Origin of the sequence: Halomonas sp. I1 (genome assembly GCF_032334135.1) — a bacterium.
Classification (GTDB): Bacteria; Pseudomonadota; Gammaproteobacteria; order Pseudomonadales; family Halomonadaceae; genus Halomonas.
Genome location: NZ_JAVXUS010000008.1, coordinates 1 through 57186, shown reverse-complemented (window position 1 = coordinate 57186; position 57186 = coordinate 1). Strand labels below are relative to the sequence as shown.

The 57186-nt window shown below is 64.1% G+C and carries 51 protein-coding genes (1 of these 51 only partly in view); 28 read left to right on the top strand and 23 right to left on the bottom strand.

Annotated features, from left to right (window positions below):
- Positions 1 to 129 carry the 3' portion of a CPXCG motif-containing cysteine-rich protein gene (locus RSO41_RS10450; protein WP_315619035.1) on the top strand. The gene continues 81 nt to the left of window position 1, outside the view, so 129 of the gene's 210 nt are visible here — the last part of the coding sequence; the start codon falls outside the window, past its left edge; its stop codon occupies positions 127 to 129.
- Positions 130 to 255: 126 nt separating this feature from the next.
- Positions 256 to 1206, top strand: a complete 951-nt coding sequence (gene trxB, locus RSO41_RS10445) for a thioredoxin-disulfide reductase (protein ID WP_315619034.1) — start codon at positions 256 to 258, stop codon at positions 1204 to 1206.
- A gap of 224 nt (positions 1207 to 1430) precedes the next feature.
- On the opposite strand, the gene RSO41_RS10440 is transcribed toward trxB, so the two are convergent.
- Complete coding sequence (locus RSO41_RS10440) at positions 1431 to 1676, bottom strand: SlyX family protein (RefSeq protein ID WP_315619033.1); 246 nt, start codon at positions 1674 to 1676, stop codon at positions 1431 to 1433.
- A 139-nt stretch (positions 1677 to 1815) separates the two neighbouring features.
- Between RSO41_RS10440 and RSO41_RS10435 the strand changes: the two genes are divergently transcribed.
- Positions 1816 to 2280: a cold-shock protein gene (locus RSO41_RS10435; RefSeq protein WP_315619032.1), complete on the top strand. Its 465-nt coding sequence runs from the start codon at positions 1816 to 1818 to the stop codon at positions 2278 to 2280.
- 202 nt (positions 2281 to 2482) lie between these two features.
- Here the strand turns inward: RSO41_RS10435 and RSO41_RS10430 are convergent, their stop codons facing one another.
- From RSO41_RS10430 to map, 7 genes are all read right to left on the bottom strand, one after another.
- The gene (locus tag RSO41_RS10430; protein ID WP_315619031.1) at positions 2483 to 2869 is read right to left on the bottom strand and encodes a hypothetical protein; all 387 of its coding nucleotides are present in this window, start codon (positions 2867 to 2869) and stop codon (positions 2483 to 2485) included.
- A 24-nt stretch (positions 2870 to 2893) separates the two neighbouring features.
- Positions 2894 to 4069 carry a succinyl-diaminopimelate desuccinylase gene (dapE, locus tag RSO41_RS10425; RefSeq protein WP_315619030.1) on the bottom strand — a complete coding sequence of 392 codons (1176 nt, stop codon included), beginning with the start codon at positions 4067 to 4069 and terminating at the stop codon, positions 2894 to 2896.
- Positions 4070 to 4118: 49 nt separating this feature from the next.
- On the bottom strand, positions 4119 to 5144 hold the full coding sequence (dapD, locus tag RSO41_RS10420; RefSeq protein ID WP_315619029.1) for a 2,3,4,5-tetrahydropyridine-2,6-dicarboxylate N-succinyltransferase: 1026 nt from the start codon (positions 5142 to 5144) through the stop codon (positions 4119 to 4121).
- 38 nt (positions 5145 to 5182) lie between these two features.
- The gene (locus tag RSO41_RS10415) at positions 5183 to 5521 is read right to left on the bottom strand and encodes a Spx/MgsR family RNA polymerase-binding regulatory protein (RefSeq protein ID WP_315619028.1); all 339 of its coding nucleotides are present in this window, start codon (positions 5519 to 5521) and stop codon (positions 5183 to 5185) included.
- On the bottom strand, positions 5518 to 6735 hold the full coding sequence (dapC, locus tag RSO41_RS10410) for a succinyldiaminopimelate transaminase (RefSeq protein WP_315619027.1): 1218 nt from the start codon (positions 6733 to 6735) through the stop codon (positions 5518 to 5520). The genes RSO41_RS10415 and dapC overlap by 4 nt, the downstream gene beginning before the upstream one ends.
- Positions 6736 to 6854: 119 nt before the next feature.
- Complete coding sequence (locus RSO41_RS10405; RefSeq protein WP_315619026.1) at positions 6855 to 9536, bottom strand: [protein-PII] uridylyltransferase; 2682 nt, start codon at positions 9534 to 9536, stop codon at positions 6855 to 6857.
- A gap of 11 nt (positions 9537 to 9547) precedes the next feature.
- The gene (gene map, locus RSO41_RS10400; protein WP_315619024.1) at positions 9548 to 10339 is read right to left on the bottom strand and encodes a type I methionyl aminopeptidase; all 792 of its coding nucleotides are present in this window, start codon (positions 10337 to 10339) and stop codon (positions 9548 to 9550) included.
- Positions 10340 to 10636: 297 nt separating this feature from the next.
- On the opposite strand from map, the gene rpsB reads away from it, so the two are divergent.
- The 18 genes from rpsB (at position 10637) to tilS (ending at position 31640) form a co-directional block, all read left to right on the top strand.
- Positions 10637 to 11383: a 30S ribosomal protein S2 gene (gene rpsB, locus RSO41_RS10395; protein ID WP_315619023.1), complete on the top strand. Its 747-nt coding sequence runs from the start codon at positions 10637 to 10639 to the stop codon at positions 11381 to 11383.
- Positions 11384 to 11551: 168 nt separating this feature from the next.
- Positions 11552 to 12427: a translation elongation factor Ts gene (gene tsf, locus RSO41_RS10390; RefSeq protein WP_315619022.1), complete on the top strand. Its 876-nt coding sequence runs from the start codon at positions 11552 to 11554 to the stop codon at positions 12425 to 12427.
- A gap of 112 nt (positions 12428 to 12539) precedes the next feature.
- On the top strand, positions 12540 to 13307 hold the full coding sequence (pyrH, locus tag RSO41_RS10385; protein ID WP_315619021.1) for a UMP kinase: 768 nt from the start codon (positions 12540 to 12542) through the stop codon (positions 13305 to 13307).
- A 4-nt stretch (positions 13308 to 13311) separates the two neighbouring features.
- Positions 13312 to 13869, top strand: coding sequence for a ribosome recycling factor (gene frr, locus RSO41_RS10380; protein WP_315619020.1), 558 nt, complete (start codon positions 13312 to 13314; stop codon positions 13867 to 13869).
- A 68-nt stretch (positions 13870 to 13937) separates the two neighbouring features.
- A complete protein-coding gene (gene uppS, locus RSO41_RS10375; protein WP_315619019.1) occupies positions 13938 to 14705 on the top strand; it encodes a polyprenyl diphosphate synthase in 768 nt (255 codons plus the stop codon).
- Positions 14698 to 15498, top strand: coding sequence for a phosphatidate cytidylyltransferase (locus RSO41_RS10370; RefSeq protein WP_315619018.1), 801 nt, complete (start codon positions 14698 to 14700; stop codon positions 15496 to 15498). Before uppS ends, RSO41_RS10370 begins: the two co-directional genes overlap by 8 nt.
- A 2-nt stretch (positions 15499 to 15500) precedes the next feature.
- A complete protein-coding gene (ispC, locus tag RSO41_RS10365) occupies positions 15501 to 16691 on the top strand; it encodes a 1-deoxy-D-xylulose-5-phosphate reductoisomerase (RefSeq protein WP_315619017.1) in 1191 nt (396 codons plus the stop codon).
- Positions 16692 to 16851: 160 nt separating this feature from the next.
- A complete protein-coding gene (rseP, locus tag RSO41_RS10360) occupies positions 16852 to 18210 on the top strand; it encodes a sigma E protease regulator RseP (RefSeq protein ID WP_315619016.1) in 1359 nt (452 codons plus the stop codon).
- Positions 18211 to 18298: 88 nt separating this feature from the next.
- Positions 18299 to 20641: an outer membrane protein assembly factor BamA gene (gene bamA, locus RSO41_RS10355; protein ID WP_410000322.1), complete on the top strand. Its 2343-nt coding sequence runs from the start codon at positions 18299 to 18301 to the stop codon at positions 20639 to 20641.
- Between the two features lie 30 nt (positions 20642 to 20671).
- Positions 20672 to 21169: an OmpH family outer membrane protein gene (locus tag RSO41_RS10350; protein ID WP_315619015.1), complete on the top strand. Its 498-nt coding sequence runs from the start codon at positions 20672 to 20674 to the stop codon at positions 21167 to 21169.
- A 30-nt stretch (positions 21170 to 21199) separates the two neighbouring features.
- On the top strand, positions 21200 to 22237 hold the full coding sequence (gene lpxD, locus RSO41_RS10345) for a UDP-3-O-(3-hydroxymyristoyl)glucosamine N-acyltransferase (RefSeq protein ID WP_315619014.1): 1038 nt from the start codon (positions 21200 to 21202) through the stop codon (positions 22235 to 22237).
- A gap of 105 nt (positions 22238 to 22342) precedes the next feature.
- The gene (fabZ, locus tag RSO41_RS10340) at positions 22343 to 22786 is read left to right on the top strand and encodes a 3-hydroxyacyl-ACP dehydratase FabZ (RefSeq protein WP_275288709.1); all 444 of its coding nucleotides are present in this window, start codon (positions 22343 to 22345) and stop codon (positions 22784 to 22786) included.
- Positions 22783 to 23550 (top strand): acyl-ACP--UDP-N-acetylglucosamine O-acyltransferase, encoded by a 768-nt coding sequence (lpxA, locus tag RSO41_RS10335; RefSeq protein ID WP_315619013.1) that lies wholly within the window; start codon positions 22783 to 22785, stop codon positions 23548 to 23550. The genes fabZ and lpxA overlap by 4 nt, the downstream gene beginning before the upstream one ends.
- Before the next feature lie 13 nt (positions 23551 to 23563).
- Positions 23564 to 24766 (top strand): lipid-A-disaccharide synthase, encoded by a 1203-nt coding sequence (gene lpxB / locus RSO41_RS10330; RefSeq protein WP_315619012.1) that lies wholly within the window; start codon positions 23564 to 23566, stop codon positions 24764 to 24766.
- Positions 24763 to 25374, top strand: coding sequence for a ribonuclease HII (rnhB, locus tag RSO41_RS10325; RefSeq protein WP_315619011.1), 612 nt, complete (start codon positions 24763 to 24765; stop codon positions 25372 to 25374). Before lpxB ends, rnhB begins: the two co-directional genes overlap by 4 nt.
- A 204-nt stretch (positions 25375 to 25578) precedes the next feature.
- A complete protein-coding gene (gene dnaE / locus RSO41_RS10320; RefSeq protein ID WP_315619010.1) occupies positions 25579 to 29088 on the top strand; it encodes a DNA polymerase III subunit alpha in 3510 nt (1169 codons plus the stop codon).
- 205 nt (positions 29089 to 29293) lie between these two features.
- Entirely contained in the window at positions 29294 to 30247 is a 954-nt protein-coding gene (accA, locus tag RSO41_RS10315) for an acetyl-CoA carboxylase carboxyl transferase subunit alpha (protein WP_315619009.1), read from the top strand.
- 112 nt (positions 30248 to 30359) lie between these two features.
- Positions 30360 to 31640: a tRNA lysidine(34) synthetase TilS gene (tilS, locus tag RSO41_RS10310; RefSeq protein ID WP_315619008.1), complete on the top strand. Its 1281-nt coding sequence runs from the start codon at positions 30360 to 30362 to the stop codon at positions 31638 to 31640.
- Positions 31641 to 31642: 2 nt separating this feature from the next.
- Here the strand turns inward: tilS and ppx are convergent, their stop codons facing one another.
- On the bottom strand, positions 31643 to 33130 hold the full coding sequence (gene ppx, locus RSO41_RS10305; RefSeq protein WP_315619098.1) for an exopolyphosphatase: 1488 nt from the start codon (positions 33128 to 33130) through the stop codon (positions 31643 to 31645).
- A 492-nt stretch (positions 33131 to 33622) separates the two neighbouring features.
- Between ppx and rho the strand changes: the two genes are divergently transcribed.
- The 6 genes from rho to RSO41_RS10275 all read left to right on the top strand — a co-directional run bounded on the left by rho (position 33623) and on the right by RSO41_RS10275 (position 42239).
- A complete protein-coding gene (gene rho, locus RSO41_RS10300) occupies positions 33623 to 34882 on the top strand; it encodes a transcription termination factor Rho (RefSeq protein ID WP_275288717.1) in 1260 nt (419 codons plus the stop codon).
- A 461-nt stretch (positions 34883 to 35343) separates the two neighbouring features.
- On the top strand, positions 35344 to 36837 hold the full coding sequence (gene ubiD, locus RSO41_RS10295; protein WP_315619007.1) for a 4-hydroxy-3-polyprenylbenzoate decarboxylase: 1494 nt from the start codon (positions 35344 to 35346) through the stop codon (positions 36835 to 36837).
- Positions 36834 to 37613, top strand: coding sequence for an NAD(P)H-flavin reductase (locus RSO41_RS10290; RefSeq protein ID WP_315619006.1), 780 nt, complete (start codon positions 36834 to 36836; stop codon positions 37611 to 37613). The genes ubiD and RSO41_RS10290 overlap by 4 nt, the downstream gene beginning before the upstream one ends.
- A complete protein-coding gene (gene folM, locus RSO41_RS10285; protein WP_315619005.1) occupies positions 37610 to 38323 on the top strand; it encodes a dihydromonapterin reductase in 714 nt (237 codons plus the stop codon). The genes RSO41_RS10290 and folM overlap by 4 nt, the downstream gene beginning before the upstream one ends.
- Before the next feature lie 578 nt (positions 38324 to 38901).
- Entirely contained in the window at positions 38902 to 39972 is a 1071-nt protein-coding gene (locus tag RSO41_RS10280) for a 3-deoxy-7-phosphoheptulonate synthase (protein ID WP_315619004.1), read from the top strand.
- Between the two features lie 134 nt (positions 39973 to 40106).
- Complete coding sequence (locus RSO41_RS10275; protein ID WP_315619003.1) at positions 40107 to 42239, top strand: PhoX family phosphatase; 2133 nt, start codon at positions 40107 to 40109, stop codon at positions 42237 to 42239.
- Between the two features lie 270 nt (positions 42240 to 42509).
- Here the strand turns inward: RSO41_RS10275 and ppk1 are convergent, their stop codons facing one another.
- Together ppk1 and hemB are read right to left on the bottom strand one after the other, a co-directional pair.
- The gene (ppk1, locus tag RSO41_RS10270; protein WP_315619002.1) at positions 42510 to 44702 is read right to left on the bottom strand and encodes a polyphosphate kinase 1; all 2193 of its coding nucleotides are present in this window, start codon (positions 44700 to 44702) and stop codon (positions 42510 to 42512) included.
- 49 nt (positions 44703 to 44751) lie between these two features.
- The gene (hemB, locus tag RSO41_RS10265) at positions 44752 to 45765 is read right to left on the bottom strand and encodes a porphobilinogen synthase (RefSeq protein WP_410000323.1); all 1014 of its coding nucleotides are present in this window, start codon (positions 45763 to 45765) and stop codon (positions 44752 to 44754) included.
- A gap of 221 nt (positions 45766 to 45986) precedes the next feature.
- Between hemB and elbB the strand changes: the two genes are divergently transcribed.
- Complete coding sequence (gene elbB, locus RSO41_RS10260) at positions 45987 to 46649, top strand: isoprenoid biosynthesis glyoxalase ElbB (protein WP_315619000.1); 663 nt, start codon at positions 45987 to 45989, stop codon at positions 46647 to 46649.
- 87 nt (positions 46650 to 46736) lie between these two features.
- Here the strand turns inward: elbB and tatC are convergent, their stop codons facing one another.
- The 12 genes from tatC to argS form a co-directional block, all read right to left on the bottom strand.
- Positions 46737 to 47483, bottom strand: a complete 747-nt coding sequence (tatC, locus tag RSO41_RS10255; RefSeq protein WP_315618999.1) for a twin-arginine translocase subunit TatC — start codon at positions 47481 to 47483, stop codon at positions 46737 to 46739.
- On the bottom strand, positions 47480 to 47890 hold the full coding sequence (gene tatB, locus RSO41_RS10250; RefSeq protein WP_315618998.1) for a Sec-independent protein translocase protein TatB: 411 nt from the start codon (positions 47888 to 47890) through the stop codon (positions 47480 to 47482). The genes tatC and tatB overlap by 4 nt, the downstream gene beginning before the upstream one ends.
- A 6-nt stretch (positions 47891 to 47896) precedes the next feature.
- Complete coding sequence (tatA, locus tag RSO41_RS10245) at positions 47897 to 48157, bottom strand: Sec-independent protein translocase subunit TatA (protein ID WP_315618997.1); 261 nt, start codon at positions 48155 to 48157, stop codon at positions 47897 to 47899.
- Between the two features lie 78 nt (positions 48158 to 48235).
- Complete coding sequence (locus tag RSO41_RS10240) at positions 48236 to 48565, bottom strand: phosphoribosyl-ATP diphosphatase (RefSeq protein WP_315618996.1); 330 nt, start codon at positions 48563 to 48565, stop codon at positions 48236 to 48238.
- Between the two features lie 25 nt (positions 48566 to 48590).
- Positions 48591 to 50213, bottom strand: coding sequence for a ubiquinone biosynthesis regulatory protein kinase UbiB (gene ubiB, locus RSO41_RS10235; RefSeq protein ID WP_315618995.1), 1623 nt, complete (start codon positions 50211 to 50213; stop codon positions 48591 to 48593).
- Complete coding sequence (locus tag RSO41_RS10230) at positions 50210 to 50845, bottom strand: SCP2 domain-containing protein (protein ID WP_315618994.1); 636 nt, start codon at positions 50843 to 50845, stop codon at positions 50210 to 50212. The genes ubiB and RSO41_RS10230 overlap by 4 nt, the downstream gene beginning before the upstream one ends.
- Before the next feature lie 7 nt (positions 50846 to 50852).
- Complete coding sequence (gene ubiE, locus RSO41_RS10225; RefSeq protein ID WP_315618993.1) at positions 50853 to 51605, bottom strand: bifunctional demethylmenaquinone methyltransferase/2-methoxy-6-polyprenyl-1,4-benzoquinol methylase UbiE; 753 nt, start codon at positions 51603 to 51605, stop codon at positions 50853 to 50855.
- 263 nt (positions 51606 to 51868) lie between these two features.
- Positions 51869 to 52255, bottom strand: a complete 387-nt coding sequence (locus RSO41_RS10220; RefSeq protein WP_315618992.1) for a gamma-butyrobetaine hydroxylase-like domain-containing protein — start codon at positions 52253 to 52255, stop codon at positions 51869 to 51871.
- A 166-nt stretch (positions 52256 to 52421) separates the two neighbouring features.
- Complete coding sequence (gene hslU / locus RSO41_RS10215) at positions 52422 to 53744, bottom strand: ATP-dependent protease ATPase subunit HslU (RefSeq protein WP_315618991.1); 1323 nt, start codon at positions 53742 to 53744, stop codon at positions 52422 to 52424.
- A gap of 2 nt (positions 53745 to 53746) precedes the next feature.
- Complete coding sequence (gene hslV, locus RSO41_RS10210; RefSeq protein WP_064699620.1) at positions 53747 to 54265, bottom strand: ATP-dependent protease subunit HslV; 519 nt, start codon at positions 54263 to 54265, stop codon at positions 53747 to 53749.
- Between the two features lie 231 nt (positions 54266 to 54496).
- On the bottom strand, positions 54497 to 55243 hold the full coding sequence (locus RSO41_RS10205) for an SPOR domain-containing protein (RefSeq protein WP_315618990.1): 747 nt from the start codon (positions 55241 to 55243) through the stop codon (positions 54497 to 54499).
- Positions 55244 to 55246: 3 nt separating this feature from the next.
- The gene (gene argS, locus RSO41_RS10200) at positions 55247 to 56932 is read right to left on the bottom strand and encodes an arginine--tRNA ligase (protein WP_315618989.1); all 1686 of its coding nucleotides are present in this window, start codon (positions 56930 to 56932) and stop codon (positions 55247 to 55249) included.
- Between the last annotated feature and the right edge of the window lie 254 nt (positions 56933 to 57186).

Below are 57186 nucleotides of genomic sequence, written 5' to 3'. Positions count from 1 at the left end.
CAGGGCAGTCAGGCGACCTGGGAGGATTGCCCACGCTGTTGTGCGCCGATCCAGGTGCGCATCGAAGTGTCGTCGATCAGTGGCGAGCTCGAGTCGGTGACCCTGGGACGGGACGACGACGTGCTGTGAGGCGGCCGATCTGGTGAAACGTTGTTGTGCAGGGCACAATCGCCCGCAGAGGCCTGCGTCATGCCGATGGTGCGTCGGCATTGCCCAGTCCGTTGCGTCATCCATTGCCATCGTTGTGAGGTACCCATGAGCGAAGCGCGCCACGAACGCTTGATCATTCTCGGATCCGGCCCTGCCGGCTACACGGCCGCCGTCTATGCGGCCCGGGCCAATCTCAAGCCACTGTTGATCACTGGCGTACAGGCCGGCGGTCAGTTGACCACCACCACTGATGTGGACAACTGGCCCGGCGATGATGTCGGGGTTCAGGGTCCAGAACTGATGGAGCGAATGAAGCGTCATGCCGAGCGCTTCGAGACCGAAGTGCTGTTCGATCATGTGCATGAAGTCGAACTGCGCGAGCGTCCCTTTACGCTCAAGGGTGACAATGGGACCTATACCTGCGACGCCCTGATCATCGCCACGGGGGCCAGTGCTCGCTATCTGGGCCTGGAGTCCGAGAGCCGCTTCATGGGGCAGGGCGTATCGGCCTGCGCCACCTGTGACGGTTTCTTCTATCGCAAGCAGGATGTCGTGGTGGTCGGTGGCGGCAACACCGCTGTCGAGGAGGCGCTGTATCTTTCCAACATCGCCTCCAGGGTGACCCTGGTGCACCGTCGTGACAGCCTGCGCGCCGAAAAGATTCTCCAGGACAAGCTGTTCGACAAGGTCGAGAACGGCAATATCGAGGTAATCTGGAATCATACTCTCGATGAGGTGCTCGGCGACAACACCGGCGTTACCGGAGCGCGGCTGACGTCCACCGAGGACGGCAGCCATCGCGAGCTCGATGCGCCGGGCGTCTTCATCGCCATCGGCCACAGCCCCAACACCGGTATCTTCGAGGGCCAACTGGACATGGCCGGTGGCTATATCAAGGTCCAGTCGGGGCTCGAGGGCAACGCCACCGCCACCAGCGTACCCGGCGTCTTTGCCGCCGGTGACGTCATGGACCATGTCTACCGGCAGGCCGTGACCTCCGCCGGCAGCGGCTGCATGGCGGCCCTGGACGCCGAACGGTATCTAGACGAGCTGTAACCGGGCTTCGCCCGGCCCGGCTTTGCCGGGAGCTTTAAGCTGTAAGCTATAAGGAAACCAGCCGGGCTGCGCCCGGCCCGGCTTCGCCGGGAGCTGTAAGCGTTAGGCTGTAAGAAAAATCTTGGCCCCGGACTTGGAGAGAAGTCCGCTGGCTTACGGCTTACGGCTTACGGCTTACGGCTTACGGCTTACGGCTTACGGCTTACGGCTTACGGCTTACGGCTTTAGTAATGCGGCGGCATTTCGTCTTCTGGGCGGGGTGTCGCCGCGTCGCTCTCCTGCAGGGCGTGTTGCTGATCGCGTATCTTGCGCTGCATCAACTCGTTGAGTCTCTCGAGCTGCGCGAGACGTTGCTCCTGCTGCGCCACGGCGCGGTCCAGGGTGTCCAGCCAATCCTCCTGATAGGCATAGCGGCTTTCCAGGGCGGTCAGCCGTGCCTGGAGATCGGAAAGCGTGTCATCTTGGTTCATGATAGAATCCTTGTGCTGCATGCCACCGTTCATCGTGGCATCGGCCTCGGTTCGGGGGGCGGCGTGTTGCGCCGTTAAAGTGCCTCGTTACCGCGTTATTCCTTCCTTTCTATTACGACAAAGAGAGCATCCGACGTTTATGAATCGAAAGGTCGTGTTACGTTGCAGTCTCATCAGCCTGTTGCTGGCCGCACCGTCGCCGCTTCTGGTGGCCCTGTTCGTGCATCTGGCCGGTGGCGCCATGTCCAGAGAGATTTTTGCCAGCCTCGAGATAGGAGGCGTGGGTATCGTCTATCTGGCCGTGGCCCTGGCAGTACTGGTCCTGTTGCTGATCGCCACCCTGGCAGTCAACGCCTTGACCCCCCAACTGGTCAATCTGGCCGAGGTCGAGGATGATGACCGCGAGATCGGCGAGGTCAAGTGGTTCAATGTCAACAAGGGCTACGGTTTCATCACTCGTGACAGTGGCGAGGATGTGTTCGTGCATTTCCGGGCCATTCGTGGCCGAGGACATCGCACCCTGGCCGAGGGCCAGAAGGTGAAGTACCAGGTGTCGCGCAATGAGCGGGGGTTGCAGGCCGACGATGTCACCGTGATTACCTAGCGATAAAGAGCGCCCGGACTTCGTCCGGGCTGGAGGAGGGAAGAACGGCGCTTCGCGCCTTTAAGAGGGGAGAAAACCCTTGACGTTCCAACCCCTGGCGCTAGCCTGCTCTTCTCTCTTCTCTCTTCTCTCTTCTCTCTTCTCTCTTCTCTCTTCTCTCTTCTCTCTTCTCCCTTCTCCCTTCTCCCTTCTCCCTTCTCTCTTACTGCCCTGAATCCGGCCATTCGATGGTCGTTTCCTGGCCGTCCGGGAGGACCTGCAGGAAGGTGTCCGGATCATCGCCGGGTTGCCAGCCTCCCAGGGAGCAGCGGACTTCACAGCCGAGCCGGGCAGCGGCGTCACGAGCGCAGTCGGCATCCGTCGTCCAGGGGGTGGCGGGGCTGTCGAACCACAGGCTGGCGAAGCCGTCGGCGGCCTTGGCCACCAGCAGGATGGTGATGGCGTGGCCGTCGCGCTGGCCCTGGGTGCGCCAACGATTCTTGCCAGCCGAGGCCAGTGGCGGGGTGTCGAGGGTGTCGCCCAGCCAGGCGTTCAGTGCCTCGAGCCTGGCAGTGGCCAGGTAGATCTCGATATCGGGGTACGCTTCCATGACTCTCTCCGGCTCTTTCTGGGGTCAGGGCCGTGATGCGCCGTTGACGAACAGGCGGGCGAGAACGGCCTCGTAGATCTGGCTCAGATCATCGAGGTCAGAGGCCAGGACGCGCTCGTCGACCTTGTGGATGGTGGCGTTCAGGGGGCCCAGTTCGACCACCTGGCTACCCAGGCTGGCGATGAAGCGGCCATCTGACGTTCCCCCTGAAGTGGAAAGCTCGGGGCGTCTTGCCAGCACGTCTTCGACGCTGGCCAGGGCGGCGTCGACCAGCTCGCCCTCGGCGGTCAGGAAGGGCTCGCCGTTGAGGGTCCAGTCGATGTGGAAGTCCAGATCGTGTGCCTCGAGGATGGCTTCGGTCCGTTGGCGAAGCGCCTGGTGGGTGACTTCGGTGGAATAACGGAAGTTGAAGGTCGCCTCCACGTCGCCGGGAATCACGTTGGTGGCCCCGGTGCCGGCTCGCAGGTTGGAGATCTGGAAGCTGGTGGCCGGGAAGAAAGCGTTGCCGCCGTCCCAGTGCTCACGCACAAGGGCGTCCAGCGCCGGTGCCGCCTGGTGGATGGGGTTGCGTGCCAGGTGGGGATAGGCCACATGGCCCTGGATGCCGCGGACATGCAGAACGCCGCCCAGCGAGCCACGGCGGCCGTTCTTGATGACATCGCCGAGTCGGTCGGTGGAGGAGGGCTCGCCGACGATGCAGTAATCCAGGCGGTCGTGCGACTCGCGCAGATGCTCGACCACCGCACGGGTGCCATCTACTGCCGGCCCTTCTTCATCGGAGGTGATCAAGAAGGCAATGCGGCCGGGATGGTCCGGGTGTTCGGTGACGAAGCGTTCCACGGCGGTGAGCATGGCGGCCAGGCTGCCCTTCATGTCTGCCGCGCCACGTCCGCACAGCATGCCGTCGTCGTCGATGCGAGGTTCGAAGGGCGGATATTGCCAGTGTACCTCGGGGCCGCTGGGGACTACGTCGGTGTGGCCGGCGAATGCCAGGACCGGGCCGTGATGGCCATGTACGGCCCAGAAGTTCTCGACGTCACCGAACGGCAAGCGCTCGATCTGGAAACCGAGGCGGGCGAGGCGTTCGATCATCAGCTCCTGGCAGCCCTGGTCGTCAGGGGTGACGGAGGGACGTCGCATGAGCTCCATGGCGAGCTCTAGCGTGGGGGACAGGGTCTTCGCGGTCTCGGGTGAGGTCATGCGGGATTCCGGCGGGCCGGCCCCGGGCGCCGCAGCGCCCGGGGACGACTCAGTTGTGGGCGTGCAGCGCTTCGTTCAGGGCGATGGCGCTCTTGTTGGTCAGGCATTCGATGCGCCCGTTCTGGGAGTTGCGACGCAGCAGCAGGTCGTCCTGGCCAGCCAGCTCACGTGCCGCCACGGAGCGGACTTCCTTGCCTTGATCGTCGAGCAGAGTGACCTTGGCGCCAGCGGTGATATAGAGGCCGGCCTCGACGGTGCAACGGTCCCCCAGCGGAATGCCGATGCCGGCATTGGCACCGATCAGGCAGCCTTCGCCGACCTTGATGACGATGTTGCCGCCGCCGGAAAGGGTTCCCATGGTGGAGCAGCCGCCACCGAGGTCGGAGCCCTTGCCGACCACCACACCGGCGGAGATCCGGCCTTCGATCATGCCGGGGCCTTCGGCGCCGGCATTGAAGTTGACGAAGCCCTCGTGCATCACTGTGGTGCCCTCGCCGAGGTAGGCGCCGAGGCGTACCCGGGCGGTATCACCGATGCGCACGCCGGCGGGGACCACGTAGTCGGTCATCTTGGGGAACTTGTCGACGCAGTCCACCGAGAGGGTGCGGCCTTCCAGGCGGGCCTTGAGTCGCCGTGCCGGCAGCTCTTCGATGTCAATGGCGCCCTCGTTGGTCCAGGCGATATTGCGCAGCAGCCCGAACATGCCGGTCAGGTCCGTGCCGTGGGGTTTGACCAGGCGATGGGAGAGCAGGTGCAGCTTGAGGTAGACCTCGGGCGCGCTCTGGGGGGCGTCGTCCTCGGCGATGAAGGTGGCGACCAGCGGCCGCTGGCTCGCGGCCAGGGATTCGGCCAGCTCGGCCTGGGCGCCATGGCCGGCGGCCTTGAGCGCTTCGGCGAGCTCGGTGCAGTGCTCCGGCAGGAAACTGACCGCGGCGTTGCCGGCGGGAGCATCCAGTACCTTGGCGGCGGCCTCGACCAAGCTGGCATCGGGGTTCAGCAGGGGCGCCGGATAGTAGATCTCCAGCCAGTCGCCCTGAGTATTCTGGGTGCCGATTCCGAGTGCAAAGCTGAGCATGTGTGGGATCCTCTCGCATGAACAGGCGTCGGTGCGCCTTAAAGATTGTCGTAGTCGCCATCACGGAAGCCGACGAGGATGTCGTCGCCGGTATCCAGCAGTGGTCGCTTGAGCAGAGTGGGGTTGGCCAGCATCAGCTCGCGTGCCTTGTTGGCATCGATATCGGCCTTGTCGGCGTCATCGAGCTGTCGCCAGGTGGTGCTGCGCTTGTTGAGCAGGGTCAGGACCGGGACGTGCTCGAGAATGTGTTCGAGCAACGCCGCGGACAGGCCGTCCTCGCGTAGATCGTGCGTCTGGAAAGGAATACCCTTGCTTTCCAGGGCCTTGCGGGCGCGACGGCAAGTGTCGCAGTTCTTGATCATCATCAGCGTCATCATGGTGTCGTCTCCCATCTGACGGTTTGTTCGATCAGCTGGCGCATACGCGTCGCCGCTTGAACGGTGGCGTCCAGGTCATCGACCAGGGCCAGGCGCACCCGGCCGGCGCCGGGATTGTCGCCGCCGAGGCCGGGCCGACCCATGTAGCTGCCCGGCAGTACGCTGACATGCTGCTCGGCGTACAGCGCTCGGGCGAAGGCTTCGTCATCGCCGCCCGGCACTGCGGGCCAGAGATAGAAGCTGGCCTCGGGGGCGGGGAAGTCCATCACCGGGGCGAGGATGTCGGTCACCGCCGCGAATTTCTCCCGGTAGGCGTCACGGTTGGCGCGAACGTGCGTCTCGTCGCGCCAGGCGGCGATGGAGGCGCGTTGCAAGGGCAGTGACATGGCACAGCCGTGATAGGTGCGATAGCGGCGGAAGGCCGAGATCAGATCGCTGTCACCGGCCACGAACCCCGAGCGCAGTCCCGGCAGGTTGGAGCGCTTGGACAGCGAATGGAAGACCAGGCAGCGTCGGTAGTCATGGCGGCCCAGTCGAGCACAGGCTTGCAGCAACCCGGGCGGCGGGGCGGATTCGTCCAGGTAGAGCTCCGAGTAGCACTCGTCGGCGGCAACGATGAAATCATGCTCGTCTGCCAGCCGGATCAGCCGCTCGAGCTCCTCGAGCGGGGTCACTGCGCCGGTGGGGTTGCCCGGTGAGCAGACGAAGACGATCTGCACGTCTCGCCAGGTCTCGGCCGATATGGCGTCCAGGTCGGGCCGGAAGTCGTGTTCGGCGCGACAGTCCAGGGTGAGCGTCGTGCCGCCCGCCAGCAGAGTGGCGCCTTCGTAGATCTGGTAGAAGGGGTTGGGTACGGCCACCCGAGCGGGACGTGTCCGATCCAGGGCCGCCTGGACGAAGGCGAATATCGCCTCCCGCGTTCCATTGACCGGCAAGACCTGGTGGTCGACGTCGAGATCGTCGAGACCGAAGCGCCGGGCCGTCCAGTCGGCGATGGCGGCACGCAGCTCGGTAAGCCCGCCGGTAGCCGGGTAGTGGGCCATCTCATGACGCTGATCGGTCAGGGCCTGCAGCGCGCCATCGAAGGGCGCATGACGAGGCTCACCGATGGTCAGCGGAATATGGGCCAGTGACTCGGGCGGTGCAATGCCTGCCTTGAGGGCGGCGAGTCGCTCGAACGGATAGGGCTGGAGCGCGTCGAGGTCGGGATTCATGGGTGTCCAGTCAGGGCCGTGATCGGCGTCGTTGTGTCGTGTCGCGTCGCGCGGGCAAGACGTCGATTATAGGGAAGCCCTGAGTGGGCCTCAAACGCGCCGGTCGGGAAGCCGCGTTCTCAGCCACTCACATCGAGGACCTCGATCAGTCGTTCGCGCAGGCGGCGCTGGCGTTCGGCGTCGGTGAGGGGGCGGCCGGCCTTGTCGGTGATGAAGAAGACATCCTCGACCCGTTCGCCCAGGGTGGCGATCTTGGCCGCCGAGAGCGCGATGTCCTGCTCCATGAAAATTCGGCCGACGCGCGCCAGCAGCCCCGGGCGGTCCGGTGCGGTGAGCTCGAGCAGGGTGCGCTCGTTGGCCGGGTCCTGACGGATGATGACCTCGGTGGGCACGCGGAAATGCTTGAGCTGTCTCGGCGTGTGCCGGGTGACGATCTGCGGGTAGTCATCGGGGTCGTCGAGCTCTTCGACCAGGTGGCGGCGGATCTCCTCCAGTCGACCGGGGTCGCTGATGGCATGACCATGGTCGTCGAGGACGATGAAGGTGTTGAGGGTCCAGTCGTTGCTCGAGGTGGCGATACGGGCGTCGTGGATCGACAGCCCCAGTTGCTCCATGGCCGCCGAGGTAGCGGCGAAGAGGTCGTCTACCGAGCGGGTGTGGATGAACACCTTGGTACCACCTTCGGCCATGTCGGCGGTAGGAGCGCTGAGCAGGATCAGCGGCAGGTTGCTGCCGTCGTGGGCGAGGATGCCCTGGGTCTGCCAGGCGATTTCGCTGGGTGCGTACTGAAGGAAGTAATCTTCGCCCAGCGAGGCCCAGAGCCGGTCGACGCGAGCCATGTCGGCACCGACCGTGCTCAGCAGGGAGTGCGCCTCGTCGCGTGTTTCGCGAACCGAGTCGTCGCGCTCCATGGGGTTCTCCAGGCCACGTCGCAGGGCGCGCTTGGTCTCGCCGTGGAGCTGGCGCAGCAGGGAGGCGCGCCAACCGTTCCACAGTGTCGGGTTGGTGGCGTTGATGTCGGCCACCGTCAGGACATAGAGGTAGTCGAGCCGCGTCTCGTCGCCGATGCTGCGGGCGAAGTCACTTATCACCTCGGGGTCGGTGATGTCACGCTTCTGGGCCACCATGGACATCAGTAGATGGTGTTCGACCAGCCAGCTCACCAGGCGGGTATCGTTTTCCGGCAGGCCATGCTCCCGGGCGAAGGCCTCGACATCCCGGGCACCGATCAGGGAGTGGTCGCCGCCGCGTCCCTTGCCGATGTCATGGAACAGACCGGCGATCCACAGCAGGTCCAGCCTGGGCAGTTGCTGGACCAGCTCTGCCGCCACGGGGAAGTTTTCGCGGGCGTTGGGCTTGCGGAAGCCGTGGATGCACTTCAGCAGCCGCAGGGTATGGGCGTCCACGGTGTAGATGTGGAAAAGGTCGTGCTGCATCAGGCCTACCGCCTGACCGAAGACCGGCAGGTACTTGCCGAGCACGCCGTAGCGGTTCATGCGCCGAAGCTGCCGTGCGACATTGCCGCTGGAGCGCAGCAACGCCATGAACAGGCGCTGGTGGTGGGGGTCGGCGCGATAACGGTCGTCGATCAGGTGGCGGTGGTCGCGAATCAGGCGGATGGTGTCGGCGCGTACGCCATCGATCTCGGGATGCTCGGCCATCAGCAGGAAGAGTTCCAGAAGCGCCGAGGGAGACTCCTGAAACAGCGCCCGGTAACGGGCCTGGATGTAGCCTCCCTTGATCTCGAAACGGTCGTTGAGGGGAGTGGTCTCGAACGACTCGCCACCGTGCAGAATGGCTTCGTCGAAGTGCTGCAGCAGCATGTCATTGAGCCGGGCGAGCGCGGTGACGTGTCGATAGTAGCGCTTCATGAACTGTTCGACGGCGAGGCGCTCCGGCGTATCGTGATAGCCGAACAGTTCGGCGATGGTGCGCTGGTGATCGAACAGCAGGCGATCCTCGGCGCGTCCACTGAGCATATGCAGCGCGTAGCGAACCTGCCAGAGAAAGGCTTGGCCCTGGCTGAGAATGTGCAGTTCGGCGTCATTCATGAAGCCATGGGCGACCAGATCTTCATAGCGCAGGGTGGAAAAGTGTCGCTTGGCCACCCAGCCGATCATCTGGATATCGCGAAGTCCGCCCGGGGAGCTCTTGATATTGGGCTCCAGGTGGTACTCGGAGTTGTTGAAACGATAGTGCCGGCTGATCTGTTCCTGCCACTTGGCCTCGAAGAAGTGGTCCGCCGGCCAGAGCCGGTCCGGTGAAAGCCGTTGCTGCATGGCCTCGCGTAGCCGTTCGGGGCCGGCCAGTGTACGGGTTTCGATCAGGTTGGTGATCACCGTGACATCGGCGGCCGCTTCGCGGGAGCAGTCCGAAAGCGAGCGCACGCTGTGGCCAATTTCCAGGCCGATGTCCCAGAGGAAGGTGATAAAGGCCGTCAATGGTTCCCGGTAGGCCGAGTCATCGTCTTCTTCGAGCAGCAGCAACAGGTCGATGTCCGAATGCGGATGCAGTTCGCCTCGCCCATAGCCACCCACGGCGAGCAGGGCGATGCCGTCGTCGGGCCAGTCATGCTGTTCCCAGGCGATCGCCAGCAGGCGGTCCAGGCATCGGGCTCGGCCATGCACCAGGTCGCGGATGTCGGCACCGGCGCGGAAGCGCTCGTCGAGCCGTGCCTGGAGCTCGCCCAGTGCAGCCTTGAAGGGCGCGATGGGCGAGCGGCTGCCGCCGAGCTCGGTGCGGAACTTCTCGATGTCGAGCAGCGTCTCGTCGGGCTCGAAGCGGTAGTGGTGGAGCAGCATGGTGGGCCGGCTCAGCGGTCGAGGAACGAGAGGTCTTCGTCGCGACGCGCGGTGAGGACCTCCACGCCGTTGGCGGTGACCAGCAGGGTGTGCTCCCACTGGGCGGTCAGCCCCTTGTCCTTGGTCACGGCGGTCCAGCCATCCCGGAGCACCTTGGTGCGGTGGTCGCCGACATTGATCATTGGTTCGATGGTGAAGCACATGCCTTCAGCGAGGGTGACGTCAGCCTCGGGGGCATAGCCATCATAGTGGAGGATCTGGGGGTCCTCGTGGAAGCCGGCGCCGATGCCGTGCCCGCAGAAGTCACGTACCACCGAGTAGCCGCTGGACTCGGCATGGTGCTGTATGACGCGGGCCAGATCGGAGAGCCGGACCCCTGGCCGGACCTCGGCGATGCTCTGGTACAGGCACTCCTGGGTGACACGGCACAGGCGCTCGCCCTGGATGGTCTCGCCGACGATGAACATCATGCTGGAATCGCCGTGATAGCCATCGGCGGTCTTCACCGTGATGTCGATGTTCATGATGTCGCCTTTCTTCAGCTTCTTGGCGTCATCGGGGATGCCGTGGCAGACCACGTGGTTGATCGACGTGCAGATCGACTTGGGGAAGCCGTGATAATTCAACGGGGCGGGGGTGGAACCCAGCTCGTCGACGATATAGTCGTGGCAGCGCCGGTCGAGTTCGCCGGTGCTGACGCCGGCCTGCACGTGGGGAGTGATCATTTCCAGCACACTGGCGGCCTGCCGGCCCGCCTCGCGCATCTTCTCGATTTCGTCGGGCGTCTTGATGGGTACGTTCATGGAAGCTCGGATTCAGGGGTGGCGTCGCCGCCAGCAACGTGCCGGTCACGGTGGAGGAACGTCGGGCGACTTCATCTCGAAGGTAATCCATGGTATAAAGCTGCGCGCCTTCCTGCAATCGCCGATCCTGCTCGTCCCCAAGGTGTCGAGTGGTCATACGGTCGGAGGGCGTCAACACAAATGCAACGCCTTGAAAACACACATGCACCGGCACATGGTCCCGGGTGCCGTCGGCGCGACCGGCGGTCGGATCCATGGGGTGCATGGAGGCCTAACCCGATTTTCCAGGAGTCATCCATGGCACACGTCAATATGCGTGACCTGCTGAAGGCAGGCGCTCACTTCGGTCACCAGACCCGTTACTGGAACCCGAAGATGGGCAAGTACATCTTCGGCGCACGTAACAAGATTCACATCATCAACCTCGAGCATACGCTTCCGGCCCTGAACGAGGCCATTGATGTGGTCGAGAAAATGGCGGCCGCGAACAACAAGATCCTGTTCGTGGGCACCAAGCGCAGCGCCAGCAAGATCGTCAAGGAAGAAGCCAATCGCGTCGGCCAGTCGTTCGTCAATCATCGCTGGCTGGGCGGCATGCTGACCAACTTCAAGACGATTCGTCAGTCCATCAAGCGCCTGCGCGAACTCGAGACCATGCACGAGGACGGCACTTTCGAGAAGCTGACCAAGAAGGAAGTGCTGATGGCGACTCGCGAGCAGGACAAGCTCGAGCGCTCCATCGGTGGTATCAAGAACATGGGTGGCCTGCCCGATGCGCTGTTCGTGGTCGACGTCGACCACGAGCGGATCGCCATCAACGAGGCGAACAAGCTGGGCATCCCGGTCATCGGTGTGGTGGATACCAACTCCGATCCGGATGGCGTCGACTACGTGATCCCGGGCAACGATGACTCCATCCGCGCCATTCAGATCTACGTCAAGGCCGTCGCCGATGCCTGCGCCCGTGCGAAGGAAGGTCGTCCCGACGAGTTCGTCGAGGTCACCGAGGAAAGCGCTGGCGACGACGCCGCCGCTGCCGAGTGATCGCGGGCCCGGCAGGGCCGTGAATATCGCGCCGCTTGTCGGCGATCCGTCACCGTGACGGCACAAGGGGGCCCAGGCCCCCTTGCTTGCGCCCCGGGGCGGAAACGGGATCCGCCGGGTCTGCCCGGCCCCCATCTTCCAGGTCGAACCATTCAGAGGACACTACCCATGGCAGCTATCAGCGCCTCTCAGGTCAAGGAACTGCGCGAGCGTACCGGGCTCGGCATGATGGAGTGCAAGAAGGCACTTACCGAAGCCGGTGGCGATATCGACACCGCCATCGAGAATCTGCGCAAGAATTCCGGTCTCAAGGCCGCCAAGAAGGCCGGCCGTACCGCCGCCGAAGGCGCCATCGTCACCCGTATCGCCGAAGATGGCAGCTACGGCGTGATGGTCGAGATCAACTCCGAGACCGACTTCGTGGCGCGTGACGACAACTTTGTCGCGTTCGCCAACAAGGTGGCCGATGCCTTCTTCGCGGCCAAGAGCGAAGACGTGGCCGCCATCATGGAAGGGGAACTGGAAGCCGATCGCGAGCAACTGGTGCAGAAGATCGGCGAGAACATCGGCGTGCGCCGCAGTGTGGTCGTCGAGGCCGCATCTCAGGGCGGCAGCCTGGTCGGCGCTTATGTCCATGGCGGTCGTATCGGCGTGCTGACCGTGCTGAACGGTGGCAACGACGAGGTCGCCAAGGATGTGGCCATGCACGTCGCCGCCATCAACCCGGCCGTGGCGCTGCCGGAAAACATGCCGCAGGACAAGCTGGACGCTGAAAAGGCGATCATCCTGGCCCAGCCGGACATGGCCGGCAAGCCCGAGAATATCGCCGAGAAGATGGTCCAGGGCCGCCTCAAGAAGTACCTGGCCGAGAACAGCCTGACCGAGCAGCCCTTCGTCAAGGACCCGAACCAGAGCGTCGCCGAGTACGTCAAGGCTGCCGGTGGCGAAGTGATCGGTTTCACCCGTTTCGAGGTGGGCGAGGGTATCGAGAAGGAAGAAGTCGATTTTGCCCAGGAAGTGATGGAACAGGCCAAGCGTAGCTGAGGTCATAGGTTCCAGCATGGCGATGGCGTGCGCGATGGCGCACGCCATCGCGTATCCGGTCGGTGTATCCGGCCACTCACGTCCATTTCGCCGAGTTCCGGGAGATCCACGCATGAGCAGTGCCGAGCAAACCGCTCCAGCCAAGTCCGACAAGCCCCGCGCCGACGTCTCGAAGTACAAGCGCATTCTGCTCAAGCTGTCCGGTGAAGCCCTGACAGGCGACGCCGAGTTCGGCATCGATCCCAAGGTGCTGGATCGCATGGCGCTGGAAATCGGTCAGCTGGTCGGTATCGGGGTGCAGGTCGGCATCGTCGTCGGCGGCGGCAATCTTTTCCGCGGTGCCGCCTTGCATGAAGCGGGCATGGAACGTGTCACCGGTGACCACATGGGCATGCTGGCCACGGTCATGAATGCGCTGGCCATGCGGGATGCGCTGGAGCGCTCCAACATTCGTTCGCGGGTGATGTCGGCGATTCCCATGAGCGGGGTCGTGGAGCACTATGATCGACGCACCGCCATCCGTTACCTGACATCCGGCGATGTGGTGATATTCTCGGCGGGCACCGGCAACCCCTTCTTTACCACCGACTCCGCCGCCTGCTTGCGCGGTATCGAGATCGATGCCGACGTCGTGGTCAAGGCCACCAAGGTGGACGGTGTCTACGACAAGGACCCGGTTCAGCACGCTGATGCGGTCAAGTATGAGCAACTTTCCTACGATGACGCGATCGACCAGAAGCTCGGGGTCATGGATTTGACCGCTATCTGCCTGGTGCGGGACCATGACATGCCGGTTCGCGTGTTCGACATGAACAAGTCCGGAGCGCTGCTGAACCTGGTGGTGGGCGGCCGGGAAGGCACGCTGATTGACAGAGGGTGAAATCGTGATTGACGACATCAAGAAGGATGCGGAAACCCGCATGAAGAAGAGCCTCGAGGCGCTTCACAACAACTTCAACAAGATCCGCACCGGTCGGGCTCACCCGAGCATACTGGATGCGGTGACGGTGGAGTACTACGGCAGCCAGATGCCGCTCAACCAGGTGGCGTCGGTCAACGTCGAGGATGCCCGGACCCTGACCGTGGTGCCCTGGGAGCAGAGCATGGTGCCGAAGGTGGAAAAGGCCATCATGACGGCCGAGCTGGGCCTCAACCCGGCCAGTGCCGGCAATGTCATCCGGGTACCGATGCCGATGCTCACCGAGGAGACGCGCAAGGGCTATATCAAGCAGGCGCGTCAGGAAGCCGAGAATACGCGGGTGGCGGTACGCAATGTGCGGCGTGACGCCAACCACGAGATCAAGGCGCTGCTCAAGGACAAGGACATCACCGAGGACGACCAGCGTCAGGGTGAGGACGATATCCAGAAGATCACCGACAAGATTGTCGGCGAGATCGACAAGGCGCTGGAATCCAAGGAGCATGATCTGATGCAGGTCTGATGTCGGGGCGGCGCCCGGTGCGCCGCCGATACCGGCACGCTTGTGTTCCATTCGCCATGCGAGACATCATGACGTCACCGCAGTCCCTTCACTTCCCGCACGCCGGGGATGCTCCCCTCCCGCGTCACGTGGCCATCATCATGGACGGCAACAACCGCTGGGCCAGGGCCCAGGGGGTGTCCGGCGTTCGAGGGCACCATGCCGGTGTCGAGGCCGTACGCGCGGTCATTCGTCGGGCCGCCGAACGTGGTGTCGGTACCTTGACGCTCTTCGCCTTCTCCAGCGAGAACTGGAAGCGCCCGGCTGCTGAAGTCCAGGCCTTGATGGAACTGTTCCTGATGGCGCTCAAGCGTGAGGTCAAGAAGCTTCACGAGCATGACATCCGGTTGTCGGTCATCGGTGCTCGCGAAGGCTTCTCGTCGGCGATCCAGAAGCACATCGAGGCAGCAGAGGCCCTGACCGCCGACAATACCGGCCTGCACCTGGTCGTCGCCGCCAATTATGGCGGTCGCTGGGATATTGCCCGGGCCGCCCGCCGGCTCGGTGAACGCGTCGGCACGGGGGAGCTGGAGCCGGCCCGTATCGATGAACAAAGCCTCGAAAGCGAACTGTGCCTCGGCGATGCCCCTCCGGTGGATCTATGCATTCGCACCAGTGGCGAGTGCCGTATCTCCAACTTCCTGCTGTGGCAGATGGCCTACGCAGAGCTCTATTTCACGCCGGTGCTCTGGCCGGATTTCGGTGCCGATGCCTTTGATGATGCCTTGGCTGACTTCGCCGGTCGACAACGACGCTTCGGCATGACCGACGAACAGGTCGAGGCGCAGGGTGCTTAGGCAGCGCGTCATCACTGCCGCTTGGCTGGCGCCGTTGACCTTGGCCGGACTCTTCGGCCTCGATGGCACCGCCTTCGCGCTGTTCACGGCATTCGTGGTGTTGCTGGCCGGCTGGGAGTGGGCTCGGTTGGCTGGCCTGGATTCCCCTCGTTGCCGTGGTGTGGCAGTGCTCGGCCTGGCGGCCGCCATGTTGCTGCTCGCACTGTCGGGCGGCACGCACGCCATCTGGCCCTTGTGGCTCGGGGCCCTGGGCTGGCTTCTCAACCTCTACTGGGTCACCCGCTATCCGGCCCGTCTGGCGCAGTGGCGCTCCACCGGAGTGCGGTTGGCCATGGGGGGCTGGGTGCTCCTGCCGACCTGGACAGGCTTCAATGTGCTGCGCGAGAGCGGTGCGGTCTGGTTGTTGTTCGTGCTGTTGCTGGTCTGGGGCGCCGATATCGGTGCCTATTTCGTCGGTCGAGCCCTGGGACGCCGGAAGCTGGCACCGAGCGTCAGTCCCGGCAAGTCCTGGGAAGGTGTAGCGGGCGGTGTGCTGGTCAGTTCGCTTCTGGCGATACTGTTTGCTGTCTGGCAAGCACTGGGACTGGCCGGCGGTCTGGGGCTGTTCGTTGTCACGGTTATCGTGACCCTGGCCTCGGTGTTGGGTGACCTGCTGGAGAGCATGCTCAAGCGTCACCGGGGCTTGAAGGATTCAAGCCAGTTGCTGCCCGGTCATGGTGGAGTCCTGGATCGCATTGATAGCCTGACCGCGGCTGTCCCTTTGTTTGCCTTGCTGCACCTGGGAGTCTCCTGACCATGTCCACCTCCTCGCCGCTTGCCGTGACCGTGCTGGGAGCGACCGGTTCCATCGGGACCAGTACGCTCGATGTCATCGCGCGCCACCCTGGCCGCTATCGGGTGCATGCCCTTTCGGCGAACCGGGCCCGGCGTCGCCTGCTGGGCCAGTGCAAGGTGCACCGCCCGAGACTGGCGGTGCTGGATCGCGAAGAAGATGCGGCCTGGTTGCGTGAGCAGCTCGCCGAAGCCGGGCTGGATACCGAGGTCAGGGCTGGAGCCGGCGCCTTGGTCGAGATCGGCGAGGCGAGTGAGGTCGATGTGGTGATGGCCGCCATCGTCGGTGCCGCCGGCCTGTTGCCGACCCTGGCAGCGGTGCGGGCCGGCAAGCGGGTGCTGCTGGCCAACAAGGAAGCCCTGGTGATGTCGGGGGGGCTGTTCATGGAGGCGGTGAATCGCTCAGGTGCCACCCTGTTGCCCATCGATTCCGAACATAATGCCATTTATCAGTGTCTACCCACCGAGCACCGCGGGGGATTGTCGCAACATGGCGTCACACAGTTGCTGTTGACGGCATCGGGCGGCCCTTTCCGGGGCTGGAAGGCGGCGCAGCTTGCAGGAGTGACGCCGGAGCAGGCCTGTGCCCATCCGAACTGGTCGATGGGACAAAAGATTTCGGTCGACAGCGCGACGCTGATGAACAAGGGACTCGAGCTGATCGAGGCCTGCTGGCTGTTCGAGGCTCGCCCGGATCAGATTCAGGTGGTGGTGCACCCTCAGAGCGTGATTCATTCCATGGCGGCCTACAACGACGGTTCTGTCATCGCCCAGCTGGGCAATCCTGACATGCGTACCCCGATCGCTCACGGGCTGGCCTGGCCGGAACGTATCGAGTCCGGTGTTCAGGCGCTGGACCTGTTCGAGGTGGCCCGTCTCGATTTCGAGCCGCCCGATGAAACGGCCTTCCCCTGTCTGCGCCTGGCTCGGGAGGCCATCGCCGCCGGCGGGACGGCGCCGGCAGTGCTCAATGCTGCCAATGAAATGGCCGTCGAGGCCTTTCTCGAGGGGCGGTTGGGGTTTGCCGGGATCGGCGAGCTGGTGGCACGGGTACGGGATGCCTGCCCGGTGGAGCCGGCCAATGATCTCGAGGGCATTCTCGACGCCGACGAGAGGGCGCGTCGTGAAGCGCGGGTGCGGCTCGAATGTCGTTGAGAGCGTCGTCAGGAATGTCCCTGACGGTGCAGGGGCACCCGCTCCACGCCCTGGCAGGCCTGGATGCCGGGCCGGCCGCGATGCAGGACGGTGCCGCCGATGACAGGCCAGGCGATCGAGAGGATCTTCCGGACGACCGGTTTATCAACAGGAGGCTGGCATGGACCTGATCCAGAACGTCCTGGCCGTGATCGTGGTGCTCGGCCTGCTGATCACTTTCCACGAATTCGGTCATTTCTGGGTCGCACGCCGTTGTGGTGTCAAGGTGCTGCGCTTCTCGGTAGGGTTCGGCAAGCCATTATGGTCGCGTTACGACCGACACGGTACCGAGTTTGCCGTGGCAGCGATTCCCCTGGGCGGTTACGTCAAGATGCTCGACGAACGCGAGGGGCCGGTACCGCCCGAGGAGCAGCATCTCGCTTTCAATCACAAGACGGTCTGGCAGCGTATTGCTATCGTGGCCGCGGGCCCACTGGCCAACTTCCTGCTGGCGTTGGTCGCCTACTGGGCCTTGTTCGTCGCGGGCACCACGACGGTGGTGCCGGTGATCGGCGAGGTGGCGTCCGGTTCTCCGGCTGCCGAAGGCGGGCTCACGGCCGGCCAGGAGATCACCGCGATCGAGGGGCAGGCCGTACGTTCCTGGGAAGAGGTCAATCTCGAGCTGGTCTCCGTCATCGGCGCCAGTGGTGAGCTGACCGTCGCCGCTCGCGGTGAGGGTGACAGCGTCGCCCGCGAGCACCGTCTGCCCGTGCAGGACTGGCTGGTGCGTCAGGATCCGCCTCGCCCGCTGGCGACCCTCGGTGTCACGCCCTGGCGTCCCGAGGTGCCGGCGGTGATCGACCGCGTTGCCGAGGGCGAGCCGGCCGCGGAGGCCGGCCTGGCGAGCGGCGACGAGGTGCTGGCGGTCGATGGTCAGCCGGTGGCGTCCTGGTCGCATTTCGTCGAGCGGGTACAGGCCCGCCCCGGCGAGCGCCTGGACGTCCAGGTGGCCCGCGATGGCGAGACATTGGTACTGTCGCTGACACCGCGTGCCCGGGAAAGCGAGGATGGAAGGCGTGTCGGCTATATCGGCGCTGGCGTGGCGCCGGTGTCCTGGCCGGAGGACTATCGTCGCGAGATCCGTTATGGTCCCCTGGCGGCATTGGGGCAGGCGGCGAACCGCACCGGCGACATGACGCTATTGACCCTGGACGCTATCCGCAAGATGCTGGTGGGACTCATTTCTCCCACCAATCTTTCCGGCCCGATTACCATTGCACGTATTGCCGGCGACTCGGCGCGTTCCGGGCTGGAAAGTTTCGTCAGTTTTCTGGCCTATCTGTCGATCAGTCTGGGGGTGCTCAACCTGCTGCCCATCCCGGTGCTCGATGGTGGGCATCTGCTCTATTACATCGTCGAGGTGGTGCGTGGCCGGCCGGTATCCGAACGTGCTCAGGCTTTCGGTTTGCGGGTTGGGCTGGCCCTGGTCGGGACCCTGATGTTGATGGCGCTGTATTTCGACCTGATGCGGCTCTGGTAAAACCGCACTGCGGCTTGTCAGTTGCCCGTACAAATGTATAAGGTGCCTGTCTGGACAGGTAGGCAGATCAACGCGAGCGAATGACTGCATGAAGATCAAGACCATCGGAATGGCGGCGCTGCTGCTTGCCGGTGCCGACACGGCACAGGCCGAATCCTTCGAAGTTTCCGACATCCGAGTGGAAGGCCTGCAGCGGGTCTCGGCCGCCTCGGTGTTCAATGCCTTTCCTGTCAGTACCCGGGAGCGGGTCGATGACCGTGAACTGGCAGCGGCGGCTCGTGACCTTTTTGCGACCGGGCTTTTCGATGATATCCACCTGGCGCGCGAAGGCGACGTGCTGATCATCGAGGTGGAAGAGCGGCCGACGATCTCCCGTCTCAACATCGAGGGCAACCAGCAGATTCAGGACGATGATCTGCGCAACGGGTTGAGCCAGGCCGGACTGGTCGAAGGGCAGGTGCTGCAGCTTTCCACACTCGAGGAAATTCAGCGGGAACTGGCCGGGCTATATCAGTCCCAGGGTCGCTACAACGCGACCATCGATGCCGAGGTCGAACAGGTCGGCGCCGGCCAGGTGCAGGTCAATATCGACATCGATGAAGGTCAGGTGACCAAGATCCGCCAGATCAACATCGTCGGCAACGAGGCCTTCGACGACGAGACGCTTCGCGATGTCTTCGAGCTCGAGGACCGGCCCGGCTTCTTCTTCGGGTGGTTTACCAACGATTCCTATTCCCGCGAGGCCCTGTCCGGTGACCTGGAGCGACTGCGCTCCTTCTACATGGACCGCGGCTATGTCAACTTCGGCATCGACTCCACCCAGGTGTCCGTGGCGCCGGACAAGTCGCGAATCTTCATCACCATCAATGTCAACGAGGGTGGGCGTTACCGCCTGGGCGACATCCGTTTCGCCGGTGATCTGCGTATACCCGATGACGAGGCGCGCGAGCTTCTCGAGGTCCAGGAAGGCGACATCTTCTCGCGCAGTGACGTCATTGCCTCCTCCGAAGCGATCCGCTCTCGGCTGGGCGCCGAGGGTTTTGCCTTCGCCGAGGTCGACGGTATCCCCGAGGTTCGCAACGACGGCGAAACCCTGAACCTGACCTTCCAGGTAGAGCCGGGGCGCCGCGCCTATGTGCGCCGCATCGAGTTCGTCGGCAATACCACCACCCAGGACGAGGTGTTGCGCCGGGAAATGATCCAGATGGAGGGGGCGCCAGCGTCCACCGAGTCGATCAGCCAGTCACGTCAGCGTCTTGAACGCCTGGGCTTCTTCAAGCAGGTCGAGGTAGAGACCGAGCCGGTGCCCGGGGCCAGTGACCAGCTTGACGTCACCTATAATGTCGAGGAGCAGCCATCCGGTTCGGTCTCCGCGAGTCTCGGTTTCTCCCAGAGCGCCGGGGTGATCTACGGCGCCTCCTTGTCGCAGAACAATTTCCTGGGGACCGGCAATCGCGTGAATATCGGTGCCCAGAAGAGTGACACCTACACGAATGTCAATTTCGGTTATACCGACCCTTACTGGACGCTCGACGGTATCTCGCGCGGCTATAACCTGTACTACCGCAAGACCGATTACGAAGACTCCGATATCTCGACCTACTCGACGGACGCCCTGGGTGCCGGTATCAACTTCGGCTATCCGATCAATGAACTGAGCCGCCTCAACTTCGGGGCCACCGTCGAGGATCTCACGGTCAAGACCTACCGGGACACGCCATCCGAGATCGAGCGTTATGTTCAGGATCAGGGCGACCACGCCCAGACGCTGAAGCTTACCGCGAACTGGACGCGCAACGAGCTCAATCGGGGCATCATGCCGACGGCGGGCAACTATCAGCGCCTGTCGTTGGAAACGTCGGCGCCGGGCAGTGATGCCGAGTACTACAAGGCGCGTGCCCAGGCGCGTCACTTCTTCCCGTTCAACGAAGAACAGACCTGGTCACTCAAGTTCCGTGGCGAGGTCGGCTATGCCGACACCCTGGGGGGCAATGACCCCTACCCCTTCTACGAGAACTACCTGTCCGGTGGTCTGGGGTCGGTACGCGGTTTCACGACCAATACCCTGGGGACGGCCACGACACCGCGTAACCGCGGCGAGGACCAGACGCTCGGCGGAAACGTCCTGGTCGAGGGGAGTGCCGAGCTCATCTTCCCCATGCCTTTCGTCGATGACAAGCGCTCGGTGCAGCCCTCGGTGTTCGTCGATGCCGGCAATACCTTCCTTACCGAGTGCTATCCGGTCATGGAAGGGGACAACTCACAGTGCGAGTCCGGCGTCGATTTGGGTGAGCTGCGCTACAGCGTCGGTGTCGGTTTCTCATGGCTGACCCCGGTGGGCCCGCTGACCTTCAGCTTCGCCGAACCGCTCAATGCCAAGAGCGACGACGATACCCAGTTCTTCCAGTTCTCGCTGGGACAGACCTTCTGATCCCGAGGCACAGCACAAGGAGTCAATGACATGCGCAAGCTGGCAGCCGTTCTGTGTCTCGGTCTGATGGGCATCCTCGCCTGGCCCCTGCATGTGCAGGCTGCCGATGTCGCCATGCTTGACTGGCAGAAGGCATTGCTGGATACCGACGCTGCCCAGCGTTCGATGAACCAGTTTCGCAACAGCACCCATGCCAAGCAGCAGGAGGCCGAGTCCCTGGGACAGTCATTGCAGGCGACGCAGCAGCGGTTTCAGGATGGCGGACAGCCGAGCCAGGCAGAGCAGCAGGACTTCCGTGCCAAGCGCCAGCGTTTCGAGCAGTTGCGCCGTGAGATCCTCCAGGCACGTCAGGAGGCGGAACAACGCTTCCTGACGGGTGCCAAGCCCAAGCTCGATCAGGCCGTGCAGCGGGTCATCGACCGCCATGACGTCCAGGTGCTGGTAGCTCCACAGGGGGTGGTGCATACCGAGGGTGACCTTCCCGACCTGACCGGTGAGGTGACCGAGATTCTCAACTCGCTCAACTGACCGGGCTCCGCCTTCCAGAACCGGAATTCCATGAACCAAGACGCCCACTCCCTGACACTCACCGAGATTGCCACTCGCCTGGGAGCCGAGCTCCAGGGCGACGGTACACAGCGAGTGAGAGGCCTGGCAACGCTGCGCGATGCCGGGCCGGAGCACATCACTTTCCTGGCCAATCGGGCCTACCTCAAGGACCTGGCTGATACCCGCGCCGCCGCTGTGCTGTTGCACCCCAGCCATGCAGCGACCTGCCCGGTGACCAGCTTGACGCTGGACAATCCCTATCTCGGCTATGCCGAGCTGTCACGATTGTTCGATCCGTTGGCCAATCGCGAATCGGGCGGTGTGCACCCCTCCGCCGTGGTCGCCGCAGACGCTCGGCTGGGCGACGGGGCGAGCGTCGGTCCCCAGGCGGTCATCGAATCTGGTGCCATTCTGGGCGATGGCGTGATCGTCGGGCCCGGCTGTGTGGTCGGCGCCGACACCCGGGTCGGCGACAATTCCCGGCTGCACGCCAATGTTACCCTTTATCATGGGGTGATCATCGGTGCCAGAGCCATCCTGCACAGTGGCTGCGTGATCGGTGGCGATGGCTTCGGCTTTGCCCATGATGGCCGGGAATGGCACAAGATCGCCCAACTGGGGGGCGTGGTGCTTGGTGATGATGTCGAGGTCGGCAGCTGTTCGAGCATCGATCGCGGTGCACTCGGTGACACGTTGATCGGCGATGACGTCAAGATCGACAGCCAGGTACAGATCGCGCACAACGTGCAGATCGGCGAGCACAGTGCCCTGGCCGGCTGTGTCGGCATCGCGGGGTCTACGCGGGTCGGGCGTCACTGCATGCTCGGCGGAGGGGTAGGGCTCTCGGGGCATCTGACGATCTGCGACGGCGTTCAGGTCACCGGCATGAGCCTGGTGACCAACTCTATCCACGAGCCGGGCATCTACTCCTCGGGCACCGGTGCCATGGACAATGCCCAGTGGCGGCGCAACGCGGTGCGCTTCAAGCAGCTGGACGAGATCGCGCGTCGCCTCAGCCGTCTGGAAAAAGCCGGGCGCGACGCTTGAGACGGCGTCGCCGGGCGGTATAATCCCCGCCCGCCCGTCGGCCTGGAGCCGATGGTCATGCCCGTCGTGTGGGGCGGGCCCCCTGTCATGTCAGAGGTCGCTACGATGGTAATGGACATCAATGAAATTCGTGAATATCTGCCCCACCGCTACCCCTTTCTGCTGGTGGACAGGGTGACGGAACTTGCCCTTGGCGAATCCATCGTTGCCTACAAGAATGTCAGTATCAATGAACCGTTCTTCAATGGTCATTTTCCGCATCATCCGATCATGCCGGGTGTGCTGGTGATCGAGGCACTGGCCCAGGCGTGCGGTATCCTCGGGTTCAAGACCGTGAACAAGCTGCCTGCCGATGGCTATGTCTATTATCTGGTCGGCAGCGACAATGTCCGCTTCAAGCGCCCGGTGATGCCCGGCGATCAGTTGCGCCTGGAGGCACTGGTGGTGCGCGAGAAGCGGGGTATCTGGAAGTTTGCCTGCAAGGCCACCGTGGACGACGACGTGGCCTGCGAGGCCGAGATCATCTGTGCCGAGAGGAAGGTCGCTTGATTCATCCCACTGCCATCGTCGATCCCGGAGCATGCCTGGCCGATGACGTCGAGGTCGGTCCCTTCTCGGTGATCGGCCCGGATGTCGAGATCGGTGCCGGTTCCCGTATCGGTCCCCATGTCGTGGTCAAGGGCCCCACGGTACTCGGCGAGCGCACACGCATCTTTCAATTCGCTTCGGTCGGCGAGGACTGCCAGGACAAGAAGTATGCGGGAGAGCCGACTCGCCTGGTGATGGGCGATGACAACGTGGTACGCGAAGGCGCGACCCTGCATCGCGGTACCATTCAGGACCGTGGCGAGACGACCATCGGCTCGCGCAACCTGTTCATGGCCTATGCCCATGTCGGGCACGATTGCCTGATCGGTGACGACTGCATCCTGGCCAACCAGGTGACCCTGGCCGGCCATGTGAAACTGGGTAATTTCTCGATTCTCGGTGGCCTGTCGGCCGTGCATCAGTTCTGCCATTTCGGCGAACATGCCATGGCGGGCGGTGGTTCGATCATCACCAAGGACACCCCGGCCTATGTGATGATCAATGGCAACCCCGCCCAGGTGCATGGGTTGAACCTGATCGGGATGCGGCGCCGTGGCTTCAGCAACGAGTCGCTCAAGGCCCTGGGGGATGCCTATCGTCTGGTCTACCGTCAGGGGCTGACCGTCGAGCAGGCGCTGGCCAGCATACGTTCGCGCTACTCCCTGCCGGAGACCGAGACCTTTGCGGCCTCCATCGAGGTGTCGTCCCGGGGCATCATTCGCTGAGCGAGGCGGTGCCATGGGCATGCAACGCATTTATGTGGTGGCCGGTGAGCTCTCCGGCGACATCCTCGGCGCCGGGCTGGTACGCGAACTCAAGGCGCGCCACCCCGAGGCGGCATTCCGGGGGATCGGCGGGCCGCGCATGATCGCCGAAGGGGTCGACAGCCGTTTCCCGCTGGAGACGCTGTCGGTGATGGGACTGGTCGAGGTGATCCGGCACCTGCCACGGCTCCTGGGGGTTCGTCGAGCCCTGCGCCGTGATGCGCTCGATTGGCAGCCGGACATCATGATCGGCATCGATGCGCCCGACTTCAACCTGGGGCTGGAGCGACAGCTGCGCGATGCCGGACTGACCACGGCCCACTATGTCAGCCCCTCTGTCTGGGCCTGGCGCCAGGGGCGGGTCAAGGGCATTGCGCGTGCCGTTGACGCCATGTTGACGTTCCTGCCCTTCGAAGCAGCGTTCTATGCCCACCACCGGGTGCCGGTGGCCTATGTCGGACACCCCCTGGCCGATGAATTGCCATTGACCAACGACAGGGACGCTGCTCGCGAGGCGCTGGGGCTTCCGGCCCACGGTTCGATACTGGCGGTACTGCCGGGGTCGCGGTCCAACGAGGTGCGCTTTCTGGGCGCGACCTTCCTGGATGCCGCCGAACGGCTATGCGCCGATCGCCCCGACCTGAACGTCGTCATTCCTGCCGCCACGGCGGCGCGCCGGGAGGAGCTGGAACGCCTTCTGGCGGAGCGCGACACCCTGCTCGGACGAGTGACCCTGGTCGAAGGGCGTGCGCGGGAGGCCATGGTCGCCAGCGACCTGGTGCTCCTGACCTCGGGAACCGCGGCGCTGGAGGCGATGCTCTGCCATCGCGCCATGCTGGTGGCCTATCGCATGGCGCCCATGACGCATTTCCTGGCCAAACGCCTGGTCAAGACCGAGTGGATCTCGCTGCCGAACCTGATCGCGCGCGAGCCCCTGGTGCCCGAGCTGATCCAGGAGGCGGCCAATGCCGACACCATCGTTGCTCGACTGACGGAATATCTGGATGATACGCCGGCTCGTGTCGCCCTGGAGTCGCGTTTTGCCGCCATGCATGCCGAGCTTCAGCGCGACGCCAGCCGACGAGCGGTGGACGCGGTCGAGGCGCTGGTGGCCGGGCGGGCACTGCCGGCGTCGGTAGCGCCTGAAGGTGACGCGACAGAAGGGACCGGCTCATGAGCGACAAGGCACTCCCCCCCCTGGTCGTCGATTACCACGGCGAACGGCTGGCCGGTGTCGATGAAGTGGGGCGTGGCCCCCTGGTTGGCCCGGTAGTGGCGGCGGCGGTGATTCTCGATCCGGCCGACCCCATCACAGGCCTCACTGACTCCAAGAAACTGACCGCCAGACGGCGCGAGGCGCTCGATGCCGAGATCCGCGAGCGTGCCCTGGCCTGGTCGGTGGCCGAGGCGTCGGCCGATGAAATCGATACGCTGAACATCTACCACGCCACCCACCTGGCCATGCGACGGGCCATCGATGCCTTGAGTCCCGCCGCCGAGTATCTGCTAGTGGACGGTAATCGCCTGCCCGGGCATCATGTGCCGGGACAAGCGGTGGTCAAGGGCGATGCGCGACATGCATCGATTGCCGCCGCCTCGATCCTGGCCAAGGTGGCACGTGATGCCGGCATGCAGGCCCTGAATGCCCGACACCCCGATTATGGTTTCGCCCGACACAAGGGCTATCCGACCCGCGAGCATCTGGCCGCCCTGGAGCGCCTGGGGCCACTGCCCGAGCATCGGCGTTCCTTTGGTCCAGTGAAACGTCAGCTGGCCCTGTTCTGACAACTTGCAGTCCATCGCGGGGCGCCGGGGGCAGGCCGTAGAGGAGGTCCTACGCCAGGGATGGCGTCGGTAGCGCCCAGGGAAGGGTTCACAGCGCCTCCTCGTAGGCCTGCCCCCGGATCAGCCCCGAGCGACAGTGCTGAAGACGGTACTCTGTAGACCCTTCTAGCATCGCCCCACTCACTACCGAACCTCGAGTCCGCCATGACTGCTCCCTTCGTTCATCTCCGCGTGCACAGCGAATTCTCCCTGGTCGACGGCCTGGTGCGTCTCAAGCCGCTGGTCAAGGCGGCGGTGGCCCAGGGCACCCCGGCCCTGGCGCTGACCGATGAAGCCAACCTCTTCGCCCTGGTCAAGTTCTATACCGGGGCCCAGGGGGCCGGCCTCAAGCCGCTCATCGGCAGCGACCTGTGGCTGGTCAACCCGCATGACGAGGAACACCCGTATCGCCTGACGCTACTGGCGATGAACGACACCGGCTATCGCAACCTCACCGAGCTGATCTCGCGTGGCTGGGTGGAAGGCCAGCGGCAGGGCAGGGCATTGCTGGAGCGTGACTGGGTGATGGCCCAGAGCGAGGGGTTGATCGCGCTGTCCGGTGGCCGTGAGGGAGATATCGGTCGCCACCTGCTTTCCGATCATCATGCCGAAGCACGTGCCCTGCTCGACGAGTGGAACGCGGCTTTTCCGGGGCGTTACTACCTGGAGCTGACGCGTACCGGCCGCGCCCTCGAAGAAGAATGCGTACACCTCTCGGTGGATCTCGCCGTCGAGACAGGCACGCCGGTGGTGGCCACCAATGACGTGCGCTTCCTCGAGCGCGAGGACTTCTGGGCGCATGAAACGCGGGTCGCGATCGGTGAAGGCAAGGCGCTGGACGATTCGCGGCGCGAGCGGCATTACACCGAAGAGCAATATCTCAAGACGCCCGAAGAGATGGGCGAGCTGTTCGCTGACATCCCCGAGGCGCTCGAGAACAGCGTGATGATCGCGGCACGCTGCAACGTCGAGGTGCGCCTGGGCGAGATATTCCTGCCCGAATACGGGATTCCCGAGGGCATGACCCAGGAGGAATTCTTTCGCAAGGTCTCCCACGACGGCCTCACCGAACGCCTGGATTTCCTCTATCCGGCCGAACGCTACCCTCGGGATAGCGCCGAGTATGCCGAGATCGATGCCCGCTATCGCGAGCGACTCGATTTCGAGCTCAACATCATCCTGCAGATGGGGTTCCCCGGCTACTTCCTGATCGTGATGGACTTCATCCAGTGGGCCAAGGACAACGACGTCCCGGTCGGGCCCGGACGGGGCTCCGGTGCCGGCTCGCTGGTGGCCTATGCGCAGAAGATCACCGATCTGGACCCGCTCGAGTACGATCTGCTGTTCGAGCGCTTCCTCAACCCGGAGCGTGTCTCGATGCCCGACTTCGATGTCGACTTCTGCATGGAGAAGCGCGACCGGGTGATCGAGTACGTGGCCGAGCGCTATGGGCGCAACGCGGTCTCGCAGATCGTGACCTTCGGCACCATGGCGGCCAAGGCGGTGGTGCGCGATGTGGCCAGGGCCCAGGGCAAGCCCTACTCGCTGGGCGACAAGCTTTCCAAGCTGATTCCCTTCGAGGTCGGCATGACGCTCGAGAAGGCCATCGGCGATGAGCCTCAGCTGCAGGAATTCCTCGAAGCCGACGAGGAAGCCCAGGAAATCTGGGACATGGCGCTCAAGCTCGAAGGCATCACCCGGGGCACCGGCAAGCACGCCGGCGGCGTGGTGATCGCGCCGACCAAGTTGACCGATTTCTCGCCGTTGCTGTGCGACGAGGACGGCAGCGGTCTCCGGGTCCAGTACGACAAGAACGACATCGAGGATGCCGGTCTGGTCAAGTTCGACTTCCTGGGCCTGCGTACCCTGACCATCATCGACTGGGCACTGGAGATGGTCGACAAGGTACGCGCCGCCAGAGGAGAGGGTGCGCTGAACATCGATGCCATCCCGCTCGACGATGTGCCGACCTTCGACATGCTCAAGAAGGCCGAGACCACGGCAGTCTTCCAGCTCGAGTCACGGGGCATGAAGGAGCTGATCAAGCGTCTGCTGCCCGATTCGCTGGAGGACATGATCGCCCTGGTGGCGCTGTTCCGTCCCGGTCCCCTGCAATCGGGCATGGTCGATGACTTCATCAACCGCAAGCACGGTCGAGCCGAGGTCGCCTACCCCCACCCCGACTACCAGCATGAGCTGCTCGAGCCGGTGCTCGGTCCGACCTACGGCATCATCCTCTATCAGGAGCAGGTGATGCAGATCGCCCAGGTGATGGCCGGCTACAGCCTGGGCCAGGCGGATTTGCTGCGCCGTGCCATGGGCAAGAAGAAGCCCGAGGAGATGGCCAAGCAACGCACCGGCTTCCTGGAGGGGTGCGAGGCCAACGGCATTGATCCGGACCTGGCTGGCAACCTGTTCGATCTGGTGGAGAAATTCGCCGGCTACGGTTTCAACAAGTCGCACTCGGCGGCCTATGCGCTGGTTTCCTACCAGACCGCCTGGTTGAAGGCCCACTATCCCGGGCCCTTCATGGCGGCGGTACTGTCCACCGAGATGGACAACCTCGACAAGGTGGTGCCCTTGATCGAGGAATGCCGTCACCTTGGGCTCACCGTGACGCCGCCGGACGTCAATGTCGGCGGCTACAAGTTCACCGTCGATGCCGAGGGGAGAGTGATCTACGGCCTGGGGGCGATCCGTGGCGTAGGGGAAGGCCCCATCGGGGCCATCGTCGAAGCGCGAGACTCGGAAGGTAACTTTCGCGACCTGTTCGACTTCTGTCGACGCGTCGATCCGCAGCGCATGAACAAGCGTACCCTCGAGGCGTTGATTCGCGCGGGCGCGCTGGACAATCTGGGGCCCAGCCGCGCGGTGCTTGCCGCGTCGCTGGATGATGCCCTCAAGGCCGCTGCCCAGAATCAGGCCAACCAGAACCTCGGCATGATGGATATGTTCGGTGAGGCCTTCGCCGACGAATCGGGCGATGACGGGGGCGATGCCTACGCGGATTACCGCCGTGTCCGCGACTGGTCCGACAAGGAACGTCTGGCCGGCGAGAAGGATACCCTCGGGCTCTATCTCACCGGGCACCCGATCGACGAGTACGAGCATGAGCTGGCGCGTTTCGTCTCGACCCGAATCGTCGACCTGAAGCCATCCCGGGAGCCGCAGCGGGTGGCCGGGCTGGTGGTGAACGTGCGTACCATGAAATCCAAGCGCGGCGACACCATGGCGTTCGTGACACTGGACGATCGCACCAGTCGCATCGAGGCCTCGCTGTTCGGTGAATTGTTCGATTCTCTGCGCGGTCGCATCGATACCGACCAGGTGCTGATCATCGAAGGCGAGGTCTCCACCGATGACTATTCCGGTGGACTCCGGCTGCGTGGCAAGGACGTCACCCCGATGGTCGATGCCCGGACCCGCTATGGCCAGGCCGTGGAGTTGTCGCTCGATGGGGCGGGTGTCAACGGCCGATTGGTGGATAGCCTGCGAGACAGTCTCGCGCCGTATCGCGATGACGGCGGGCTGCCGGTACGACTACGCTATCGCAATGCCGAGGCTTCCGGCTGGCTGGAACTGGCCGAGCAGTGGCGAGTCCAGCCCACCGATGAATTGCTGATCGCCCTGCGCGAGGTGCAGGGGCAGGACGGTGTTCGCCTCAAGTACCGATGATCAGGTGGTGGGCCCGTGTATCGTGCGGCAGGGCCTTGCCCCCTCGCAGGCCTGTCGACGGATCAGCCCGAGCGACAACGCTTAACTGCGATAGCCCTGTCGTGTGCAGGGCTCGCCTTGCGTGGGATTGTCAGGGTGCGATAATGCCCGGCATTCGACGATTTTTCCTCCGGTCATCCCGCGGCCGACGAGACAAGGCTAACCCATGAATCCTAACTATCTAGATTTTGAACAGCCCATCGCCGAGCTCCAGGCCAAGATCGAAGAACTGCGCATGGTCGGCAACGACAGCCAGGTCAACCTCAACGACGAGATCGGTCGGCTCGAAGACAAGAGCCGCAAGCTCACCGAGTCGATCTTCAAGGACTTGAGTGCCTGGCAGGTCTCTCAGCTGTCCCGACATCCACAGCGCCCCTATACCCTGGATTACCTGGAACACGTCTTCACCGACTTCGACGAGCTTCACGGCGATCGCCGCTTCGCCGACGACGCTGCCATCGTCGGCGGCGTGGCACGCCTGGACGACAAGCCGGTCATGGTCATCGGCCACCAGAAGGGCCGCGACGTGCACGAGAAAGTACGCCGCAACTTCGGCATGCCGCGCCCCGAGGGATATCGCAAAGCATGTCGCCTGATGGAGATGGCCGAGCGTTTCCGCATGCCGGTGCTGACCTTCATCGATACGCCTGGCGCCTATCCCGGCATCGATGCCGAGGAGCGCGGGCAAAGCGAAGCCATTGCCTACAACCTGGGCGTGATGTCGCGTCTCAAGACGCCGATCATTGCCACCGTGGTGGGTGAGGGTGGCTCGGGTGGCGCCCTGGCCATCGGGGTGTGCGACGAGCTGGCCATGCTGCAGTATTCCACCTATTCGGTGATCTCGCCAGAAGGCTGCGCCTCCATTCTGTGGAAGAGCGCCGAGAAGGCTTCCGAGGCGGCTCAGGCCATGGGGATCACCGCCGAGCGCCTCAAGGAGCTGGGTTTCGTCGATACCCTGATCCCCGAACCCCTGGGCGGTGCCCATCGTCAGCCGTCGGTCACCGCCGAGCGGATCAAGGCCTCTCTGCTGGAGAGTCTGGACCGTCTCGAGGCCATGGAGACAGACGCGCTGCTGGAACGGCGTTACGAGAAGCTGATGAGCATCGGCGCCCCGGTTTAAGGCCCTTTCTGCGCTCGATCAGGCGGCGCTGGAGACGGCCTCAGTCTGCGCATTGACCCCGGAGGATGGATCATCGCCAGCATGCCCATCGATTTGTCCGGTACCCCTGCCCATGCGTCTCGAGCCTTCTTCCCTGCAGACCTTGATCGATGAGGCCCTGGCGGCGACGCCGCCAGGGCGTGCTGTCTGGGTGGCGCTGTCCGGCGGGCTCGATTCTTCCTTGCTGTTGGCGCTGGCGGCGGAGGCGAGCCGTCGCCACCCGCGGCCGCTGCGTGCCTTGCATGTCCATCATGGTCTGCAAGTGGCGGCCGATGACTTCGAGCGCCATTGTCGCGCCTTGTGCTCACGCCTTGGCGTGCCGCTTCACGTCGAGCGGGTCAATGTCGATGTGTCGAGTGGCGAAGGCGTGGAAGGTGCGGCGCGGCGAGCCCGTTATGCGGCCTTCGGGCGCCGGGTGGGGGCGGGCGAGACGCTCTGCCTGGCCCATCATCGTGACGACCAGGCCGAGACCTTCCTGTTGGCGGCGCTGCGGGGGGCCGGCCCACGAGGACTGGCTGCCATGCCGACCGAACGCGAGCAGGCCGGGGCGCGACTGGCAAGGCCCTGGCTCGGGGTGTCGCGCGCGGCCCTGGAGGCCGAAGCGATGCGCCGGGGACTCACCTGGGTCGAGGATCCGAGCAATGCCGAGGTCCTGCATGATCGTAACTTTCTGCGCCATCGCGTGATGCCGTTGCTGGAGCAGCGTTGGCCCGACGCCGGGGCCTCGCTGGCATGCAGTGCCGGCCTGGCCGGCGAGACTGATGACCTGCTCGACGAATTTGCCGCCGAGGATCTGCAGCGCCTGGGAAGGGACCCCGGTCGCTTGCCCGTCGCGGATCTGCAGGCATTGTCGCTGCCACGTTGCCGCTTGCTGATCCGTCATTGCCTGCGTTGTCTGGGATTGTCGTCGCCGCCGGCCAGGCGCCTGGCCAGCCTGCTCGATCAGCTCGATGCGCGGCACGATGCTGAAGTTAGGATCGTCTGGGAAGAAACCGAAGCGCGGATCTGGCGCAAGACGCTGTATTTGATGGCGCCCCCCGTACCGTTACCGCCTGCCTGGCGAGTCGAGTGGGATGGTCGAGCACCGCTGGTGACGCCGTTGGGCGAGTTTTGCATGGCACTCGAGCGCGAGGACGGTGCCGCCGCTAGCCTGGTGCTGACGCCGCGCCTGGGCGGTGAGCGCTTGCCATTGCCTGGACGAGGTCGTCGCGATCTCAAGCGCCTGCTGCAGGAGTGGGGCTTGCCTCCCTGGGAGCGCGACCGGTCATGGGTGGTCTGGCATGGGGAATGCGTGGTGGCGGTGGGTAGCCCCCAGGGGTGGCTGGCGCTCGCCGAGGGCTGGCGAGCGCCCTGACGTCAGGTCAGCGTCAGCTCCATCCCGACAGCGTTCTGGTAAGCGACTTCCTGCTCCAGGTCGGCCAGCAGCAGGTTGGGATCTTCGCTCTCGTCGCAGTGCAGTGCCAGTGCCTCGCCCGAGGCGACTCGCAGCTCGGGCTGGGCGGGCGGCTGCTCGGGACGCGAGTGGTTGAGCAGTACCGCCAGACGCAGCAGACGAGCCAGGCGACCGTGAGGGGCCTGTTCGGAGGCGGGCAGGGCCTGCCACTCCTTGACCGGAAACTTGCGTCGGTGGGCGCGGACGAGGAAGGCGAGCAGTCGCTGCTCAGGGCGCGAGAACCCCGACAGGTCGGAATATTCCAGCAGGTAGGCGCCGTGGCGATGGAACTGGCTGTGCGAAATGGCCAGGCCGATCTCGTGCAGCCGGCTTGCCCACTCCAGAAAACGTGCCTGGTCGTCGTCCAGCGCCCAGGCCTCGCGCACCTGTTCCAGTAGCCCCAGGGCGGTGACGGCCACGTTGTCGGCCTGTCGAATGTCGACGTCATAACGGTGCGTCAGGGCATCCAGGGTCTTGAGGCGCGGGTCCTCGGGGCTGTTGCGGCCGACGAGGTCGTAGAGTACCCCTTCGCGAAGGGCGCCATCGGCGTAACGCATCTCCTCCAGACCGAAGGCTTCGAAGATGGCCACGAGAATCGCGACCCCGGCGGGAAAGACGCGCGCCCGGTCGGCCTTGAGCCCGTTCAGGGAGACCTTGTCCAGGCGCTTGGTCTTGATCAGCCGCTTGCGCAGGTCGAGCAATCCCTGGCGGGTGATCACGCCTTCCGGCGACTTGCCGGTAGCGGCAATCACGGCGGCAGCGGCCTTGATGGTGCCACTGGAGCCGACCGGGTCCAGCCAGCCGATCTTCTGGTAGGGGCGGCGAATGTTGGCGAGCTCCGAAAGTGCGGCCAGTTCGGCGCGGCGCATGCGTTTCTCGCTGAGTTCGCCGTTGGCGAAGAAGCGCCGGGTAAAGGTCACGCAGCCCATGCTGAGGCTTTCCAGGGCCAGTGGCTCGAAGTGCTCACCGATGATGAGTTCGGTAGACCCTCCCCCGATATCGACGATCAGGCGGCGGCCGTCCTCGGCCAGGGCATGGGCCGCACCCAGGTAGATGAGGCGCGCTTCCTCGCGGCCGGCAATGATCTCGATGCGGGTGCCCAGCAAGGCTTCGGCCCGGTCGATGAAGTCCTGGCTATTGTCGGCGCTGCGCAGGGCATTGGTGCCGACCACGCGCAGGCTGCGCGGCGTGATGTCCTCCAGGAAGGGAGCGAAGCGAGCCAGGCAGTCCAGGGCCCGGCTCATGGCGGCTTCGTCGAGCAGGCCGTCGTCGCCGACGCCGTCGGCCAGCTGGACCTTTTCGCCCTTGCGGGCGACGACCTGCAGCCGGTCGTGCTGATAGTTGGCCACCAGCAGGTGAAAGCTGTTGGAGCCCAGGTCGATGGCGGCGAGGCGTCGCGGCTCGTCCTGCATGGGGGTGGCTGCGCCGCCGGGGGCGGCGTCCGGGCTGTCCTTGAGCGCTGTCATGACGGGTCCTTCAGGGTGACTGGACAAAGGTTGCGGGCCCCTCTGGAGCTTGTCAATCGTCAAACGTCCGGGGCTTGCGTTTCATCGCGGCGTTGACTAGTATCGGGGCGTTCGCCTGTTCCGAATGCTTCCCGACCGCTCAATGGCGACTGCGCCGCGGTCAAACTCCAAGTCGTCAGATAGCCCACTGCATCAGCCCGTGATTCTGGCTTTCGGCCCAGGTCCGCTGATTCAGGCGAAACTAACCTGCTCCCTCGATATATGTTCATGGCAGACATCCCCATATGTGGCGGTTGTCCCTCCATGGTCAAAGGATTCACGCAAACGAGAGCAGCCTGTCCGGGCTCTGAACGCATCCAATTATGGCGTTTCCGTCTCGCCTCCTGTCCATCACGGCGCATACCGCCCGGCTTTCAAGAGCAACGTCTGAACACACCGATGAATCTTACCGAACTCAAGCAAAAGCCCGTGCCGGAACTCCTGGAGATTGCCCGAGAAATGGGCATCGACAATCTGGCGCGCTCCCGTAAGCAGGACATCATCTTTGCCATTCTCAAGAAGCACGCCAAGAGTGGCGAGGCTATATACGGCGATGGTGTGCTGGAAATCCTGCAGGACGGGTTCGGCTTCCTGCGTAGTGCCGACAGTTCCTATCTGGCCGGCCCCGATGACATCTACGTCTCGCCTTCCCAGATTCGGCGCTTCAATCTGCGCAAGGGCGACTCCATTTCCGGCAAGATTCGTCCGCCCAAGGAAGGGGAGCGTTACTTCGCGCTGTTGAAGGTCAGCCAGATCAACTTCGACAAGCCGGAGAATGCCAAGCACAAGATCCTCTTCGAGAACCTCACGCCGCTGTTTCCCCAGGAACGGCTGCACATGGAGATCGGCAACGGCTCCACCGAGGATCTGACGGCGCGCGTCATCGACCTGACCGCCCCCATCGGCAAGGGGCAACGTGGCTTGCTGGTGTCTCCGCCCAAAGCGGGCAAGACGCTGATGCTGCAGAACATCGCCACGTCCATTACCCGCAACAATCCCGAGTGCCACCTGATCGTGCTGCTGATCGACGAGCGGCCCGAAGAGGTCACCGAGATGTCGCGCACGGTGCGTGGCGAGGTGGTGGCCTCGACCTTCGACGAACCGCCGGCACGCCACGTCCAGGTCGCGGAAATGGTCATCGAGAAGGCCAAGCGACTGGTCGAGCACAAGCGTGACGTGGTGGTCCTGCTCGATTCCATCACGCGTCTGGCTCGGGCTTACAACACGGTGGTGCCGTCTTCGGGCAAGGTGCTGACCGGTGGTGTCGACGCCCATGCCCTGGAGAAGCCCAAACGCTTCTTCGGTGCGGCGCGCAACATCGAGGAGGGCGGCAGCCTGACCATCATCGCCACGGCGCTGGTCGATACCGGCTCCAAGATGGATGAGGTTATCTTCGAGGAGTTCAAGGGCACCGGCAACATGGAAGCCCATCTGGACCGCAAGCTGGCCGAGAAGCGCGTCTACCCGGCGCTCAACATCCGCCGTTCCGGTACGCGACGCGAGGACCTCATCGCCTCCGAGGAGGAGATGCAGCGCATGTGGATCCTCCGCAAGCTGCTCAATCCCATGGAAGACGTGGCGGCCACCGAGTTCCTGATCGATCGCTTGAAGGATACCAAGACTAATCTGGAGTTCTTCGAGGCCATGAAAAGACGTTGATTCTGGCCTGCTGCACTCGACGATACGGCGTTGGAAAACAGCTCAAGCTGCTCATTTACTAAAGTAAACTCCGCACTCTCGCCGTTTTCCGCCTTGTCTCGTCTTCGCTCGCAACGGCCAGTTCTCAACGCCTCGGCGGTTAGATCAAGGCAAGCGGCGCCGGGGACAGGTCGCAGAGGAGGTCCTACGCCAGGGGTGAGGAGCACTGCTCCGAACGGGCTGGCCATGGATGGCCAGCACCGGACCTGCAAGCGGAGCGGGACGCGAGAGCGCAGCAGGGCGTCGGTAGCGCCCAGGGAGGGGTTCACAGCGCCTCCTCGTAGACCTGTCGCCGGAAAAGCCGCGGCGCTCATGAGCTGATCCGATGCACCGACGCTGGGTCGCCAGGCGCAGCATCCTGGAGGGGCGGCATGATATGCTGCCCCTTTTGCTGTGTGTCGTTCGGGAAACGGGAAGGTCGCATGAAGTACAAGGATCTGCGCGAGTTCATCGCGGCACTGGAGGCTCAGGGAGAGCTTACGCGGGTCACCGCCGAGGTGGATCCCTATCTCGAGGTTACCGAGATCTGTGACCGTACCTTGCGGGCCGGGGGGCCGGCGCTGCTGTTCGAGAACGTCAAGGGCCATGACATGCCGCTGCTCGGCAACCTCTTCGGTACGCCGAAACGGGTCGCCATGGGCATGGGGCAGGAGTCGGTGTCGGCGCTCGGCGAGGTGGGCGAGCTGCTGGCCTTCCTCAAGGAGCCCGAGCCGCCCAAGGGATTCCGCGATGCCCTGGACAAGCTGCCGGTCTTCAAGCAGGTCATGAGCATGGGGCCCAGGACGGTGCGCAAGGCGCCGGTGCAGGAGGTGGTCCATGAAGGCGACGAGGTCGACCTCGACCGTCTTCCCATCCAGCATTGTTGGCCGGGCGATGCCGCGCCGCTGATCACCTGGCCGCTGGTGGTGACGCGTGGGCCGAACAAGTCCCGCCAGAACCTGGGAATCTACCGGCAGCAGAAGCTTTCGCGCAACCGTCTGATCATGCGCTGGTTGTCCCATCGAGGCGGCGCCCTGGACTACCAGGAGTGGCGTGAGGCGCATCCCGAAGAACCCTTTCCGGTGGCGGTGGCGCTGGGTGCCGACCCGGCGACCATTCTCGGTGCCGTGACACCGGTGCCCGATACCCTGTCCGAGTATGCCTTCGCCGGCTTGCTGCGTGGGTCGCGCACCGAACTGGTCAAGTGTGGTCATTCCGATCTCGAGGTGCCCGCCTCGGCGGAGATCATCCTCGAAGGCGTCATCCACCCCGACGACACGGCACCTGAAGGTCCCTACGGCGACCATACCGGCTACTACAACGAGGTGGAGGAGTTCCCGGTCTTCACCGTGACGCGCATGACCATGCGGCGCAACGCGATCTACCACTCCACCTATACCGGGCGTCCCCCTGATGAGCCGGCGGTACTCGGGCTGGCGCTCAACGAGGTGTTCGTGCCCATCCTGCGCAAGCAGTTTCCCGAGATCGTCGACTTCTATCTGCCACCCGAGGGTTGCTCCTACCGCATGGCGGTGGTGACCATGAAGAAACAGTATCCCGGCCATGCCAAGCGGGTGATGATGGGCGTGTGGAGCTTCCTGCGCCAGTTCATGTACACCAAGTTCGTGGTCGTGCTGGACGATGATGTGGACGCACGCGACTGGCGTGATGTCATCTGGGCCATCACCACGCGCATGGATCCGGCGCGAGATACCGTGATGGTCGAGAACACGCCTATCGACTATCTGGATTTCGCCTCCCCGGTGGCGGGGCTTGGTTCCAAGATGGGGCTGGACGCCACCAGCAAGTGGCCGGGCGAGACCGAGCGCGAGTGGGGCAGACCGATCGTCATGGACGAGGCCGTGAAGGCCAGGGTCAGCGAGCGCTGGGAGGAGCTTGGCATCGAATTCCCCGACACCGACAAGAGGCATGCATGACAGCCAGGACCCTGACCTGCCGGGTGATCGAGGTCGAAGACCTCACCCCCGACGTCTTTCGCGTTTACCTGGAAGGCCGCGCCGAGGCCGTGGCCCACGCGGCCGGACAGTATCTCGAGCTTGATATCGGCGACGGGGAGTGGGTGCCTTTCTCCATTGCCAACGCCCATGGCGGCGATGGTCGCATCGAACTGCACATCCAGCACTGGCCGGAGCGAAGCAACTCCGCCAGGCTGCGTGAACTGCTGGTGGAGGCGCAGCAACTGACACTGCGCCTGCCCGGCGGCGATTGTGTGCTCGACCCCGATAGTCGGCGCCCGTTGCTGCTGGTGGCTGCCGGCACCGGCTTCGCGCAGATGAAGGCCATCGTGGAAGCGGCCCTGGCCGAGGACCCCGAGCGCCATGTCGAGCTGTGGTGGGCCGCCAAGGAACGACGCGATTTCTACCTGGAGCGCTTGCCGCGTGATTGGGCCGGGCGGCATGCCAACGTCTATTTCCACGGTGTCAGCGAGGCCGGTGTGGCAGAAGATTTCGACGCCGAACGGGTGACCGGGCATCATGGGCGCGTGGACGAGGTGCTGGCCCAGCGGCTCTCCGATGTCTCTGCCCATGATGTCTATCTTTCCGGCTCGCCGGGCATGGTCTATGCCTGTGTCGATGTCCTGGCCTCGTTCGGGCTGGTGCCGTCCCGGGTGTTCTCCGATGTCTTCGCCTATGCGCCCCGGGATCCGCTGGTGCCGACCGTGGGCAGTCTGGTTCGAGAGACGCGGGCATGAGCGCGGCACCGATCCTGATCACCGGAGGAGCACAGCGTCTCGGCCGGCATTGTGCCGAACGGTTGTGCGATGACGGGCATCCGGTGATCGTCAGTTATCGCCGCGAACGCCCGGCGCTGGACGCCCTGCGCGAGCGTGGCATCGTGACCCTGCAGGCCGATTTCGGCGACGAGGCAGGGATTCGCGATTTCATTGCGCGGCTCAGGGAGACCACCTCGTCGCTGCGGGCCGTCGTCCACAATGCCAGCGACTGGCTACCCGACGTCGATGGCGATGAGGCTGGTGCCAACTTCGAACACCTGTTCCGGGTGCACATGCTGGCCCCCTATCTGATCAACCTTGCGGCACAGGATCTCCTCGAGGCCTGTGGCGAGCCGTTGCGCGACATCGTGCACATGACCGACTATGTGGCGACCCGAGGGTCGCGCAAGCATATCGCCTATGCGGCCTCCAAGGCGGGCCTGGAGAATCTGACGCTGTCCTTCGCCGCTCGTTATGCCCCCACGATCCAGGTCAACGCCATCGCGCCGGCCATGATCATGCTGGGCGAGAACGACGACGAGGCCTATGCCGAGAAGGCCAGGGGCAAGTCGGCGCTGGGTACGATCCCTGGGCCCGGAGTCATCTACGAAAGCCTGCGTTACCTGCTCGATAACCGCTATGTGACCGGGACGACACTGCCGGTGGATGGCGGCCGGCACTTGCGTTAAGACAGGCGCCATGCATGAGTGCCTGCGTATCTCGTGCGGTTGCCCTGGCGGAGGTCGGTGCGGCGCGAGGCACATCGAGCGCTTGTCATCGGCGCCGCGACACGGCAGGATGATGGATAGATTTCAGGAGACGACCATGCACGCGAACCGCTGCCCCCAAGACGCAAGCACCGCCCGTCAGGCGGTGTATGGTCGTGGGCAAGCGTTCGAGGATCGTTGGCCCGGTTACCGCTATTGGTTTAGCGACGGCGTGTCGGCGGTCGTGTCCTGACGCCACTTTCAGCGAAGGACACCACCGCGAGGCACGCCCCACCAAGGGTTGCCTCCATCAGCGAAACCCCCGGACGGCAACCCCGCCCGGGGGTTTCGCGTTTTGTCCCCATGCATTCATCGAGGAGAACGACCATGACCGTCAACCATCGCTTTTACGCCGATCGCCGTACCCTGGGACGGGAGTATTACGGTTATGGCTGGCGATTTAGCGTTGCGCGGTCGGGCCTGGACGCTGCCTCCGACCGTGAGCTTTCCGGCGGCACAACGACAGCCAATCGATGTTCACGCTCACGGAGTTGAAACCCATGAATGCCCCCGTTTCCTCGCTTTCCCAGCGCGCCGCCCTACAGGATCGAGCCGACGAGGCCGCTCTGCCCACCCCTGAAGCGCTTCGTCACGACGTTTCGCTTGCCTCACCGCTCGCCGGCCGTATTCGCCAACAGCGCCAGGCCATTCGAGACATCCTCGCTGGCCGGGACGATCGGCTGCTGGTGGTCGTTGGCCCCTGCTCGATTCATGATCCTGACGCGGCCCTCGACTATGCCCGTCGTCTGGCGGAACTGGCGCCGCGCATCGATGATCGCATCCTGCCAGTGATGCGCGTCTATGTGGAGAAGCCCCGCACCACCGTAGGCTGGAAGGGGTTGGCCTATGATCCCGATCTGGATGGCCGCGGCGACATGGCCCGGGGTCTGGCCATGTCGCGTCGACTGATGCGCGATATCGCCGAACTGGGACTGCCGGTGGCCACCGAACTGCTGCAGCCGATGCTGGCTGCCTACCTGGACGACCTGCTGTCCTGGGTCGCCATCGGGGCCCGGACCACGGAATCCCAGCTGCATCGTGAGCTGGCCAGTGGCCTGGAGGCGGTGGTCGGCTTCAAGAATGCCACCAATGGTGATCTCGGGGTTGCCCTGGATGCCATGCACGCCGCGCGGCATCCCCATCAGCATTTCGCCATGGCGCCGGACGGGAGTCCGGTGGTGCGCGAGACGGCCGGCAACGCCCATACCCATGTGGTATTGCGTGGTGGACATGGCGAGCCCAATTACCAGGCGCCCCGGGTGGCCGCGAGTCGCCGGGCTCTGGCGGATGCGGGGCTCCCGCCGCGCTTGATGGTGGATTGCAGCCACGCCAATGCCCGCAAGGACCATCGGCGCCAGAGCGAGGTGATGCTCGATGTGCTGGGGCAACGTCTGGCAAGCGATGAGGCCTTGATCGGCCTGATGCTCGAGAGTCATATCCACGAGGGCAAGCAGCCTCTCGAGCCGGGGCCACTGCGCTACGGCGTCTCGGTGACCGATGCCTGCATCGGTTGGGAGACGACCGAGCACCTGTTGCTGACAGCGGCGGAGCGCCTTCGCGGCCGTGCCTGATCCCGGGCGTCGGGCTTGTCGATCATCGTTCGGTCACGCAGGTGTCACCTTTCCTCGCTAGGGTTCGAGTCAAGCGACCGCGCGGCGATGCCGACCGTCGCGGCACATGACCAGCGTGACTAGCGAGGAAGATCATGAGCAAGGAAATCGAAGACCCGCGTATTCTCAATCGCAGCACGAACGAGCCTTTCTCTTCGGTGCTGGATAGGCATGTCTCGCGTCGGCGAGTCATGCAGGGAGGCCTGGGTCTGGCCGCCCTGACCATGCTGAGCGGCTTCGGGCTTGGCCGGCTGGCGCAGGCCGATCAGGCCGGCGGGGCGGCCAAGACGCCTCTGGCACTGGCTTTCGACGCCGTGGCCGGATCACGCACCGATGCGGTGGTGGTCCCCTCCGGTTATACGGCACAGGTGCTGATTCCCTGGGGAACGCCGCTCAATGACCAGGCGCCCGCCTGGCGCGAAGACCTGGCCATGACGCCGGAGGGGCAGGCCAACAGTGTCGGCATGCACCACGATGGCATGTACCACTTTGCCCTTGATGAAGCCTCCGCTTCCCGGCGCTTTCTGCTCGTCATGAACAACGAGTACATCGATCAGCAGGCACTGTGGGCGCCGCAGGGCGGCCCGACCAATGGCGACGAGGGCAAGCGTCCGGCCGATGAAGTGCGTACCGAGATCAATGCTCATGGCGTCACCGTGGTGGAGGTGCACAAGGATGATCAAGGGCGCTGGCAGCATGTGCCGGGTTCGACCTATAACCGTCGCTACACCAGCGCCACACCGATGCGTTTGAGCGGCCCCGTGGCAGGGTCGGATTACGTCAAGACGCGCTACTCCACCGACGGCACCCTGACCCGAGGCACCAACAACAACTGTGCCAATGGCTATACGCCCTGGGGCACCTATCTGACCTGCGAGGAAAACTGGCCGGGTTACTTCATCAAGAACGGTGAGCGCCGGCTCGATGATGACCGCCTGGGTATCGCCGAAGGGCGGGGACGTTACGGCTGGGAAACTGCCGCCGGGAGCGAAGGCGAACACGAGGACGAGTTCGCGCGCTTCGACGCCACGCCGCGAGGTGCCTCGGCGGGCGAGGACTATCGCAACGAGCCGCGCGCCTTTGGCTATATCGTCGAGATCGACCCCTATACCGGCGAGCGTGCCGTCAAGCGTACCGCCCTGGGGCGTTTTCGCCACGAAGGGTGCTGGCCGGGCAAGCTGGTGGCGGGACAGCCGGTGGTCTTCTACTCGGGCCACGATTCGCGCAATGAGTACATCTACAAGTTCGTGTCCGACGCCGTCTGGGATCCTGCCGATGCCAACCGTCCCGGCGCCGAGGTCGACCGCCTGTCCATCGGCGACAAGTACATGGACACCGGTACGCTCTACGTCGCCCGCTTCAACGCCGACGGCAGCGGGGAGTGGCTGCCATTGACACCGACATCAACGACCCAGGATGGGCGTACCCTGGCCGAGGCACTGCAACTGGATGCCGACGACCGGGCGGGCGTGATCATCCATACCTGCGATGCCGCCGATCTGATGGGGGCCACGCCGATGGACCGCCCCGAGTGGGGAACAGTCGATCCGGCCACCGGCGAGGTCTACATGACCCTGACCAACAATAGCGAGCGTACCGAACAGGGGACGGATGCGACCTTCCGCCATGACGGCGATTCCATCGCGGCATTGGGGACAGGCTACGCCACAGCGCCCGTCAACGCGGCGAACCCGCGCGCCGACAACGAGGCAGGTCAGGTGATTCGCTGGCGCGAAGGTGGCACGGCCACGCACTTCGATTGGGAAATCTTCGTGTTCGGCGGTGCCGCCGGCAACGCCGACAACCCCTCCGGGCTGACAGAACTCAACCAGTTCGCCAGCCCCGATGGCCTCTGGTTCGATGATCGTGGCGATGGCCAGGGCATCCTGTGGATCGAGACCGACAATGGCTACGAGGGGGTGGCGGAGCACACCAACGACCAGGTGCTGGCGGTGGTGCCCGCCGCCGTGGCCGACCAGCGTGGCGATGATGCGGTGATCGGCGCCGACAACCAGGCACAACTCAAGCGCTTCGCCGTTGGCCCCAATGATTGCGAGGTGACCGGAATCTTCGCCACACCGGACAAGACGGCACTGTTCATCAACATCCAGCACCCGGGCAACTGGCCCTCCAGCGAGGATGCCACCGCCGAGACTCAGGGCAGCGTTCGCCCGCGAGCCTCCACGGTGGTGATCCAGAAGACTGATGGCGGGCAGATCGGGGTGTAACCCCGGGCTGCGCCCGGAGCCGTAAGCCATAAGCGTTAAGTGGTAAGTAACCCCTCGACCCGAGAAGGGCGGGGGTTACGCTGCCTTCGAGCGTCGAGCGTCGAGCGTCGAGCGTCGAGCGTCGAGCGTCGAGCGTCGAGCGTCGAGCGTCGAGCGTCGAGCGTCGAGCTTCGAACTGGGTTTTCGGGTTTCGTATCTCGTATCTCGCCGCTCGTATGCTTTGGGTCTCGCATCTCGCCGCACGTATGCTTTGGGTTTCGCGCGTCGAGCTCAAGCCCTGGCCGCGTAGGCGTAGAGCAGCGTTTCCTGGGCGCTGATCGGGGCGGCGTCACCTGGGGTCTGCTTGACGTAGGTGCCGTCGCCCTGCAGTAGCCAGCTCTGGCAGTTGTCCACGAGGTAGGTCTCGAGGTCCTTGCGAACCCGTGCCGCCAGTTTCTTGTCGAGCAGCGGGAAGCAGGTTTCCACGCGGTGAAACATGTTGCGCGCCATGAAGTCGGCGCTGGAGCCCCAGGTTTCCGGCTTGCCGTCGTTGTGGAAATGGAAGACCCGGGTGTGCTCCAGGAAACGGCCGATGATCGAGCGCACCCGGATGGACTCGGAGATACCGGGCAAGCCGGGTCGCAGGCAGCACATGCCGCGGATGATCAGGTCGCACTCGACGCCGGCCTGGGAGGCACGGTAGAGGGCCTGGATCAGCTTGGGTTCGGTGAGTGAGTTGCACTTGATGATCAGGTGGGCACGCTTGCCCTTGCGGGCATGTGCGGCTTCACGGTCGATCATCTCCACGAGCCGTTCGTGCAGCGTGAAGGGCGCATGCAGGAGCTTCTCGATCTTGCGTGCCCGGCCCATGCCGGAGAGCTGCTGGAAGACCTTGTGGACGTCGGCACATAACACCGGGTTGGCGGTGAGCAGGCTGTAGTCGGTGTACAACTTGGCGGTCTTGGAGTGATAGTTGCCGGTACCGAGGTGGGCATAGTGACGCAGCTCGCCGCGTTCACGGCGCACGATATGCATCATCTTGGCGTGGGTCTTGTAGGCCATCACACCGTAGATGACGATGGCGCCGGCTTCCTGAAGCCGTGAGGCGAGGGCGAGGTTGTCAGCTTCATCGAAGCGTGCCCTCAGTTCGATCACCACGGTTACTTCCTTGCCGTTACCGGCAGCTTCCACCAGGGCATTGACGATCGGCGAGTCGGCGCCGGTGCGGTAGAGGGTCTGCTTGATGGCCAGCACATCCGGGTCCCGTGCCGCCTCGCGCAGCAGTTCCTCGACCGGGGTGAAGGACTGGAAGGGGTGATGCAGCAGGATATCGCCCTCGGCCATGGCGTGGAGGACGCTGTCACGCTTGTTCAGTGCCTTGGTCTGACCGGGAATGAAGGTGCGATAGAGAAGCTCGGGACGATCCACATCGCCGAGCACCGACATCATGCGTGTCAGGTTCACCGGCCCGTTGACCCGATAAAGGTCCGCCTCGCCCAGCTCGAACTGCTTGAGCAGGAAGTCGACGAGCTCGTCGGGGCAGTTGTCGGCCACCTCGAGACGCACGCCGCTGCCGTAACGTCGCGACAGCAACTCGCCGCGCAGCGCCGAGGCCAGGTCGGAGACATCCTCCGGATCCACCGAGAGGTCGGCATTGCGGGTCAGCCGGAACTGGTAACAACCGCGCACCGACATGCCCGGGAAGACTTCTTCGGCATGGGCGTGAATCATCGATGAAAGGAAGACATATTCGGTGAAACCGTCCTCGCAAAGTTCGGTCGGCAAGGCGATCACCCGGGGCAGTGAACGCGGTGCCGGAAGAATCGCCATGCCACCCTCGCGACCGAAGGCATCCTTGCCCTCCAGCTCGACGATGAAGTTCAGACTCTTGTTGACCAGTCGAGGGAAGGGGTGCGATGGGTCCAGCCCGATGGGGCTGATCACCGGCATGATCTCGGATTCGAAGTAGTCACGCACCCAGCTGCGCTGGGCGTCGCTCCAGTCGCCACGGCGACGGAAACGTAGGCCCTGCTGTTCCAGAGCCGGGATCAGCCGCTCGTTGAGGATTCGATACTGGCGCTCGACCTGCTCGTGGGCGATCTGGGCGATCTCGGTCAGCACCGAGCGTGGCGAGCGACCATCGGCGCCGGTCGTCTCGTCGCCCAGTGCTACCTGGTTCTTGAGACCCGCCACCCGGATCTCGAAGAACTCGTCCATGTTGGACGAGAAGATCAGCAGGAACATCAGCCGATTGAGGAGCGGATGCGCTTCGTCCAGCGCCTGCTCGAGGACCCGCACGTTGAACTGCAGGTGAGACAGCTCGCGGTTGAAGTACAGGCCCGGGTCGGTGAGATCGGCCTCCGGATCCGGCATCGCCTTGGGCTTGATGCCGGTACGTGTCTGGTTGAGTCGAGGCACCGGTGCCTCGCCGCTCGGGGTGATGTCCAGGTCGGGCTTGGCATTGGGGCTATGCGATTCTTCCATGGGAGTTCCCTGCTGTCGTCGGCCGGCGGGAGGGGCTCCCATCCGGCGCTCAGATTTCGTCGGACCCACCGGCGAGCAGGCGGGCCGCTCGCTTGGCGAAATACGTCAGGACGCCGTCGGCACCGGCACGCTTGAAACACATCAGTGACTCCAGCATGACCGCGTCGGCGTCCAGCCAGCTGTTGTCGAAGGCCGCCATGTGCATGGCGTACTCGCCGCTGACCTGATAGGCGAAGGTCGGCACCCTGAATTCGTCCTTCACACGACGAACCACGTCCAGGTAGGGCATGCCGGGTTTGACCATCACCATGTCGGCACCTTCGGCGAGGTCCAGCGACACTTCGTGGAGCGCCTCGTCGCCGTTGGCGGGGTCCATCTGGTAAGTGGACTTGTCGGCACGCCCCAGGTTGCTCGCTGACCCCACGGCGTCGCGAAAGGGGCCGTAGTAGCTCGATGCATACTTGGCGCTATAGGCCATGATCCGCGTGTTGTGCAGCTGTTCCTTTTCCAGCACCTGGCGGATGGTCCCGATGCGCCCGTCCATCATGTCGGACGGGGCGATGATGTCGGCGCCCGCTTCGGCGTGGGACAGAGCCTGCTTGAGCAGGGTTTCCACGGTACGGTCGTTGAGCACGTAGCCGTCGGCATCGAGGATGCCGTCCTGTCCGTGGCTGGTGTAAGGGTCCAGGGCCACGTCGGTCATGATGCCGAGCTCCGGGACGGCCCGCTTGAGTGCGCGCACGCTGCGTTGGACCAGCCCGCCGGCACTGTACGATTCCTCGGCCAGCTCGCTCTTCAGCGATGGTTCCACCACCGGGAAGAGTGCCAGCGCGGGAATGCCCAGGTCGCGCGCCTCCCGTGCTTCCTCGATCAGAAGGTCCAGAGACAATCGCTCCACGCCGGGCATGGAAGGTACCGCCTCGCGCTGGCCTTCGCCATCGAGCACGAACACCGGCCAGATCAGGTCGGCCGGTGTCAGGGTGTTCTCGCGCATCATGCGGCGCGAAAAATCGTCACGGCGCATGCGGCGCATGCGCGTGGCGGGAAACTGGCGTGAGGTCATGAGACTCAAGGTTTCTTCTCCGACTGGTGACCTTGGGCCGCCAGGGCAAAGTCTGGTGGCCCAAGATGACATCATGATGACAATGCCTCGAGTATATCAGCGTGGCACGGTGTCGAAAGATGCGCCTTGTCGCACCCTTGGCGACTCTCTACAGTGAAGGGTTCACAATGACCGACCCCGTCCGGCGAAACCGGTGGGAGCACGCGTTCAAGGAGACGAGCATGAGCAAGCAGGTAGCGGTGATTCTGTCGGGGTGCGGGGTACAGGACGGTTCGGAAATCTATGAGACCACCCTGACCCTGTTGCGCCTGGATCAACTGGGCATCGGCTATCGCTGTTTCGCCCCGAACATCGATCAGCATGATGTGATCGACCATCGTACCGGAGACGTGCAGGGCGAAGCGCGTCGCAACGTGCTCGTCGAGTCGGCACGCCTGGCTCGGGGAGATGCTCAGCCTCTCGAGGAACTCGAAGCCGACGAGTTCGACGCCGTGATCCTGCCGGGGGGCTTTGGCGTTGCCAAGAATCTTTCCACCTTCGCCGAGGATGGTGCCGACCTGGTCATCCAGGCCGGGCTTCGGGAGGCGCTGGCGGATTTCCACGAGGATCGCAAGCCGATCGGCCTGATGTGTATCGCGCCGGTGATGGTGCCGCGACTGCTGGGTCCCGGCATCGCCGTGACCATCGGCCACGACCCGAGCGTTGCCGGGGCGATCAGCGCCATGGGGGGCCTGCATCGCAGCTGCAGTGTCGAGGATATCGTCGTGGACTTCGAGAATCGCGTCGTCACCACGCCGGCCTACATGCTGGCGACACGCATTGGCGAAGCCGCTACTGGTATCTTCAAGCTGGTCGACCGGGTCGATGAGCTGATGGACCTGTAACCCGGCTGCGCCGGGAGCGGTAAGCGATAAGCCGTAAGCTGTAAGGTAAACCTCCGAGGCATTGAGCCTTGGGGGTTTTCTTATGGCTTACAAGTCGTTTTCCGCGTCGCGCTTTCGCTTGACCAGTCGTCCGAACAGCAGCCCGACTTCGTAGAGCAGGTACATGGGGACCGCCAGCAGGCTCTGGGAGACGACGTCGGGTGGGGTCAGCAGCATGCCGATGACGAAGCAGCCGAGCACGACATAGGGCCGCTTGCGGGACAGGCTTTCCACGGTGGTGGCGCCGGAGAGAATCAGCAGGAAGGTGGCGATGGGGATCTCGAAGGCCACGCCGAAGGCGAAGAACAGCTTGATCACGAAGTTGAGGTACTGCTGGATATCGGTCATCACCGCCACGTTCTCGGGCCCGGCCTGGGTGAAGAATTGAAACAGCAGCGGGAAGACCACGTAGTAGGCAAAGGCGGCGCCGGCGTAGAAAAGCGCGATACTCGAGGCCAGCAGGGGGAGTGCCAGTTTCTTTTCGTGTTCGTACAGGCCCGGCGCGATGAAGGACCAGGCCTGGTGGAGCACGAAGGGCACGGCAATGAAGACCGACACCATCAGGGTCAGCTTGAAGGGCGCCAGGAAAGGAGAGGCCACCTCGGTGGCGATCATCTGCGAACCTTCAGGCAACAATGCCATCAGAGGGTCGGCAACGAAGGTGTAGATATCGTTGGCGAAGGCATAGAGCCCGAGGAAGATCACCAGGATGACCACCACGGCACGCATGAGCCGTGAGCGCAACTCGATCAGGTGTTCGATCAGCGGGGCTTGCTTGGACTCCTGTTGGCTCATCGGGAGGTGGTGTCCTTGTCGGCATCTTGAGAGGCTGCAGCGTCGGGGCGTCGATCCGCGTCGATGTGTCCCGAGGCGGCTTCCGGGCTTGCGCCCATCGAAGACTCGCGGGGGGGCGGTGGCGTCTCATCGGAGGCGTGATGCTTCGTCTCGGCGAGGCCTTCGACATCGCGCTTGACGCGATCGACACCCTCATCGAGCTTTTTCTGCTGCTCGTCGAGCTTCTGTCGCAGCTCTTCGGCCTCGAGCTGGCTGTTGATCTCGCGCTGCATGTCGGATACGGACCGCTTGATGCGGCCGACCCATAGCCCGGCGGTGCGAGCTGCCCTGGGCAGGCGCTCGGGCCCCAGCACCAGCAAGCCGACGACGCCGAGGATCAGGAGTTCGAGAAAGCCGATGTCGAACATGGCGGCTTACTTGCGCTCTTCCTGTTCCTCTGCCTTGCGCTCGGCCTTGACGTCGTAGGTCGTGCCCTCGTCGTCATGGCGGACTTGCGCCTGAGCGTCTTCCTTGGCCTTGTCCTCGCCTTTCTCGTCCTCATGCATGGCTTTCTTGAAGCCTTTCACGGCACCGCCCAGATCGCCGCCGACGTTGCGCAGCTTCTTGGTGCCGAAGATCAGGATGATGATGCCGAGCACGATCAGCAGTTGCCAGATACTGATACCACCTAACATGGAGACTTCCTCAGGTTGGGGCTTCGGGATGCCCCGAAGCGACAGTGCAAAGCGAGAATGTCGGTGCGCCCGTGGGCGCTATCGTGCAGCCTTCTCGTCATGTCCGGAGACGCCGAAGCGTCGAGCCAGTTCGTCGAGCACCTGGTGATGATCCAGGTCCAGATGCGAGAGCATCACCAGACTATGAAACCACAGGTCGGCGGTTTCGGCGACCAGTGCCTGGCGCTGGTCGTCTCCCCCTCCCTCGGCATCCTTGGCCGCCAGCAGGGTCTCGGTGGCTTCTTCGCCGACTTTCTCGAGTATCTTGTTCAAGCCCTTGTGATGCAAGGCGGCCACGTAGGAGTCTTGCGGATCCTCGTGACGACGCTGTTCTAGCACGTCATGAAGGCGTTCCAGGATATCGCTCATCGGTTAAGGTTCCATTGCAGGGTTGTCAGTTCCACACCAATAGCAGGGCCCCAAGCAGGGTGGCGCCGAGCACCGGCCAGGGTTGTCCGTCGGCCCACTCGACCAGAGGTTGCCAGGCCAGGGCGGCTGCGACCAGGAGCACGCCCAGACGCAGCCGCCGATGGCGACGGCTCTGGCGGTCGAAGCGGCGTCGGATGTCGTGTACGGCTTCGGCCTGACGGCGCTGGTGTTGATGGCCGTGTTCGGCACGCGAGAGGGCTTGATGGGCCAGCACCGGCAGTTCCGGGAGTTGGCGAGAGAGCTCGGGGGCCTGTCGCTTGAGGGATTCCCAGAGTCCGCGAGCGCCGGCGCGCTCGCGCATCCACTGCTCCAGAAAGGGTTTGGCTGTGGCCCACAGATCCAGATCCGGATAGAGCTGACGTCCGAGTCCCTCGATATTGAGCAGTGTCTTCTGCAACAGCACCAGTTGTGGTTGAACCTCCATGTTGAAGCGACGAGCGGTCTGGAACAGGCCCAGCAATACCTGGCCGAAGGAGATGTCCTTGAGGGGTTTCTCGAGGATCGGCTCGCAGACCGTACGCACCGCGGCGGCGAATTCGTTGGCCCGTGTGTCCTCGCCGACCCAGCCGGACTCGATATGCAGGGCGGCGACCTCGTAGTAGTCCTGGTGGAAGAAGGCCAGCAGGTTGCGGGCCAGATAATCCTGGTCCTCACGGGTCAGGCTGCCGACGATGCCGCAGTCGATGGCGATGTACTGCGGCTCACCGGGCGTCTCGCGAGCCACGAAGATGTTGCCCGGATGCATGTCGGCATGGAAGAAGTTGTCGCGAAAAACCTGGGTGAAGAAGATTTCCACGCCCCGTTCGGCGAGCTTCTTGAGGTCGGTACCCTGGGCCTCGAGTGCATCGATGTCGGCGACCGGCACGCCGTGGATGCGCTCCTGCACCATGACGCGATGGCGTGTCAGGTTCCAGTGGGTGGCCGGCACATACAGCAGCGGCGAGCGATGGAAGTTGCGCTTGAGCTGGGAGGTGTTGGCGGCTTCCTTGGTCAGGTCGAGCTCATCGAACAGCGTCGATTCGTAGTCGCGCACCACTTCCACCGGCCGCAGGCGCCGCGCCTCGGGTATCCGCGCCAGGATCGCGGCGAGCCGGTACAGCAGTGCCATGTCCTGACGCATGACGCGCTCGATGCCGGGACGGATGATCTTGACCACGACGTCTTCGCCGCCGTGCAGGGTGGCGGCGTGAACCTGGGCGATCGAGGCCGATGCCAACGGTTCCGCAGCGAAGCGGGCGAAAGCCTCGTCGATCGACATGTCGAGTTCCCGCTCCACCAGCGTGCGGGCTTGCTCGCCGGGGAAGGGAGGCACCTGATCCTGGAGGCGCTTGAGTTCATCGGCGATATCGGGCGGCAAGAGGTCGCGTCGTGTCGACAGCACCTGGCCGAACTTGACGAAGATGGGGCCGAGGGTCTCCAGGGCCAGGCGCAACCGCTCGCCGCGGCAGCGCGAGCCGGTGGGAATCAGGCGTAGTGGCGACAGCAGGAAGAGCCCCCGCAACCACCAGGGCAGACGCGTCAGCGGCAACAGGGTATCCAGCCGGTAACGGCTGATGACCCAGGTGATGCGCAGCAGGCGCGGGATCATGCCGAAGCCTCCGGCGCGGTCAGCCGTCGGCGTAGCCGTTCGAGGCGCGCTTCCAGGCGATCGGTGGCGAGCTCGAGCTCGGTGAGATGGTCGCGCATCATCTCGAACTGATGGTGGCCCGGCAGCAGCCGGGCTTCCTCGAAGACATATTCGGCGACGTCGGCGCGTAGCTCGCGCTGGGTGCGAAGCCCCCAACGGCCGACGCTGCGCATGCCTTCGGCCAGGCTATGGGCGGGCACATCACCGAGCCAGCGTGCCAGTTCGCCTTCCCAGTCCAGGTCGAGGTCCAGCAGCAGGTCGCGGACCTCCTCCAGCAGGTGGACGCGTCCCCTGACGGCCAGCTTGCCCTGAAACATCAGTCGTTCGATGGAGGCGCCGCCCAGCAATTCGCCCAGGGTCTCGGTATCGAGTTCGACAGTGGCGTCGAAGGACGCTTCATCGAGATCGTCCGGGCGCAGTAGATCGATACCGCCGGGATGGAAGTGGGCGCTCAGTGCCAGGGAGGGGTGTTCCAGGCGCAGCAGGATACGCTTCCCGGCCAGGCGTGAGAGGCGCGATGGCGCGGCGGGATCGCGGGCGAGCAGGGCATTGAGCGTACGCTCGAGGCCGGCCAGTAACAGGGTCGATGTCATCTCGGCCTCACAGTTTGATGCCGCGATGCAGGGCGACGATGCCGCCGGTGAGGTTGGTGTACTCGACGCGTTCCAAGCCGGCGGTTTCCATCATTTCCTTGAGGGTTTCCTGATCGGGATGCATGCGAATCGATTCGGCCAGATAACGGTAACTGTCGGCGTCGCCGGCGACGCACTCGCCCATGCGGGGCAGCAGGCGGAAGGAATACTCGTCGTAGGCATGATTGAGCAGGGCACTGCGGGGTTTGGAGAACTCCAGCACCAGCAGGCGGCCGCCGGGCTTGAGCACTCGCGTCATGGAGCGCAGGGCGGCGTCCTGGTCGGTGACGTTGCGCAGGCCGAAGGCAATGGTGATGCAGTCGAAGCTGTTGTCGGGGAAAGGCAGTGTCTCGGCGTTGGCCTGAACGTACTCGATATTGCCGCCGACTCCCCTGTCGAGAAGCTTGTCGCGACCCACCCGCAGCATGGACTCGTTGATGTCGGCCAGCACGACACGGCCGCGCGGGCCGACCAGTCGCGAGAACTTGAAGGTCAGGTCGCCCGTGCCGCCGGCGATATCGAGCACACTGTGGCCGGGACGTACGCCGGCACGTTCGATGGTCAGGCGCTTCCAGACCCGATGGATGCCGAAGGACATCAGGTCGTTCATCACATCGTAGCGGGAAGCCACCGAGTGAAAGACATCCGCCACGCGGGAGGCCTTCTCCGTGACCGGAACTTCCTGGTAGCCGAAATGCGTGGTGTGCTTGTCGCTGGTCATGCGAGGGGCTCCCGAGTCAGCTGCACCAAAGGAGGCGAGGCCGGGCCTCGCTCGATGGGGCGCATTGTAGCGCCCCGTGACCGCCCTTGTCTTGACGACGGGTCGGGTCTAACCGAAAGGGAAGCAGCAGATTTCCGTCGTGAGCGAAGGCGGGCCGGTCGTCGCCGGAACGGAGGAGCCGGAGTTTACTTGCTGCTAAATGAGGACTCCGAGTACCGCCGGCGGCCGGCCTGTCGAGCGCAACAGGAAACCGGCGCTTTCCCCTAGAGTTGCTTGATCTCGATGCTCAACGCCTCCCGCGACGCACCGGCCTCCTCCAGACGCTTCAGGTAATCGGCCCAGTTGGCCTCGCGGTGCTGTATTAGCTCGTACAGGGTGTCCCAGCTGTAGAGCCCGCTGTCGTGGCCATCGTCGAAGTGCAGCTTGATCGCGTAGCGTCCGACCCGCGAAATGTTGGCCAGACCGACATCCTTCTTTCCGACCTGCAGGGTGGCGGACTCGGGGCCGCCATGGCCACGTACCTCGGCGGATGGTGAGAAGACGCGCAAGTATTCCACCGACAGCCGGAAACTGACGTCATCTTCATAGATCAGCTCCAGCTCGCGGGCCTGCTTGTGGTAGTGAACCTGAATGGGGATCGGAGCGGACATGGGGACCTCCGGTGCCGGGCTTCGCCCGGAGCTTTAAGCTGTAAGCTCTAAGCCGTAAGTGGCCTTCAGCCCACCTCGCATGCCTTGAGGCGGCGCAGTGCCGCCGGCCGGTACTGCGCTACCGAGGGGGTACTTACAGCTTATCGCTTAAAGCTTACAGCTGGGGTTAGAGAATATACCGCGACAGGTCTTCGTCGACGGCGAGTTCGCCGAGCTGGGAGTCGACGTAAGCGGCGTCGATGGTCAGTGTCTCACCGAGGTCGGAGCCCTTGAAAGAGGCGTCCTCGAGGAGTCGCTCCATCACCGTATGAAGGCGGCGGGCGCCGATGTTCTCGGTGCCTTCGTTGACTTTCCAGGCGATCTCGGCGATGCGCTCGATGCCGTCGTCGGTGAATTCCACCTTGAGGTCCTCGGTAGCGAGCAGGGCTTCGTACTGTCGGGTCAGGGCCGCCGAGGGCTCGGTGAGGATGCGCTTGAAGTCGTTCGGCGTCAGAGCGTTGAGCTCGACGCGAATCGGTAGCCGGCCCTGGAGCTCGGGGATCAGGTCCGAGGGGCGCGAGAGGTGGAAGGCACCGGAGGCGATGAACAGGATGTGGTCGGTCTTCACCATACCGTGTTTGGTGGACACGCTGGAGCCTTCGATCAGTGGCAGCAGGTCGCGCTGCACGCCTTCGCGGGAGACCTCGCCGCCGCTGGACTGACCGCTGCCCTTGGCGACCTTGTCGAGTTCGTCGAGGAAGACGATGCCGTGCTGTTCCACTGCGTCGATGGCGCGCTGCTTGATGTCGTCTTCGTTGACCAGTTTGGCGGCCTCTTCGTCACGCAGCAGCGAGAAGGCATCCTTGACCGCTACCCGGCGGGTCTCGGTCTTCTGCTTGCCCATGTTGGAGAACAAACTCTGCAACTGACTGGTCATCTCTTCCATGCCCGGCGGCGTCATGATATCGACACCCTGACCCTGGGGCGTGACTTCGATGTCGATCTCTTTGTCGTCGAGCTGGCCTTCGCGGAGCTTCTTGCGGAACGACTGGCGGGTGGCGTTCTCGGTGCGCGGCTCGTTTTCCTGGCCGCGGGGCGGCGGCAGCAGAGCGTCGAGGATGCGGTCTTCGGCCGCATCCTCGGCTCGATGGCGGACTTCATCCTTGGCCTGCTCGCGAACCAGCTTGATGGCGGCTTCGGTGAGGTCGCGAATGATCGACTCCACGTCGCGGCCGACATAGCCGACTTCGGTGAACTTGGTGGCCTCGATCTTGATGAAGGGGGCACCGGAGAGCTTGGCCAGGCGGCGGGCGATCTCGGTCTTGCCCACCCCGGTGGGGCCGATCATCAGGATGTTCTTGGGTGTGACCTCCTGGCGGAGCTCCTCGTCGAGCTGCATGCGACGCCAGCGGTTGCGCAGGGCACTGGCCACGGCACGTTTGGCGTCCTGCTGGCCGATGATGTACTGGTCCAGGGCGTGGACGATTTCGCGGGGTGTCATCCGGGTCATGATCAGAGCTCTTCCAGCGTGACGTGGTGATTGGTGAACACGCAGATGTCGCCGGCGATCTCCAGCGACTTCTCGGTGATCTCGCGGGCCGGGAGGTCGGTGTTGTCAAGCAATGCGCGGGCCGAAGCGAGAGCGTAATTGCCGCCCGAGCCGATGGCGATGATACCGCGTTCAGGCTCGACCACATCGCCATTGCCGGTAATGATCAACGAGGCGTGCTTGTCGGCCACCGCCAGCAGTGCCTCGAGGCGGCGCAGGGCGCGGTCGGTTCGCCAGTCCTTGGCCAGCTCGACGGCGGATTTGACCAGGTTGCCCTGGTACTTCTCGAGCTGGGCTTCGAAGCGTTCGAACAGCGTAAAGGCATCGGCGGTACCACCGGCGAAGCCGGCCAGTACCTGGCCACGGTAGAGACGACGCACTTTGCTGGCGTTGCCCTTCATCACGGTATTGCCCAGGGATACTTGGCCATCGCCGGCCAGGGCCACCTGGTCGCCGCGACGCACGGAAACGATCGTGGTCATGGAGGGGACTCCTTGAGGGAGCAGGGCTCCCGATGACTTTGGAAAGGCTTAACGAAGGCTGCGCGGGGAGGTCGTAACGCAATGGCTGCCGTCCTTTCCGCCCGCCGACTCGTACAGCGATCCCTTATGCGACGCCGTCTAGTTGGCGCCGTGAGAATACGTTGTTCGGATAGGTGCGGGCGGGGGGGAGGAAATTCAACCGCCTGGGGTGGGCGGCGAGGACGCCGCCACTCAGTTCTGCAACTGGATCAGCAGGGGCTCGATGCCCTGGGTGACCATCAGGTCCTGGGCCCGGGAGAGCTCGTTGCGGTCCGTATAGGGGCCGGCCTGGACGCGATGCCAGGTTGCGCCATCCCCGGTCTTGACCTCGGTGATATTGGCCAGCAGGCCGAAGTCCTTGAGACGCCCGGCGAGCTGTTCGGCGTCGGCGGTCGAGCGGAAGGAAGCAGCCTGCAGCATGTAGCGTCCGTCGGCCTCGACCTCCGGTTCATCGGCCGATGCCTCCGGGGCCTGGGTGGTGTTAGCGGCAATGACCTGGGCAATGGGGTCATCCACCGGTGCCTGGGGGTCGGATGTCTCCTCGTCCTGCGATGCCGAGGTTTCCCGCTCGGGCCGTGACGGTGGGGAGGCCTCGGGCATTTGACCGCCCGGTGCGACGACCTCGGATTCCGGCAGCAGGGTATAGAACTCGAAGGTCGGCATGGGCGACTCGTCCGGCTTCGTTTCCTGTTCGGCAGAGGTGTCAGCCTGCGACGGCGCGTCGGACGACGGAGACTCAACCGTGGCCAGGGGAGTCTCCGGTGCATCCTGCCAGGGGGCGGTACCATGCTGATGTTGGGAGATCAGGAAGCCGGCCACCAGGCCGGCCAGCCCCCATAGCCACCCTGGCAGGCCACGACGTGATGTCTGGCTCCTGGTGGAGCGACGCTGGCTGGTGGCACCGCGCTTTCGGGGTGGGGTTTTCTTGCGGGTCGCCATGCGTTACATCTCCTCCGGGGCGCCGACACCCAGCAAGTCGAGGCCGTTGCGCAGCACTTGTCGGGCCGCCAGGCCCAGCGCCAGGCGGGCATTGCGTTGAGCGTCGTCCTCGACCATCACCTTTATGGCGTTGTAGCAGGTGTGGAACTCGGCGGCGAGATCCTGCAGATATTGGGCGATCTGCTGAGGTTCCCGGGCGAGAGCGGCACGCTCGACGACTTCGGGATAACGTGCCAGGCGGTTGAGCAGGGTCTTTTCCTGTTCGGCATCGAGCAGGGCCAGGTTGTCCAGGGCCAGGTCGTGGTCGAAGGGGCGTTCATCGGTCTGGGCCTTGCGCAGCATGCTGCAGACCCGAGCGTGGGCATACTGGACGTAATAGACGGGGTTGTCGTTGGACTGGGAGCGTGCCAGGTCGATGTCGAAGGTCAACTGAGAGTCGGCGCGGCGTGCGGCCAGGAAGAAGCGCGTGGCATCGCGCCCCACTTCGTCGATCAGGTCGCGCAGGGTGACGTAGCTGCCGGCGCGCTTGGAAAGCTTTACCTCGACGCCGGACCGGGTGACCAGCACCATCTGGTGCAGCACATAGTCGGGCCAGCCTTGGGGGATGTCGGCTTCCAGCGCCTGCAGGCCGGCTCGTACTCGGGTGACCGTTGAGTGGTGGTCGGCGCCCTGTTCGTTGATCACGGTGGTGAAACCGCGCTGCCACTTGTCCAGGTGGTAGGCGACATCCGGCAGGAAATAGGTGTAGTCGCCGTCACGCTTGCGCATCACCCGGTCCTTGTCATCACCGAAATCGGTGGTGCGCAGCCAGGTGGCGCCCTCATGCTCGTAGGTGTGGCCCTTTTCGGCCAGACGCTCGGCAGCGGCCGCGACCTTGCCGTCGCGGTACAGCGAGGATTCCAGGAAGTAGACATCGAACTCGACACCGAAAGCGCGCAGGTCCAGGTCCTGTTCGCGACGCAGATAGGCCACGGCGAAGTCGCGAATGGCGTCCAGGTCGTCGGGGTCGCCCTTGGCGGTGACGTGGCGGTCGTCGGCATGAACGGTTTCGCCGGCCAGGTAGGCCTTGGCCACGTCGGTGATGTAGCCGCCTCGGTAGCCGTCGGCGGGCCAGGCATCGTCCTCGGGGGTGACACCCTTGGCCCGGGCCTGAACTGACAGGGCCAGATTGCTGATCTGGGCACCGGCGTCGTTGTAGTAGAACTCGCGAGTGACGTCGAAGCCCGAGGCTTCCAGCAGCCGGCACAGGCAGTCGCCGATCGCGGCGCCGCGACCGTGACCGACGTGAAGGGGGCCTGTGGGGTTGGCGGAGACGAATTCCACCTGGACTTTCTGCCCCTGGCCCACCAGGCTGCGCCCGAAGGCATCGCCGCCGTCGAGGACCTCTCGCACTACCTGGGCGGCGGCATCGGTGGCGGCAAAGAAGTTGATGAAACCGGGGCCGGCGATCTCGACCTTGCTGACGGCCTCGCTGGCGGGCAGGGCGGCCACCAGCTTTTCGGCCAGTTCGCGTGGTTTCAGGCCGGCCGGCTTGGCCAGCATCAACGCCAGGTTGGTGGCGTAGTCGCCGTGGGCCTTGTCCTTGGCGGGATCGACCTTGATGGCCGGGGCGAGCTCGGCGGGCAGTACCGCCTGGCGCTGGAGGTCTTCCAGGGCGCGCTCCAGAAGCGAAATGATGGTGTCTTTCATGGAAAGTCTTCGATGTCCTGTGGCGCGGGCAGTCAGCGGGGCATTGCGCACATCGCTCATGCAGGCGTTGTCGGCAATGCCATCCAGGCGCTCGCCCGTCTTTGGGCAATTGGTCGCATATTATCGACAATTGTGGGGCGGCTTTAAACCCCAGCCGGGCTGCGCCCTACCCGGCTTCGCCGGGAGCTGTAAGCTTTAAGCTGTAAGAAAAAACAAAAAAACCTTGTTCCCGGAAGCTTCGGGGGTATTCTCTG

Bases quoted from the DNA above. Each gene is read 5' to 3' on its own strand.
- ubiD (WP_315619007.1), top strand. From the start codon at position 35,344: ATGAAGTACAAGGATCTGCGCGAGTTCATCGCGGCACTGGAGGCTCAG.
- ppx (WP_315619098.1), bottom strand. From the start codon at position 33,130: ATGCAGGACGAGCCGCGACGCCTCGCCGCCATCGACCTGGGCTCCAAC.
- RSO41_RS10280 (WP_315619004.1), top strand. From the start codon at position 38,902: ATGAATGCCCCCGTTTCCTCGCTTTCCCAGCGCGCCGCCCTACAGGAT.
- RSO41_RS10275 (WP_315619003.1), top strand. From the start codon at position 40,107: ATGAGCAAGGAAATCGAAGACCCGCGTATTCTCAATCGCAGCACGAAC.
- RSO41_RS10435 (WP_315619032.1), top strand. From the start codon at position 1,816: ATGAATCGAAAGGTCGTGTTACGTTGCAGTCTCATCAGCCTGTTGCTG.
- RSO41_RS10290 (WP_315619006.1), top strand. From the start codon at position 36,834: ATGACAGCCAGGACCCTGACCTGCCGGGTGATCGAGGTCGAAGACCTC.
- accA (WP_315619009.1), top strand. From the start codon at position 29,294: ATGAATCCTAACTATCTAGATTTTGAACAGCCCATCGCCGAGCTCCAG.
- tatC (WP_315618999.1), bottom strand. From the start codon at position 47,483: ATGAGCCAACAGGAGTCCAAGCAAGCCCCGCTGATCGAACACCTGATC.
- uppS (WP_315619019.1), top strand. From the start codon at position 13,938: ATGACGTCACCGCAGTCCCTTCACTTCCCGCACGCCGGGGATGCTCCC.
- RSO41_RS10405 (WP_315619026.1), bottom strand. From the start codon at position 9,536: ATGCTGCTCCACCACTACCGCTTCGAGCCCGACGAGACGCTGCTCGAC.
- tatB (WP_315618998.1), bottom strand. From the start codon at position 47,890: ATGTTCGACATCGGCTTTCTCGAACTCCTGATCCTCGGCGTCGTCGGC.
- fabZ (WP_275288709.1), top strand. From the start codon at position 22,343: ATGGTAATGGACATCAATGAAATTCGTGAATATCTGCCCCACCGCTAC.
- RSO41_RS10440 (WP_315619033.1), bottom strand. From the start codon at position 1,676: ATGAACCAAGATGACACGCTTTCCGATCTCCAGGCACGGCTGACCGCC.
- RSO41_RS10240 (WP_315618996.1), bottom strand. From the start codon at position 48,565: ATGAGCGATATCCTGGAACGCCTTCATGACGTGCTAGAACAGCGTCGT.
- RSO41_RS10350 (WP_315619015.1), top strand. From the start codon at position 20,672: ATGCGCAAGCTGGCAGCCGTTCTGTGTCTCGGTCTGATGGGCATCCTC.
- hslU (WP_315618991.1), bottom strand. From the start codon at position 53,744: ATGACCCGGATGACACCCCGCGAAATCGTCCACGCCCTGGACCAGTAC.
- pyrH (WP_315619021.1), top strand. From the start codon at position 12,540: ATGAGCAGTGCCGAGCAAACCGCTCCAGCCAAGTCCGACAAGCCCCGC.
- tatA (WP_315618997.1), bottom strand. From the start codon at position 48,157: ATGTTAGGTGGTATCAGTATCTGGCAACTGCTGATCGTGCTCGGCATC.
- ubiB (WP_315618995.1), bottom strand. From the start codon at position 50,213: ATGATCCCGCGCCTGCTGCGCATCACCTGGGTCATCAGCCGTTACCGG.
- lpxB (WP_315619012.1), top strand. From the start codon at position 23,564: ATGGGCATGCAACGCATTTATGTGGTGGCCGGTGAGCTCTCCGGCGAC.
- ubiE (WP_315618993.1), bottom strand. From the start codon at position 51,605: ATGACCAGCGACAAGCACACCACGCATTTCGGCTACCAGGAAGTTCCG.
- tilS (WP_315619008.1), top strand. From the start codon at position 30,360: ATGCGTCTCGAGCCTTCTTCCCTGCAGACCTTGATCGATGAGGCCCTG.
- map (WP_315619024.1), bottom strand. From the start codon at position 10,339: ATGAACGTACCCATCAAGACGCCCGACGAAATCGAGAAGATGCGCGAG.
- rho (WP_275288717.1), top strand. From the start codon at position 33,623: ATGAATCTTACCGAACTCAAGCAAAAGCCCGTGCCGGAACTCCTGGAG.
- hemB (WP_410000323.1), bottom strand. From the start codon at position 45,765: ATGACCTCACGCCAGTTTCCCGCCACGCGCATGCGCCGCATGCGCCGT.
- rnhB (WP_315619011.1), top strand. From the start codon at position 24,763: ATGAGCGACAAGGCACTCCCCCCCCTGGTCGTCGATTACCACGGCGAA.
- RSO41_RS10220 (WP_315618992.1), bottom strand. From the start codon at position 52,255: ATGTCCGCTCCGATCCCCATTCAGGTTCACTACCACAAGCAGGCCCGC.
- dapD (WP_315619029.1), bottom strand. From the start codon at position 5,144: ATGCTCAGCTTTGCACTCGGAATCGGCACCCAGAATACTCAGGGCGAC.
- elbB (WP_315619000.1), top strand. From the start codon at position 45,987: ATGAGCAAGCAGGTAGCGGTGATTCTGTCGGGGTGCGGGGTACAGGAC.
- RSO41_RS10230 (WP_315618994.1), bottom strand. From the start codon at position 50,845: ATGACATCGACCCTGTTACTGGCCGGCCTCGAGCGTACGCTCAATGCC.
- dnaE (WP_315619010.1), top strand. From the start codon at position 25,579: ATGACTGCTCCCTTCGTTCATCTCCGCGTGCACAGCGAATTCTCCCTG.
- hslV (WP_064699620.1), bottom strand. From the start codon at position 54,265: ATGACCACGATCGTTTCCGTGCGTCGCGGCGACCAGGTGGCCCTGGCC.
- RSO41_RS10205 (WP_315618990.1), bottom strand. From the start codon at position 55,243: ATGGCGACCCGCAAGAAAACCCCACCCCGAAAGCGCGGTGCCACCAGC.
- folM (WP_315619005.1), top strand. From the start codon at position 37,610: ATGAGCGCGGCACCGATCCTGATCACCGGAGGAGCACAGCGTCTCGGC.
- rpsB (WP_315619023.1), top strand. From the start codon at position 10,637: ATGGCACACGTCAATATGCGTGACCTGCTGAAGGCAGGCGCTCACTTC.
- rseP (WP_315619016.1), top strand. From the start codon at position 16,852: ATGGACCTGATCCAGAACGTCCTGGCCGTGATCGTGGTGCTCGGCCTG.
- dapE (WP_315619030.1), bottom strand. From the start codon at position 4,069: ATGACCTCACCCGAGACCGCGAAGACCCTGTCCCCCACGCTAGAGCTC.
- tsf (WP_315619022.1), top strand. From the start codon at position 11,552: ATGGCAGCTATCAGCGCCTCTCAGGTCAAGGAACTGCGCGAGCGTACC.
- ispC (WP_315619017.1), top strand. From the start codon at position 15,501: ATGTCCACCTCCTCGCCGCTTGCCGTGACCGTGCTGGGAGCGACCGGT.
- dapC (WP_315619027.1), bottom strand. From the start codon at position 6,735: ATGAATCCCGACCTCGACGCGCTCCAGCCCTATCCGTTCGAGCGACTC.
- RSO41_RS10430 (WP_315619031.1), bottom strand. From the start codon at position 2,869: ATGGAAGCGTACCCCGATATCGAGATCTACCTGGCCACTGCCAGGCTC.
- argS (WP_315618989.1), bottom strand. From the start codon at position 56,932: ATGAAAGACACCATCATTTCGCTTCTGGAGCGCGCCCTGGAAGACCTC.
- lpxD (WP_315619014.1), top strand. From the start codon at position 21,200: ATGAACCAAGACGCCCACTCCCTGACACTCACCGAGATTGCCACTCGC.
- RSO41_RS10415 (WP_315619028.1), bottom strand. From the start codon at position 5,521: ATGATGACGCTGATGATGATCAAGAACTGCGACACTTGCCGTCGCGCC.
- bamA (WP_410000322.1), top strand. From the start codon at position 18,299: ATGAAGATCAAGACCATCGGAATGGCGGCGCTGCTGCTTGCCGGTGCC.
- trxB (WP_315619034.1), top strand. From the start codon at position 256: ATGAGCGAAGCGCGCCACGAACGCTTGATCATTCTCGGATCCGGCCCT.
- ppk1 (WP_315619002.1), bottom strand. From the start codon at position 44,702: ATGGAAGAATCGCATAGCCCCAATGCCAAGCCCGACCTGGACATCACC.